The sequence below is a fragment of the Dialister sp. genome (genome assembly GCF_047832375.1).
Taxonomy (GTDB): Bacteria; Bacillota; Negativicutes; order Veillonellales; family Dialisteraceae; genus Dialister.
Window position 1 is genome coordinate 1,392,231 of the sequence record NZ_CP181256.1, and the last position, 57,671, is coordinate 1,449,901.

At 52.0% G+C, this 57,671-nt stretch carries 44 protein-coding genes (2 of these 44 cut by a window edge); 4 read left to right on the top strand and 40 right to left on the bottom strand.

The window, feature by feature from the left end; translation table 11 throughout:
• From gluQRS to ACFWUL_RS05735, 27 genes are all read right to left on the bottom strand, one after another.
• Positions 1-168: the start of a tRNA glutamyl-Q(34) synthetase GluQRS gene (gene gluQRS / locus ACFWUL_RS05605; protein WP_416178054.1), read on the bottom strand. The gene continues 768 nt to the left of window position 1, outside the view; the window shows 168 of its 936 coding nt (coding positions 1-168); it begins with the start codon at positions 166-168; its stop codon lies off the left edge, out of view.
• Complete coding sequence (locus tag ACFWUL_RS05610) at positions 168-3,095, bottom strand: insulinase family protein (RefSeq protein WP_416178117.1); 2,928 nt, start codon at positions 3,093-3,095, stop codon at positions 168-170. The genes gluQRS and ACFWUL_RS05610 overlap by 1 nt, the downstream gene beginning before the upstream one ends.
• A 69-nt stretch (positions 3,096-3,164) precedes the next feature.
• Entirely contained in the window at positions 3,165-4,397 is a 1,233-nt protein-coding gene (locus ACFWUL_RS05615; protein WP_297021319.1) for an aspartate kinase, read from the bottom strand.
• Positions 4,398-4,750: 353 nt separating this feature from the next.
• Complete coding sequence (cobO, locus tag ACFWUL_RS05620; protein WP_416178055.1) at positions 4,751-5,305, bottom strand: cob(I)yrinic acid a,c-diamide adenosyltransferase; 555 nt, start codon at positions 5,303-5,305, stop codon at positions 4,751-4,753.
• Between the two features lie 239 nt (positions 5,306-5,544).
• Positions 5,545-6,918, bottom strand: coding sequence for a cobyrinate a,c-diamide synthase (locus tag ACFWUL_RS05625; RefSeq protein ID WP_416178056.1), 1,374 nt, complete (start codon positions 6,916-6,918; stop codon positions 5,545-5,547).
• 2 nt (positions 6,919-6,920) lie between these two features.
• The gene (cobI, locus tag ACFWUL_RS05630) at positions 6,921-7,631 is read right to left on the bottom strand and encodes a precorrin-2 C(20)-methyltransferase (RefSeq protein WP_297021328.1); all 711 of its coding nucleotides are present in this window, start codon (positions 7,629-7,631) and stop codon (positions 6,921-6,923) included.
• 328 nt (positions 7,632-7,959) lie between these two features.
• Complete coding sequence (radA, locus tag ACFWUL_RS05635; protein ID WP_297020047.1) at positions 7,960-9,360, bottom strand: DNA repair protein RadA; 1,401 nt, start codon at positions 9,358-9,360, stop codon at positions 7,960-7,962.
• 647 nt (positions 9,361-10,007) lie between these two features.
• Positions 10,008-10,391 carry an endonuclease domain-containing protein gene (locus ACFWUL_RS05640; protein ID WP_416178057.1) on the bottom strand — a complete coding sequence of 128 codons (384 nt, stop codon included), beginning with the start codon at positions 10,389-10,391 and terminating at the stop codon, positions 10,008-10,010.
• A gap of 900 nt (positions 10,392-11,291) precedes the next feature.
• Positions 11,292-13,712 (bottom strand): ATP-dependent Clp protease ATP-binding subunit, encoded by a 2,421-nt coding sequence (locus ACFWUL_RS05645; protein WP_416178058.1) that lies wholly within the window; start codon positions 13,710-13,712, stop codon positions 11,292-11,294.
• Between the two features lie 272 nt (positions 13,713-13,984).
• Positions 13,985-15,040, bottom strand: coding sequence for a hypothetical protein (locus ACFWUL_RS05650; RefSeq protein WP_416178059.1), 1,056 nt, complete (start codon positions 15,038-15,040; stop codon positions 13,985-13,987).
• Positions 15,037-15,594 (bottom strand): UvrB/UvrC motif-containing protein, encoded by a 558-nt coding sequence (locus ACFWUL_RS05655; protein ID WP_416178060.1) that lies wholly within the window; start codon positions 15,592-15,594, stop codon positions 15,037-15,039. The genes ACFWUL_RS05650 and ACFWUL_RS05655 overlap by 4 nt, the downstream gene beginning before the upstream one ends.
• Positions 15,595-15,598: 4 nt before the next feature.
• Complete coding sequence (locus tag ACFWUL_RS05660; RefSeq protein ID WP_416178061.1) at positions 15,599-16,129, bottom strand: CtsR family transcriptional regulator; 531 nt, start codon at positions 16,127-16,129, stop codon at positions 15,599-15,601.
• A 2,086-nt stretch (positions 16,130-18,215) separates the two neighbouring features.
• Complete coding sequence (locus ACFWUL_RS05665) at positions 18,216-18,704, bottom strand: regulatory protein RecX (protein WP_416178062.1); 489 nt, start codon at positions 18,702-18,704, stop codon at positions 18,216-18,218.
• Positions 18,667-19,728, bottom strand: coding sequence for a recombinase RecA (gene recA / locus ACFWUL_RS05670; protein ID WP_296096138.1), 1,062 nt, complete (start codon positions 19,726-19,728; stop codon positions 18,667-18,669). Before recA ends, ACFWUL_RS05665 begins: the two co-directional genes overlap by 38 nt.
• Positions 19,729-20,109: 381 nt before the next feature.
• Positions 20,110-21,360 carry a competence/damage-inducible protein A gene (locus tag ACFWUL_RS05675; RefSeq protein WP_416178063.1) on the bottom strand — a complete coding sequence of 417 codons (1,251 nt, stop codon included), beginning with the start codon at positions 21,358-21,360 and terminating at the stop codon, positions 20,110-20,112.
• A gap of 308 nt (positions 21,361-21,668) precedes the next feature.
• Positions 21,669-23,015, bottom strand: coding sequence for a 30S ribosomal protein S12 methylthiotransferase RimO (rimO, locus tag ACFWUL_RS05680; RefSeq protein ID WP_416178064.1), 1,347 nt, complete (start codon positions 23,013-23,015; stop codon positions 21,669-21,671).
• Positions 23,012-24,058, bottom strand: a complete 1,047-nt coding sequence (locus tag ACFWUL_RS05685) for an ABC transporter substrate-binding protein (protein WP_416178065.1) — start codon at positions 24,056-24,058, stop codon at positions 23,012-23,014. The genes rimO and ACFWUL_RS05685 overlap by 4 nt, the downstream gene beginning before the upstream one ends.
• Positions 24,059-25,416: 1,358 nt before the next feature.
• A complete protein-coding gene (locus ACFWUL_RS05690; protein WP_416177053.1) occupies positions 25,417-26,757 on the bottom strand; it encodes an IS110 family transposase in 1,341 nt (446 codons plus the stop codon).
• 814 nt (positions 26,758-27,571) lie between these two features.
• The gene (locus ACFWUL_RS05695) at positions 27,572-30,112 is read right to left on the bottom strand and encodes a DNA translocase FtsK 4TM domain-containing protein (RefSeq protein WP_416178066.1); all 2,541 of its coding nucleotides are present in this window, start codon (positions 30,110-30,112) and stop codon (positions 27,572-27,574) included.
• A 12-nt stretch (positions 30,113-30,124) separates the two neighbouring features.
• Positions 30,125-31,438 carry a replication-associated recombination protein A gene (locus tag ACFWUL_RS05700; protein WP_416178067.1) on the bottom strand — a complete coding sequence of 438 codons (1,314 nt, stop codon included), beginning with the start codon at positions 31,436-31,438 and terminating at the stop codon, positions 30,125-30,127.
• 2,654 nt (positions 31,439-34,092) lie between these two features.
• The gene (locus ACFWUL_RS05705; RefSeq protein ID WP_416178068.1) at positions 34,093-34,341 is read right to left on the bottom strand and encodes a hypothetical protein; all 249 of its coding nucleotides are present in this window, start codon (positions 34,339-34,341) and stop codon (positions 34,093-34,095) included.
• A gap of 63 nt (positions 34,342-34,404) precedes the next feature.
• Positions 34,405-34,698: a hypothetical protein gene (locus tag ACFWUL_RS05710; RefSeq protein WP_416178069.1), complete on the bottom strand. Its 294-nt coding sequence runs from the start codon at positions 34,696-34,698 to the stop codon at positions 34,405-34,407.
• Complete coding sequence (locus ACFWUL_RS05715; RefSeq protein WP_416178070.1) at positions 34,658-34,882, bottom strand: radical SAM protein; 225 nt, start codon at positions 34,880-34,882, stop codon at positions 34,658-34,660. Before ACFWUL_RS05715 ends, ACFWUL_RS05710 begins: the two co-directional genes overlap by 41 nt.
• Before the next feature lie 23 nt (positions 34,883-34,905).
• The gene (locus ACFWUL_RS05720; protein ID WP_416178071.1) at positions 34,906-35,880 is read right to left on the bottom strand and encodes an NADH:flavin oxidoreductase; all 975 of its coding nucleotides are present in this window, start codon (positions 35,878-35,880) and stop codon (positions 34,906-34,908) included.
• A 105-nt stretch (positions 35,881-35,985) separates the two neighbouring features.
• Entirely contained in the window at positions 35,986-36,369 is a 384-nt protein-coding gene (locus ACFWUL_RS05725) for an ArsR/SmtB family transcription factor (protein WP_416178072.1), read from the bottom strand.
• Between the two features lie 1,912 nt (positions 36,370-38,281).
• The gene (locus ACFWUL_RS05730; protein ID WP_416178073.1) at positions 38,282-38,854 is read right to left on the bottom strand and encodes a Fic/DOC family protein; all 573 of its coding nucleotides are present in this window, start codon (positions 38,852-38,854) and stop codon (positions 38,282-38,284) included.
• Positions 38,847-39,182, bottom strand: coding sequence for a type II toxin-antitoxin system RelB/DinJ family antitoxin (locus ACFWUL_RS05735; protein WP_416178074.1), 336 nt, complete (start codon positions 39,180-39,182; stop codon positions 38,847-38,849). Before ACFWUL_RS05735 ends, ACFWUL_RS05730 begins: the two co-directional genes overlap by 8 nt.
• Positions 39,183-40,280: 1,098 nt before the next feature.
• Between ACFWUL_RS05735 and ACFWUL_RS05740 the strand changes: the two genes are divergently transcribed.
• Both ACFWUL_RS05740 and ACFWUL_RS05745 read left to right on the top strand, forming a co-directional pair.
• On the top strand, positions 40,281-40,718 hold the full coding sequence (locus ACFWUL_RS05740; protein WP_416178075.1) for a DUF4869 domain-containing protein: 438 nt from the start codon (positions 40,281-40,283) through the stop codon (positions 40,716-40,718).
• A gap of 8 nt (positions 40,719-40,726) precedes the next feature.
• On the top strand, positions 40,727-41,692 hold the full coding sequence (locus ACFWUL_RS05745; protein WP_416178076.1) for a translation initiation factor 2: 966 nt from the start codon (positions 40,727-40,729) through the stop codon (positions 41,690-41,692).
• Between the two features lie 1,044 nt (positions 41,693-42,736).
• Here the strand turns inward: ACFWUL_RS05745 and ACFWUL_RS05750 are convergent.
• Together ACFWUL_RS05750 and ACFWUL_RS05755 are read right to left on the bottom strand one after the other, a co-directional pair.
• Complete coding sequence (locus ACFWUL_RS05750) at positions 42,737-43,033, bottom strand: HigA family addiction module antitoxin (RefSeq protein ID WP_416178077.1); 297 nt, start codon at positions 43,031-43,033, stop codon at positions 42,737-42,739.
• 15 nt (positions 43,034-43,048) lie between these two features.
• On the bottom strand, positions 43,049-43,336 hold the full coding sequence (locus tag ACFWUL_RS05755; RefSeq protein ID WP_416178078.1) for a type II toxin-antitoxin system RelE/ParE family toxin: 288 nt from the start codon (positions 43,334-43,336) through the stop codon (positions 43,049-43,051).
• Between the two features lie 1,736 nt (positions 43,337-45,072).
• Between ACFWUL_RS05755 and ACFWUL_RS05760 the strand changes: the two genes are divergently transcribed.
• Positions 45,073-45,348: a hypothetical protein gene (locus ACFWUL_RS05760; RefSeq protein WP_297041618.1), complete on the top strand. Its 276-nt coding sequence runs from the start codon at positions 45,073-45,075 to the stop codon at positions 45,346-45,348.
• An 804-nt stretch (positions 45,349-46,152) separates the two neighbouring features.
• Here ACFWUL_RS05760 and ACFWUL_RS05765 read toward each other — a convergent pair.
• The 3 genes from ACFWUL_RS05765 to ACFWUL_RS05775 form a co-directional block, all read right to left on the bottom strand.
• Positions 46,153-46,230: a putative holin-like toxin gene (locus ACFWUL_RS05765; protein ID WP_366461191.1), complete on the bottom strand. Its 78-nt coding sequence runs from the start codon at positions 46,228-46,230 to the stop codon at positions 46,153-46,155.
• An 841-nt stretch (positions 46,231-47,071) separates the two neighbouring features.
• Complete coding sequence (locus ACFWUL_RS05770) at positions 47,072-47,851, bottom strand: hypothetical protein (protein WP_416178079.1); 780 nt, start codon at positions 47,849-47,851, stop codon at positions 47,072-47,074.
• A 33-nt stretch (positions 47,852-47,884) separates the two neighbouring features.
• Positions 47,885-48,151, bottom strand: coding sequence for a hypothetical protein (locus ACFWUL_RS05775; protein ID WP_416178080.1), 267 nt, complete (start codon positions 48,149-48,151; stop codon positions 47,885-47,887).
• Positions 48,152-48,249: 98 nt separating this feature from the next.
• Between ACFWUL_RS05775 and ACFWUL_RS05780 the strand changes: the two genes are divergently transcribed.
• Positions 48,250-48,522, top strand: a complete 273-nt coding sequence (locus ACFWUL_RS05780; RefSeq protein WP_416178081.1) for a hypothetical protein — start codon at positions 48,250-48,252, stop codon at positions 48,520-48,522.
• Positions 48,523-48,571: 49 nt separating this feature from the next.
• Here ACFWUL_RS05780 and ACFWUL_RS05785 read toward each other — a convergent pair whose 3' ends face one another.
• The 8 genes from ACFWUL_RS05785 to ACFWUL_RS05820 all read right to left on the bottom strand — a co-directional run.
• The gene (locus ACFWUL_RS05785) at positions 48,572-48,982 is read right to left on the bottom strand and encodes a (deoxy)nucleoside triphosphate pyrophosphohydrolase (protein ID WP_416178082.1); all 411 of its coding nucleotides are present in this window, start codon (positions 48,980-48,982) and stop codon (positions 48,572-48,574) included.
• 55 nt (positions 48,983-49,037) lie between these two features.
• Positions 49,038-51,164 (bottom strand): AIPR family protein, encoded by a 2,127-nt coding sequence (locus ACFWUL_RS05790; protein ID WP_416178083.1) that lies wholly within the window; start codon positions 51,162-51,164, stop codon positions 49,038-49,040.
• Between the two features lie 4 nt (positions 51,165-51,168).
• Positions 51,169-52,146, bottom strand: coding sequence for a PD-(D/E)XK motif protein (locus tag ACFWUL_RS05795; protein ID WP_416178084.1), 978 nt, complete (start codon positions 52,144-52,146; stop codon positions 51,169-51,171).
• A complete protein-coding gene (locus ACFWUL_RS05800) occupies positions 52,133-54,985 on the bottom strand; it encodes a Z1 domain-containing protein (protein WP_416178085.1) in 2,853 nt (950 codons plus the stop codon). Before ACFWUL_RS05800 ends, ACFWUL_RS05795 begins: the two co-directional genes overlap by 14 nt.
• 107 nt (positions 54,986-55,092) lie before the next feature.
• Entirely contained in the window at positions 55,093-55,293 is a 201-nt protein-coding gene (locus ACFWUL_RS05805) for a hypothetical protein (protein WP_416178086.1), read from the bottom strand.
• The gene (locus ACFWUL_RS05810) at positions 55,286-56,797 is read right to left on the bottom strand and encodes an ATP-binding protein (RefSeq protein ID WP_416178087.1); all 1,512 of its coding nucleotides are present in this window, start codon (positions 56,795-56,797) and stop codon (positions 55,286-55,288) included. The genes ACFWUL_RS05805 and ACFWUL_RS05810 overlap by 8 nt, the downstream gene beginning before the upstream one ends.
• A gap of 35 nt (positions 56,798-56,832) precedes the next feature.
• Positions 56,833-57,279: a very short patch repair endonuclease gene (locus ACFWUL_RS05815; RefSeq protein WP_416178088.1), complete on the bottom strand. Its 447-nt coding sequence runs from the start codon at positions 57,277-57,279 to the stop codon at positions 56,833-56,835.
• Between the two features lie 2 nt (positions 57,280-57,281).
• Positions 57,282-57,671: the final stretch of a restriction endonuclease FokI C-terminal domain-containing protein gene (locus ACFWUL_RS05820; RefSeq protein WP_416178089.1), read on the bottom strand. The gene runs 1,263 nt beyond the window's last position; the window shows 390 of its 1,653 coding nt (coding positions 1,264-1,653); its start codon lies off the right edge, out of view; its stop codon occupies positions 57,282-57,284.

Below are 57,671 nucleotides of genomic sequence, written 5' to 3' on the forward strand. Positions count from 1 at the left end.
CCCTTCTTCGTATTCCTTCCGGCACCGGTCCCGGTCGATATCTTCCATCCGGAGTACCGTGGCGCCTCCCTGCTGCTTCGTCCACAGCCAGTTGAGGAAGGCGATCCACAGGTTTCCCAGGTGCATGCGGCCCGTGGGGCTCGGGGCAAACCGGGTTCTGACTTTCATCAGTCCGGCATGGAGCGGACGATATCAAAGAGCTTCTTGTCTTCTTTAATCTTGTCTTCGCTGCCCATGACGCAGAGGTAGGGATCTTTCATGACACTCCGTACGAGGGGTGCCAGTTTCCGGATGTCCTCCACCGTGCAGTTGATCGTTTCGTCACGGATCTTCATCCGGGATTCCCGGGTGTTGCCGGAGAGGTAGTGAACCATGGCCCGTTCCCCCTTCATGGACGGGGTGAACTGGATTTCGTCAGCCGCCATGGTGCCGATGACGTACTTTGTCATTTCCCGGTCCGACAGTTCCAGGTGTTCCAGATAATCCGGCAGTTCTTCATAGGCCTGGATCGTCTTTCCCAGGTTCGGGTCCCGGTAGGAGCAGAGGATGGACGTACCGTCCCGCATGAACTGGGTGAAGGCGCCATAGGCACCGCCGAGGACCCGGACCTTCTTCCACAGGTATTCATACCGGAGGATGGTTTCCATTACCCGGAGAGCGCCGGTGTAGGTAAAGCCGTGGTCCTTGAAATTGCCGCCCTTCGCCACATACTGCACCTTGCCGGAAGTGAGGAAAGCTTCGTTCTTATATTTCGGCGGGAAGTGGAAAATATGGGTTTCCTTCTTCTCCCCCTCTGCCATGTCGCCGATGACAAGGGACAGGTTCCGGTTGATTTCCTCTTTTTCTTCCTTTTCGCCTACGGTCTCATAGAAGAGGTTGGCCTTCGTGAAAATCCGGCGGGTCAGGTCAGCCAGCTTCTCTTCCAGGGCCTCGGCGTTCTTGTCGAAGTCCTTTACCAGGTCCGACAGGAAATAGTAGTAGCTCATACCGGACTGTTCTGCAAATTCACCGCCCAGGGAGAAATAGGAGGACAGCCGCGTCATCATGAGGGTATGGCCCCGGGAGAAAGCGCTCATATCCCATTCCGATTTTTCCTGGAGCACCAGTTCCTTCAGCCGCTTCGTGTCGGTGAAGAGGGTGTGGTTCATAATTTCACCCAGAAGGTCCATGAGCTTATCGGCTTTGGAAGTCAGCGCCTTTGCCCGCACCGTAAGAGTGGGCAGGTAGTCCGACGCATCGTCCACTTTGCCGTAAGCGTTAATGGCAAAGCTCATGCCGCCGGTGTAGGCGTTGGAGAGCCGGGCCAGTTCACTGTAGCTGTGCTTCGTGGTGGACAGGCTCCGGAGCAGGGTGGACAGGAGAATGGCATAGGGAATGTCCTCTTCCGTAAGATCCGCCAGTTTGAAATAGAGGTTCACGTAGGAAATACCGTTCGTGTGAACGTCGAAATGGAAGTGCGGGATGCCCTGGACTTCGTCCTTTTCCAGGTTTTCCTCTTCCATGGGCCGTTTCAGGTCCTTCCGGGAAAGGAGGGGAATGGTCTTCAGGGCTTCTTCCGTTTCTCCCGAAGCCTGCCGTTCCTTCAGGGCCTTCGTGGAGGCCATGATTTCATCCAGCTGTTCATCGGAGAGGCTGCTCTTGAAGGAAGCCAGTTTTTCCGCCGTTTTCTTATTCATCTTTTCGGTGAGTCCCTTTTCCGGTTTCATGGTGATGAGTACCTGGTGGGGATTCTTGATGACGTACTTCAGGAGCAGGTTTTCGAAGTAATTTGTCTTCAGGTTCTTCCGAAGTGTATTGATATCGTCGATGTACCGCAGCGCCGCCATGGGGTCCCGGTCGTAGAGCCACATATCCATGGCCCTTACGCCGTAGAACAGTCCCTTCGGACGGCCCTGGTAATCATTTTCCCGGGCTGTGAATTCCGTCCGGTTCAGGGCGGCTTCCAGCATATCCTTGTCGATGCCTTTCAGTGCGATATTCCGGAGGGCACTATCCAGGACATCAGCGAACTGCTGCTGTTTTTCCACTTCCGAACCCGTCACTTCTACGGTCCAGACGGGCTGCTTGTAGCTGTCGCCATAGGCGCCGGACAGGTCGCTGCCGATACCGGCGTCCAGGATGGCCTGCTTCAAAGGAGCCCCGTCCATATCAATGAGCACGTAATTCAGGATACGGAATGCCAGGGATTCCATGGTGGACATGTGGTCATTCATGGCCACGTAGAGGGCATGGATGCCCTTCCCTTCGGTGCTTTCATTTTCCGCAATACCGTAGGGCGCCGTCACCACCACCCTCTTGGCGAAGGGGGACTGGGTCTTCACGGCGGAGTCCACATTTCTCCTGTCAAAGGCAGAGAGGTAATCGTGGTCCATGTAAGCCAGGGTGCTGTCGATATCCATATCGCCGTAGAGGAAAATGTAGCTGTTCGACGGATGGTAGAAACGGCGGTGGAATTCTGTGAATTCACGGAACGACAGGGTCGGAATCACTTCCGGGTCCCCACCGGACTCTACGCCGTAGGTGGTATTGGGGAACAGTTTCTCCATGGCCCGGTCCTCCATGATGGCTTCCGGAGAGGACAGGGCCCCCTTCATTTCGTTGTACACCACGCCATTGTACGTCAGCGGGGCATCCTTATTTTCCAGTTCATAATGCCAGCCCTCCTGCATGAGAATCTGGGGATTCTTCAGGCAGTTCGGATAGAACACCGCATCCAGGTACACGTCCATCAGGTTGTGGAAATCCACATCATTCCGGCTGGCAATGGGATACATGGTCTTATCCGGCCAGGTAATGGCATTCAAAAAGGTATTCAGGGACCCCTTGGCCAGTTCCACGAATGGTTCCTTCAGCGGATATTTCCGGGAACCGCAGAGGGTGGAATGCTCCATGATATGGGGCGTGCCCTTCGAATTATCCGGGGTTGTCCTGAAGCAGATATAAAAAACCTTGTTGTCATCGTCATTATCCAGGTACATGAGCCGGGCGCCGCTCTTTACGTGCTCCATCATGTACACATCGGAATTGACCTCTTCAATATGGGACATGGGGCCCACACGGAATCCGTGGACCAGGTCCCCTTCTTTCCATCTCATCACTTAAAACCTCCATAACGTACGAAAAGCGCAGGCAAAAGACCTGTGCTTTTCGTTTTCTTCTATTCTTTATTCAGCCTTGGCACGGGGAAAAAATTCATCGTGGATTGCCTGCACCGCTTTATCCAGGTCTTTCCGGAGAATCAGGCAGGAAATACTGATTTCAGACGTACTTACGATATCGATATTCACATTGGCTCTGCCCAGGGCGCCGAACATACGGGCAGCCACGCCGGGAGCGCCGAGCATGCCGGCACCCACAACGGAAACCTTGGCCGTGTCATCATCATAGATGACCTCTTCCAGTTTTCCTTCATCCCGCATCTTTTCCAGTACCCGCTTTGCGTCGGGCAGGTCCGTATCTTCGATGGTGAAGATGATATCCGTCTTGTCATCATTGGAATTCCGTACACTCTGTACGATCATATCCACTGCAATATTGTCTTCCGCCAGTGCGGAGAAAACCATGTAAGCCACACCGGGAATATTCCGGAGACCCAGCACCGCAATTCTTGCTGCATGGGCATCTTGGGCTACGCCTCTTACCACTTCATTCTTTCCTTCCATTGTGCACACCTCCCGGATAATGGTTCCTTCGTCATCTGTAAATGTAGACCGAACGTGAATGGGAATATGGTACTTCATCCCCAGTTCCACGCTCCGGGGCTGCATGACACCGGCGCCGAGCCGGGCCATTTCCAGCATTTCCGTATTCGTAATTTCCTTCATCTTGATGCAGCCCTTCACGTGCCTGGGGTCAGCAGAATAAATGCCGTCCACGTCCGTGAAGATTTCGCACATATCCGCATGCATGGCACCTGCCAGGGCCACCGCCGTGGCATCGGAGCCGCCGCGGCCAAGGGTAGCCACGTCGCCGTTGGGCATGAGGCCCTGGAAACCGGCTACAATGACGATTTTTCCTTCTTCCAGTTCCCGGAATACCCTCTCCGGCTTTACATCATCGATCCGGGCCTTGCCATAGGCACCGCCGGCGATGATTCCGGCCTGGGGTCCGGTCAGGGAAATCGCAGGAACCCCGAGCTTCCGGAACGTCATGGCCATGAGGGCAATGGACATCTGCTCCCCCGTGGCCAGAAGCATATCCATTTCCCGTCCATGGTTCACAGAGGATACCTGGGATGCCAGGTCCAGCAGGTCATCGGTGGTATCGCCCATGGCGGATACAACGATGACGATCTTGTCCCCCGGCTTCCGGTCCCGGAGCACACGGTTCGCAATATTCAGCATTTTCTCCGGTGTAGCCACAGAGCTGCCACCGAATTTCTTCACATAAAGTGCCATTTACATCCCTCATTTACTGGGTAAAATTAAACCTACAACTTAGAAAATTTTATCATGCCCACGGTACTATGTAAAGAAGAACGGGACCAAATGGGACACTTTCCAATAGAAATCTCATATTTGATAGAAACGGCTGCGGCCTTTGGCCGGGGCTCTGTCCTGCGGACAAGGCTGTGACTTCGTCAAGGCTAAGGCTGCCGCCTGGGCTTAAGGAAAGGAATTATATAATATTCGCGGTGCTATATAATTTTGTGCGCTCCGCCTCCAGCCCTGGCCGAGGGCCACTGCCATGCCGTCAGGCAGAGCCCTGCCACGCATATCCCCGGCCATAGGCCGGAGCCCGGCGAAGCCCTTTAAAACTCAATTCCCCTTCTCGCTCGGATGCCTTTCTGGAAAGCGTGCTTTATGAGGGTCATTTCTGTTACCGTATCCGCCAGGTCGATGAGTTCCTGCGGCGCATAGCGGCCGGTGAGGATCATATTGAGCCGGGAAGGCCTGGCCTTGATGAGGTCTGCCACCTCTGAGGTGTCCAGCATGCCAAAGTGGATGGCATAATTCACCTCATCCAGCACTACCAGGTCCCAGCGGTCACTCATGACCTCTTCCTTCACCATGTCCCAGGCCTTCCGGGCCAGCTCCTTCTTTTCCGCCAGCCGCTCTTCGTTGTCCGGGTCCTTCTTATTGTGAAACACAAAGCCATCCCCCATGGGGCGGATTTCAATGCGTCCATCCGCTTTGCCCAGGGTTTCGATGGCCTTGAGCTCTCCGTACTTCCAGGCGCCCTTGATAAACTGGAGAATCAGCACCCGCTGCCCGTCTCCCCAGGCCCGGACCGCCGTTCCCAGAGCCGCCGTAGTTTTCCCTTTTCCCGTTCCCGTGTTGATGAGAACAAGGCCTTTCTGTTCCATAGTATTCTCCTCGTAGCTATGTATAAATGAAATGACCAATGGTGTGAATAGACTGAGAATGAGGAGTGAGGAATGAGGAATGAGGAATGAGGAATGGTTGTGTGCCGCATCAAGATTTTAAAGCGGCACAAATGATGTATCCAGCGGCAAAGCCGCAAATTACATACTTTGCGGCGCTCTAATATTTATGCGCCGCACCACCATTCCTAATTCCTAATTCCTAATTTTCACGAATTCAGTTATCTTCCATTTTTCTTATACTTTTCACAAGCCGCCATGAACTTTTCTGCTGCCTTTGGGTTGCCTTCGAAGGACAGGTGGAGATAACTGGCAAGGACATTGTCCTTTGCATACCCCTCTTCGTGTCCCCTGGGCTGCCTTGTACCCTGGAGGCTGTAGGCCCAGGGGAAGTCATCTCCGCAGCGAAGGGTGGAGAAGTGGAATTCATGGCCCTTCAAAGTATCCCCTTCATCGGCAATGATGCTCTTCCGGAGGGCTTTTCCCGTGACATAGCCTACCCGCTGCAGTTTCTTCTGCATTTCGCAGATGCCCGGTACCAGGCCTGCCATGTCGTAACTGTCACCATCAAAGCCCTGGATTTTTTCACAGAGGTACATGAGCCCCCCGCATTCCGCGTAAATGGGCATGCCTTCCGCAGCCGCTTTCCGGATGGAATCCTTCATTTCTTTGTTGTCTTCCAGTTCGTGGAGGAACATTTCCGGAAATCCGCCGCCGAAAATGAGGCCGTCCACGTCCGGGACAGCTCTGTCCCGGAGCGGGCTGAAGGGCACCAGCTCTGCCCCCAGTTTTTCCAGGTAATGGAGGCTGGCGGGGTAATAGAAGGAAAAGGCTTCATCCTTCGCCACGCCGATGCGCACCCTGGTTTCCGGTGCCTTTTCCTCTTCCTCCTCCACCATGAGGGGCGCTGCACTTCTGGCAATGGACAGAAGTTTTTCCGTATCCACCCATTTTCCTGCGTCTTCCCCCATATGGCGGATAAGGTCTGCCGTTTCGATTTCCGTCACCGGCGTGAGGCCCAGGTGCCGTTCCGGCGTCTTCAGCCCGTCGTCCCGGTGGAAAGCTCCCAGCACGGGCATATGGATTTTCTCCATCACTTCCCGCACCATGGCTTCGTGACGGTCAGACCCCAGGCGGTTCAGGATGACCCCGGCAATGTGGGTGTCCTTATCGTATTCACGGAAACCCAGGGCCGTGGCGGCGATGCTGTATCCCACGGACTTGCAGTCCAGCACCAGCACCACCGGCGCGCCAAGACGTTTGGCGATATCGGCGGTGGAAGAAACGCCATTGGCACCGCCGTCGTAGAGGCCCATGACCCCCTCGATAATGGAAATGTCGGCATTCCTGGAAAGGTAGCTGAAATTGGCGGGCAGCCGGTCCGCCGGCGTCATCCAGGTATCCAGGTTATAGGAATGACGGCCCGCCGCCTTTTCATGAAATCCCGGATCAATATAGTCCGGCCCCACTTTGAAAGGCTGGACCTTCAGTCCCTTCGAATGGAACCAGGCCAGAAGGCCCGTGACAATCGTTGTTTTACCTACACCGCTGTTGGTGCCCGCAATGACGATGCGGGGACGGATGAGGCCTGCCATGGTTATTCATCTCTCTTCGCAATAATCGTACTGAGGTAGTTCGGTTTATAGTCTGCCGGAAGGCTGTCCAGGTCCCTCTGGATGATTTCATCCGGAAGCCCGGCCCGGGAAACCATGACGGCCCGCTTGATCATATGGTGCTTGCGGAGTTCTTCCTGTACGAAGGCGAAGCTCTTGTATACCTTCATGATTACCGCATTATCCGAAGCCGCCAGGGCCTTGTCGAACTTTTCATGGTCCGCGGTGGCTGGAATGATGAGCACATTTTCCTCCCATTCCGTCACCGGCATGCCGATGTAGGACGCAATGCCCAGGAACGCCGGAATGCCGGGGATGGTCTCCACTTCGTAGTCCGGGGAATCCCTGAATTCATTGAAAATATACATGTAGGTGCTGTAAAGCATGGGGTCCCCCAGGGTGAGGAACACCAGGTTCTTCCCTTCATCCAGTTTCTCCTGGATAATCTTCCTGTTTTCCACCCACTGCTTCTTCACGGCGTCCATGTCGTTATTCATCTGGAACACCATGGGAAGGAGTGCGGTGCCTTCCGGAATATAGGGCTTTGCAATGTTGAAAGCCACGGAGCCCTCTTTCTTCTCCGTCTTCGGCGTAATGATCATATCCGCATTCCGGATAGCCTCCACCGCTTTGACGGTCAAAAGCTTGGAATCCCCCGGTCCCACGCCGATGCCATATAATTTTCCCTTTTTCATGATGAAACCTCCTCAAAATTGTGATTTTATAGAATTTATCCATGCTTCCTTAGAAATCAGAAAGCAAACGATTACTCATCTATTTTAACATGACTCGCAGTATATGGCGAATCGGTGGTATGAGGTCGAGATTGATATTGATATTAAGACTAACAGCCGCTCCGCGGCAAATACCGGTCAGCTGTAAGCGGATAGCGGTAAGCCAAATACAAACTCCGCGCCGCTCTTCATTCTGACGCGGCGCACCACCACTCCTCACTCCTCATTCCTAACTCCTAATTTTCAGGACCTCCGGCCCTATCCAACAATTTCGATTCACTCCTCAATCTCACCGTATATACTCAATGGCATCCTTCAGGTGTTTCACGAAGACCATGGAGTCCAGGAGTCCCGAGAGGCCATTGCTTTTGCAGAAGTCCGTGACCTCTTCTTTGTTTCCTTCGGGCAGGAGGAAACGGGTAAATTTCATTTTCACCGCTTCCTTCAGTCTGGGGCCGATCTTGGAGACCGGCATGATTTCTCCGGTGAGGCCGATTTCCCCAAGGGCCATGAGGCCGCCGGGGATGGGGATGTCCTTTTTTACGGACACCAGGGCCAGGGCGATGCCCAGGTCCGCCGCCGTTTCCTTCACCCGGAAGCCACCTGCCACGTTCAGGTACACGTCGTCTGAAGAAAAGGGAATGCGCACCCTCTTTTCCAGCACCGCCAGCAGGATAATCATCCGGTTATAGTCATAGCCGGCGGCAATGCGCCTGGGGATGGCGAGCACCGAATGGACCGTGAGGGCCTGAATTTCCACCAGCACCGGCCGGAGGCCCTCCATACAGGCCACCACCATGGACCCCGGCGCTGATTCCGAACGGTTCCGGAGAAGGTACTTCGACGGGTCCTCGATACCCTTGAGGCCGCTGCCTTCCATGACGAAGAGTCCCGACTCCGAGGTAGAACCGAAGCGGTTCTTCACGGTCCGAAGGACCCGGAACTGGTAGCTCCGGTCCCCTTCCAAATAGAACACCACGTCCACCATGTGCTCCAGGATTCGCGGGCCCGCCAGGTTTCCTTCCTTCGTCACGTGGCCGATGATCATGACGGAAATATTCATTTTCTTCGCGAACCGCACGAGAGCCGATGTGCAGTCCCGGATCTGGGCAGGGCTCCCCATGGGAGAGTCTACGCCGGAAATATACATGGTCTGGATGGAGTCGATCACCAGCATGGCGGGCTTGATGGTCTCCGCTTCCTTGATGATGCTGTCGATGCTGCTGCCGGCGTAGATGTAGCAGTTCTCGTCATTCACATGGAGCCGCTCTGCCCGGAGTTTCACCTGGATTTCCGACTCCTCCCCGCTGCAGTAGAGCACAGAATTCCCCTGGGACGCCATGGCGTGGCAGATCTGGAGAATAAGGGTGGACTTGCCGATGCCCGGCTCCCCGCCCCAGAGAATGACGGACCCCGGCACAATACCGCCGCCCAGGGGCCGGTCCACTTCCTTCATGTGGAGAAGGATGCGCTTGTCCCCGTTGTAGTGGATGGAAGACAGCTTCTGGGGCTTTGCGGGAGTAAGGATATCGTCTTTCAGGCCCAGGGACAGGCTCTTCGGCGCCGGCGCCTCCACCTGCTCCTCCAGGGTATTCCACTCCCCGCACTGGGGACAGCGGCCCATCCATTTCAACGTCTCCGCCCCGCAGTTAGAGCAGACGAATTTGGTTTTTACTTTATTGGCACTCATTGGGGTATCTCCTTTTGAGAATATAGTCAGTCAGGATGTATAAGGCAGTCTAAAGTGACTGAGGGGTCATGCCCTGCGGGCAAGGTGGCTCAGGTGGCTGAGGGGAAGGTGCGGCGCACAAAGTAATATAGCGCCGCGTTTTTTTATTTCTAACCTCCCCCATCTATGGGGGAGGTGCCCAAAGGGAGGAGGGGGCTCCCGCTGAAGTTGCTCACATCGTCTTCTACCATTACTCCAGCCACCTTCGGTGGCCACCCCTCCACCGCTAACGCGGTCCCCCTCCCCTCTAAAGAGGGGAGGTTGGGATGCTGGCTTTACCTCCCCCATCTATGGGGGGGAGGTGGCGAGCGCAGCGAGACGGAGGGGGTTCTCGCTGAAGTTGCTCCCACCGTTTTCTGCTATTACTCCAGCCGCTTCGCGGCCACCTTTCCACCCGTGGGGAAGCGTGTCACTGGATTCTCAGTCGTCTGCGGCTCCCTACAGCACGGCTATCAGCGACTCACAACAATTTGCGCGTCGCTTCGCTCCTCCAAATTGTGTTCGCTGCTGTGACTCCAGTTCCCTTGCCACCGCAAGCGGTCCCCCCTCCCTCTGAAGAGGGAGGGTTAAAGTTGGATTACCGCTGTAGCTGCTTTGCAGGTATTCCCTTATTTACTCCTTTTCCAAATAAGCTCTTTCACTATACGATCAATGTCTTCACAGACTTCTCCGAACTGTTTACGTACCAGCCCATCGTAATATCGAATCACGGTGATGTGATAGGACTCCAGAAATGCGGTTCTTTCCCTGTCATAGGCAGCGTCCTCTTCGTTGTAATGCTGTTTTCCATCCAGCTCTATGACAAGCCGGATGGTGGGGCAGTAAAAATCACAGATATAATGACCGATAACTTTCTGCCTGTAAAACTTAATAGGATAAGTCCTTAAATACTGATACCACAGCTTCTTCTCTTCAGGGGTCATATTTTTTCGAAGCTCTTTGGCAAGTTTCACCAAAGATTGGTTTTTGGGCACACGGAAGCGGTTATCCATAGTCTATGCTCCTGATTGGATAAAATGGAAATATGACATTAAATAAAGAGGAATTGATGATAGCTGTCTCCAACCTCCCCCATCCATAGGCGAGGTATCCGCAGGGCGGAGTGGGCTCTCGCTGAAGTCGCTCCCACCGTCTTCTGCTAATATCAAGCCGCTCCGCGGCCACCCACCCACCGCAAGCGGTCCCCCCTCCCTCTAAAGAGGGAGGGTTGTCGGGTGTTTGGTTCTACCTCCCCCATCTATGGGGGAGGTGCCCGCAGGGCGGAGGGGGCTCCCGCTGAAGTTGCTCTTACCGTTTTCTACTATTACCCCTCAGCCACCTTCGGTGGCCCCCCCTCCACCGCTAACGCGGTCCCCCTCCCCTCTAAAGAGGGGAGGTTGGGGTGTTGGCTTAACCTCCCCATCTATGGGGGAGGTGGCGAGCGAAGCGAGACGGAGGGGGTTCCCGCTGAAGTCGCTCCTTACCGTCTTGTGCTAATACCTCAGCCGCTCTGCGGCCACCCTTCCACCGCTAACGCGGTCCCCCTCCCCTCTAAAGAGGGGAGGTTGGGGTGTTGGTTTAACCTCCCCCATCTATGGGGGAGGTGGCGAGCGAAGCGAGACGGAGGGGGTTCCCGCTGAAGCAGCTCCTGCTGTCTTCTGCTATTACTCCAGCCGCTTCGCGGCCACCCACCCACCAACCCTCCCTCTAAAGAGGGAGGGTTGGTGGGTGTCTGATATAACTTCCCCCATCTATGAGGAAGGTTGGAGGTTCTGCGGCATCGCCGCCGGATACATATTCTGCGGTGCTATATAATCTGTGCGCCGCACCATCCCTGGCTGCAGCCCTTACCCATATAAAAAATGGACACAGGAATCTGATTCCTGTGTCCATTATATCATTCTACGCCTTGATTATTCGGCTTTGAATGTGAGTTTATCCTTGTCGTCCTTGCCGACGTGGAGGACTTTCTTGTCCTTCAGGCCGCCCTGGAGGATGATTTCGGAAATCGGGTCTTCCAGTTCTTTCTGGATGGTCCTCTTCAGGGGACGAGCACCGTATTCCACGTCCGTGCCGTCTTTGATGATGATCTTCTTTGCATCATCGGAGACGTCCAGGGTCACATGGAAGTGAGCCAGTTTGCCTTCTACTTTCTTCAGCATGAGGTTGACGATTTCGGAGAGGTTTTCCGGAGTGAGCGGATGGAATACTACGATTTCATCGATACGGTTGATGAATTCAGGACGGAAGGTCCGTTTCACCTGGTCCATGATCATCTTCTTGATGTCTTCGAAGGTATCCTTCTTCTCTTCTTTTTCGTCGCCGGAGTTGAAGCCCAGCTGTTTCATCTGGCCTTCGATGAAGTTGGAGCCCAGGTTACTGGTCATGATGATGACGCAGTTCGTGAAGTCCACGGTCCGGCCCTGGCCATCGGTCAGGCGGCCGTCGTCCAGTACCTGGAGCAGGATGTTGAAGAAGTCCATATGGGCTTTTTCCACTTCATCGAAGAGGATGACGCTGTACGGATTGCGGCGAACCGCATCGGTGAGCTGGCCGCCTTCTTCATAGCCCACGTATCCTGGGGGCGCACCGACGAGACGGGAGACTTCGTGTTTCTCCATGTATTCGGACATATCGAAACGGATCATGTTCTTCTCGCTGCCGAACATACATTCAGCAAGGGCACGGGCCAGTTCGGTCTTGCCCACACCGGTGGAGCCAAGGAAGAGGAAGGAGCCGATCGGACGTTTCGGGTCTTTCATGCCCGCCCTTGCCCGGCGGATAGCGGTAGCCACCGCATGGACAGCTTCATCCTGGCCGATGACCCTCTTATGGAGTTCATCTTCCAGATGGAGCAGCCGTTCAGCATCGCTCTTCTTCAGGTTTTCCACGGGCACGCCGGTCCATTTGGAAACCACTTCTGCCACATCTTCTGCGGTCACCTGCAGATGGTCATGGTCTCCGCCCTTCCAGTCTTTCTTCAGGGCATCGATTTCGGTCTGCAGTTTCTTAGCCTGGTCACGATATACGGCTGCTTTTTCAAAGTCCTGGGAAGAAACGGCGGCTTCCTTTTCTTTATTGATGGATTCCAGCTGTTCCTCTTTCTTCTTCAGTCCTTCCGGAGTGGAAGAAGCTTCCATGCGGACTTTGGCAGCGGCTTCATCGATGACATCGATGGCTTTATCCGGCTGGAAACGGTCGGTAATGTAACGGCCGGACAGTTCCACGGCTGCCTTCAGGGCTTCATCGGTGATCTTTGCCTTATGGAAGGCTTCGTACCGATCCAGGAGGCCCTTCAGAATTTCCAGGGTATCCTTCGGTGTCGGTTCACCCACTTTGACCGGCTGGAAACGACGTTCCAGGGCTGCATCTTTTTCAATATATTTCTTGTATTCCTTGAGGGTGGTAGCACCGATGCAGCGGAGTTCGCCACGGGCAAGAGCCGGTTTCATGATGTTGGCTGCATCCATGGAGCCTTCACTGGAACCTGCGCCTACGAGGGTGTGCAGTTCATCGATGAAGAGGATCCAGTCCGGATGTTTCTTTACTTCATCAATCACCTTTTTCAGCCGTTCCTCGAATTCCCCTCTGTACTTGGTGCCTGCTACTACGGAGGACATATTCAGGGAAATAATGTGGCAGTTTTTCAGGATTTCCGGCACATCGTTATTTACGATCCGCTGTGCCAGGCCTTCGGCGATGGCGGTCTTACCTACGCCCGGTTCACCGATGAGGACCGGGTTGTTCTTGTTCCGACGGGACAGGATCTGGATGACCCGGTTGATTTCATCGTTTCTGCCGATGACGGGGTCAATCTTGCCCTGTTTGGCCTTTTCATTCAGGTCCACTGCGAAGCCGCCCAGGTCTCCCAGTTCAGCGGAAGTGCTCTGGCCATTATTGTCTTCGGAAACGAATTTTTCGAAGGCCTTTTCCAGTTTATCCTCGGTGACACCGAAGTTTTCCAGGATCTGGACAGCCAGGCCGCCCCCTTCTTTCAGGATGGCCAGGAGCAGGTGTTCCGTGCCAACGTAGGAATTGCCAAGTTCATTGGCTTCTTCCACAGCCATCTGCAGCACCCGTTTCGTCCGCGGTGCCACATACACTTCATCGCCGCTGCTGAAGATGGACCGGCTGCCGGCCTGGGACAGCATGTTTTCCACGGCTTCCACAGTGACGCCGAGGGAATTCAGGATCTTGCCGCCGGCGGTGTCTTTTTCATGGGCAATGCCCAGAAGAAGATGTTCCGTGCCTACGTAATCACTGCCCAGTTTGACAGCTTCCTGTGCGGCAAATTTCCAGGCGTTTTTCACGCCATCAGTAAATCTGTCTTCCATAGTAACTCCTCCTTTTGTTTAGAGTCTTTATATCAATGTTCTGCATATCTGAATTTCATGAGACCGATAATCGGCGGGTTGCGTCCGGAATCACCGGAGTGGGAGCTTCTAGCTTCCAGCTGCTGGCTGTTAGGAAAACTCACCAGCCTGCGGCGCTCCCACCGGATCGCCCCGGCTGCTTGTCATGCCGTAGGCGGACCAGCTTTCCTAGCTGCTAGAAGCTAGCGGCTAGCAGCCCCCGCCCCATTGGGCCACCTCATAACCGCTTTGTCTCACAACCCCTTCAGCGCATCCCGGAGAAGGGCGCTGCGCCACATTTCCATATCCTCCTCGCCGCCATCGGCGGAATGGGTAATTTCCGCCACCTGGCTGTCGGGGATGAGGGAATAGAGACGGTAGAACAGAAGTCCATCTTCATCGGGAATCATATCCGCATTGATACCCATGCGGATGAGACCCGTGAGATACAGGGCCTCTTCCTTTCCGATGCGCCTTGCGTATTTCAGGGTTCCCACGGCCCGCCAGATCTTATCCCGCAGCACATCCGCGGAGCTTTCGAAGGTCTCTTTCCAGAGCTTCTTCTCTTCTTCGCTGATTATCTGGAGGATCTTATCCAGTTCGGACACGTAGTCCATTTCCCTGATGCCCAGGGACCTTGTATTTTCTATACGATAATAGGGATACCGGCTGTCCGCCCTCCCTGTAACCGGTGTGAGATGGAAGCCCCGAAGCTCCAGGAACTCCGCCAGCTCCCCGATCCGTCCGTGGACCGTAAAGCCCGGCAGGAAGAGGAGGGACACCATCTTCAGCCCCGTCCCCGTATACTGGGGAGAGGCAGTGAGGTATCCGAATTCCCGGTCAAAGGCGTAGTCCAGGATGCCCGCACTTTCATCGGCCAGCCGGGACGCCCGTTTCCAGAGGCTGTACACCGTATTGCCACCGGAGAATCCCAGGTACGCCAGGTGGTCCTTCACATTGGTCCGCACCGCCAGGCTTCCGTCTTCATTGACGTAAAGCCTCGTATCGTCGTCCAGGGTTTCATCGTCCTCCGGGAGAAATCCCTTCTCCGCCAGGATTTCCTTTTCCTTCGGCTCCAGGGCCTTCAGGGAATAGGGAATGAAGGGACCGTAGCCGTGGTCATTGAGCGACTGTACCGCTTCATCCGCCAGGCGGGAGGACTTCTTCCTTTCCTCCCCCGTGAGACGGGAGGGAAAATGGATGCCCTTCACATTCCGGAAGAGGGCGATTCTCGAGAAGAGGACCGGGTCTTCCTTTGTGATCTGGGCCCACCGGGGAAGATCATTCTCCAGTATTTCATCCAAAGTCATTTGGAACTGCCTCCTTTATCAGAGCCTTTGTTTTCCAGTTTATGAATTTCATCTCTCACTTTGGCGGCCTCTTCGTAATTTTCATCGGCCACCAGTTTACTCAGTTTATCGCGAAGTTCCTTGAGCTCCGGAGATTCCTCCTGCGCTTTCTCCTTCCTGTCTTCCGCCGGTTTCGGGGCGTCGCCGCTGTACCGGTGGGCACCCTGCATGTGCTGGAAGGCGGGACGGAGTTTTTCGCGGAACGCTTCATAGCATCCCGGGCAGCCCAGGAGACCGTCTTTCTTGAAATCTTCGTACTTCTTCCCGCATTCCGGGCAGGACAGACTTTCAATGGTGGTCCGGGCCGGGCGGAACAGGGAATTCATGAATCCATCATTAAAGAAGGAATCGAAGCTGTTACGGAACAGGTCGTGTCCGAAGAACCCCATGGAATCATTCATGAGATTTTCCTTGGCTGCACATTCCCGGCACAGGTGCCGTTCCGTTCTATGTCCATTAATGATCTGTGTCACATGGACCACTGCTTCTCTTCCATGGCAACGATCACAAAGCATATTTTCAATCTCCTTTCAATACCCACTCCACACGGTGAATCAATGTCTTCGCCGCTTCCCGTCTGTGGCTTTCGGGACAATACTCCAGCATGGTGTGGGTCATTGCACAAATCAATCGATATTCCTGGCCGGAAATGAGTTCGTAATCCACCAGCATGCGGTAGTACCCGTCGAGACCATTCTCGATGGTCTCGATACTGTTCGGGTTCGGTGTATCCTCACGCTTACGGCTGCTGCCGGTATTGGCATCGTTCCTCTTTCCGGTAGTCCGGGAAGGCTGGGGAATCTTCCTTCCCGGCGGCGGGTTCGTACGGAGGGAAATCTTGATGTATCCCCCGCTGCCCCTTCGGGACTCCACCACGAAACGGTCATCCGAAGAAAATCGGGTATTGATGACGTAAGTCACCTGGGACGGCGCACATTCTAACAGGTCCGCCACGTCCTTCCGCTTCAGCATCACCTGGTCTCCGGAATCCTTATCCAATAGTTCCAGGATAAATTTCTCTATCCGATCCGATAGCATTGTATTGTTCATTTGGTACTCACCGCTTTCTGTGATTCACTGGGAACGATGGGAGCTAAACCAGCCACTAGCCACTAGCCACTAGCCACTAGCCACTAGCCACTAGCCACTCCATTCATCCTTCTCTCTCAACTTGCAAATATATTATAGTGCCTTAATGTCAAATAGTCAATAGGTAAAATCAAAAAATTTTACTTTTTCTTTTTCCCTGTTTCCAGATGGTATATTCAGCATAACTACTGCGTTTTTAGGGATTTATTCCCATTAGGCGCGCAAAAAAATCTGTATTTTCTTTTCGGAAAAGTACAGATCTTTGATTTTACTTTTTTGACTTTTACTTTACAGGGAAAGGAGAGAGTTGAGATTTGAGAGTTGAGAGTTGAGAGTTGAGGTCCAGCGGCTGGCGCCGCGGAAATTCCGCCTGCGGCACACCCATCCGCTAACCTCCGTCTGCTTCGCAGCCACCTCCTTCCCGAGGAAAGAGGCTGCTCATCAGCAGTTTCACTGCACCATTTGACTCTTTCTATTCCCCGTCATCTCGAGCGGTGGAAGTATGCCAAATGAACCTACCTTTAAAAATCGCTACAGCTACGAGGAGTCGAGAGATCTCTCTGGTGAGTGACTGTGACGGGGTTTTCAAAAACAGAGTTGAGGAAAGAGAGTTGGGAGTTTAGGCTCCGCGGCTTCGCCGCAGACCCATCAGAATCCCTCTGTCACTTCGTGACATCCCCCTTTGGAAAAGGGAGACTAACCATTAGCGGCTTTCGCCGCAAATGCACCCCCTTGCCCGCTTCGCGGGACTTCCCCCGAAGGGGGAAGCAAGTTCTAAGCCTGCGGCGCTCCCAACAGCTAACCTCCGTCGCCTGGCGGCGCCACCGCCGGGCCCTGAAAGGAAGGCGCCTTAATGTGCAGTAAAGGCGCCAACTTGGGCCCGGCTCGAAGGTCCTCTGCAGGACCTTCGCCTTCCAAGGAAGGAGGCTGCCCATCAGCAGTTTCACTGCACCATTTGACTCTTTCTCTTCCCCGTCATCTCGAGCGGAGGAAGTATGCCAAATGACCCTACAGGTAAAAATCGCTACAGCTTCGATGAGTCGAGATCTCTCTGGTGAGTGACTGTGACGGGGGCAAAAATAGATTTGAGATTTGAGAGTTGAGAGTTGAGGTCAAGCGGCTTCGCCGCAGACCCATCAGAATCCCTCTGTCTGCTGCGCAGACATCTCCCTTTGGAAAAGGGAGACTAACCATTAGCGGCTTCGCCGCAAATGCACCCCCTTGCCCGCTTCGCGGGACTTCCCCCGAAGGGGGAAGCAAGTTCTAAGCCTGCGGCGCTTCCATAAGCTAACCTCCGTCGCCTGGCGGCGCCACCGCCGGGCCCTGAAAGGAAGGCGTCTTATTGTGCAGTATAGACGCCAACTTGGGCCCGGCTCGAAGGTCCTATGCAGGACCTTCGCCTTCCAAGGAAGGAGGCTGCCCATCAGTAATTTCACCGCACCATCTGACTCTTACTCTTCCCCGTCATCTCGAGCGGAGGAAGCATGCCATATGACCCTACAGGTAAAAATCGCTACAGCTACGATGAGTCGAGAGATCTCTCAGGTAGATGACTGTGTCGGGGATTCAAGAAATTGAGATTTGAGTGAAGAGACTTCAGGTCCAGCGGCTTCGCCGCAACCCCATCAGAATCCCTCTGTCACTTCGTGACATCCCCCTTTGAGAAAGGGGGACTGCCCATAGGCGGCTGGCGCCGCAATATTCCGCCTGCGGCGCACCCATTAGCTAACCTCCGTCAAGTAAGATTGAGATCGAGACCGAGATCGAGATCTGCAGCGGCTTCGCCGCCGATGGGTCCCTGACGACTCTACCCTCAAAACGGACAATTGACTCTGCTGCCCACGGGGCTGGGGTTAGCTGATGGACACTGATTTGCCGCAGGCGGACCCTCTATCGTCTATCTTCTCTCATCTATCGTCTAACAGCCGGACCGCAGCCCATCCAATGTATCCAGGTACCCACCGCAAAGCGGCTGGGGCAATAGAAAAGGCGGCGCCACCAATTGGTGCGCCGCCATTTGTACTCTGGCTGCAGCCTTTACAATACTTCACATTTCATCCTCAAAATCCCGATCCCTCACATCCAGTTCTGTAAGGGCATGCCGTACAGCACTTGACGAGAAGCCCCTTCGCAGGAGGAAGGACGCTGCCTTTCGGTAGTTTGTGAGGATGGAAGGCACGATTTTCGATTTCATGGTGAGGAGGGAAAGGGCGTTGTCCCTTTCCTCCTCGTCCGGGATATGCCAGGGGCAGGGCAGGCCCCGGTCCTTCATTTTCAGGTGGATATAGGTATCCCCGTAGCAGCGGCGGACCCGGAAGGAGCGGAATACGTCTTCCGCCAGGCTTTCGTCGTTCACGTAGCCGTAGTACTTCAGTTTTTCCACGGTCTTTTCGATGTCCCCTGCCCCGTATTCCCGGTCCTTCAGTTTCTTCCGGAGCTCCGCTTCGCTCTGGCCCCGGTACTGGAGGAGATGGAGAGCCGCCTCGTAGCAGGTGCGGTTACTTTTCTTTTTCGTCCTGTTCGGATAAGACGCCATCTTCGAAATGATCCGGTTCTACAACGAGGGTATCCCTGATGATCTTGTCGATTTCCGCTGCCACATCGGGATGTTCCTTCAGGTATTTCTTAGCCGCTTCCCTGCCCTGGCTGATGCGGTTGCCCTTGTAGGAGTACCAGGCGCCGCTCTTCTGGATGATGTCCATGTTCACGGCGATGTCCAGGAGGGTGCCTTCCTTGGAAATCCCTTCGCCGTACATGATATCAAATTCTGCCACTTTGAAAGGCGGTGCCACCTTGTTCTTGACCACCTTCGCCCGGGTGCGGTTGCCGATGACTTCGGTGCCGTTCTTGATGGCCTCGGCCCGGCGGATTTCGATACGCATGGAAGCGTAGAATTTCAATGCCCGGCCGCCGGTGGTGGTTTCGGGGTTGCCGAACATGACCCCCACTTTTTCACGGATCTGGTTGATGAAAATGACGATGGTCCTGGATTTGCTGATAATCCCTGTCAGTTTCCGGAGGGCCTTACTCATGAGCCTTGCCTGGAGGCCTACGGACTGGTCGCTGATGTCCCCTTCGATTTCCTGCTTCGGAACGAGGGCGGCCACGGAGTCGATGACCACGATATCCACGGCACCGCTGCGGACGAGGGATTCGCAGATGGACAGGGCCTGTTCGCCGCTGTCCGGCTGGGAAATGAGAAGGTCCTTCGTATCTACGCCCAGGTTATGGGCATACATGGGATCCAGGGCATGTTCTGCATCGATGAAGGCCGCCACGCCTCCCAGCTTCTGGGCTTCCGCGATAGCATGGAGAGCCAGGGTGGTCTTGCCGGAAGATTCAGGTCCGTAAATTTCAATGACCCGGCCCCGGGGGTAGCCACCTACGCCCACGGCAATATCCAATGCCAGGGACCCCGTGGGGATGACGTCAATGTCCAGCTTATCCCCCATGTCTCCGAGCCGCATAATGGAACCGGCCCCAAATTCCCTGGTAATCTGGTGCATGGCACTTTCCAGGGCCTTCTTCTTTTCCGGGCTTAAATCTTTTTGGTTAGCCATCTGAATCCTCCTTGTTTGAATGTGTGTATATGTGTATATGTGAAATATGAGTTAATACCAAATTATATGTAAGATCGAGATCGAGGTCGAGGTCGAGGTCGAGGGCATCGGCCGCTTCGCGGCGGTGTCCTGTGGCTGGGCAGCGTGCAATCCTGCGGGGGCTTCTAGCTTCTGGCTGCTAGCTTCTAGGAAAGCTGATTCGCCTGCGGCGCTTCCATCGGAATTTCAGCGCTGCCCACGGGACTGGAGTTAACTGATGGGAACTGACGATAATGGGCCCGTAGGGCCTGACCAGCTTTCCTAAGAGCTAGTCGCTAGCAGCTAGAAGCCCCCACATGGACACACGCTGCCCAGCCACATATCCCTCGTACGGTCACACGCTCATTTGTCCGGCCGTAACCTCTCCGCATACTTCAGCACGTAGTACAGTGCCTTTTCTGCGGCGCCGTAGCGGACGCTGCGGCGGGAACCGTAGAAATGCTCCTCGTGGACTTCGCTGCCCAGGGGGCCGGAGACGCCGATGTAGACGAGGCCCGCATCTTCGCCCCGTTCCCCTTTCCCCGGGCCGGCGTAGCCGGTGGTGGAGACGGCGATATCGCTGCTGTAGAGGGCCCTTGACCCTTCCGCCATCTGCCGGGCCACAGGCTCGCTGACGGCGGTGTATTCGTCAAGGGTATCTTTATGGACGGAGAGCACCTTTTCCTTGGCTTCATTCCAGTAAGTCACGGCGCTCCCCTTGAAATATTCTGAACTGCCGGGGGTGTCGGTGAGGAGTTTTCCGATGAGACCGCCCGTACAGGACTCGGCGGCACTCACGGTGAGCCCTTTGGCAAGGAGCATTTCATGGAGGTCCTTCACCACGTCCGCCTCTATGTTATACCGGGAAACGGTCATCCGTTTCTCGATTTCCGATGCCACGGACTCGATGAGCCGGTCCGCATCCTTTTCGTCTGTCCCCTTTGCCGTCACCCGGATAGCCACGTATCCCGGCCGGGCGTAGAGGGCAATGGTGGGGTTCGTCTGGGCCCGTAAAAGGTCGCCGATGATTTCTTCGATTTCCGCTTCCGTCCGGTGCACGGAAGAAAGGACCAGGGACCGGATGATACCCTGGTTCCCATAGTGCTCCGTGAGCCAGGGCAGGACATGGTTCCTCATCATGGTCTTCATTTCAAAGGGCGGCCCCGGAAGGTGGATGAGCACCTTTCCCCCCTTCACGGAAGCTGAGCCGCTGGCAGAGCCTTCATCATTCGGAAAAATATGGGCTCCCTCTGCAAACCAGGCCTGCCGGTCCAGGGACGGGAGGAACTCTTTATGTTTATCTTTATAATAGGCAGCAAGGCGCTTCGATTCCTCCGGTACATGGACGTAAGGAAGTCCCATGACCTGGGCCCCCGCTTTTTTCGTGATATCTCCCAGCGTGGAACCCAGGCCCCCAGAAGTAATGACCAGATCCGCCCGGGAAAGGGCGATGCGGAAGGCCTCTTCCATGCGGGCCGGGTTGTCCCCCACCACCGTCATGTAGGCCACGGTGTAGCCGTGTTCATTCAGGAAGGAAGCAAGCCACTGGGCATTCTCATTGGCAATCTCCCCCAGGAGCATTTCCGTTCCTGTAGTGATAATTTCGGTAATCATATGTATGCTTCCTTATTTGTGTCTAGAAGTACGCTCCATGGGCATGTATGGGGCTAAGGGTGGCAGGTGAACGACGCTTCGCTTGTTCACCGGGTTGTGGGTGCTTCGCACCGGGGGCCGTTGGTTCATAAGCCGCCAAAGGCGGCGTTATATAAGGTCCCCCCTTCCTTTTAAGCGCAGCGTCCCAACCCGCTTTCACGAGCGCAGCGATGTGAAAGCCACAACCCGGTCGGGCCAGCGCAGCGCAGCCCGACCCACAACCCTTACGAACCATTCACTTGTTTTGGCTCGACGCCAAAACAATTCCCTCAGTCAATCTTCTCAGCGATCAGATCATAGGCATAACCGTCGGTGATCTTTACTTTTACGAAATCGCCGGGCTTCAGGTCTCCCGGGTTGTCGATGTACACATTGCCATCCACCTCGGGGGCCTGGAAAGCGGTGCGGCCCTTGGCCTGCATGTGGCCTTCGCCGTCGTCCACCAGCTCTTCCACGAGGGCCTCCGTTTCCCGGCCGATGAGATCTTCGTTATTTTCTTCAGAAATAGCAGCCTGGATAGCCATGAGTTCATGGTACCGGTTTTCTTTGACCTCTTCCGGCACCTGGTCCGTCATCCGGGCAGCAGGGGTGCCGTCCTGGGGGGAGAACTTGAAGGCCCCCATATCGTCAAACCGCACTTCTTTGATGAAGTCGCAGAGCTTTGCGAAATCTTCGTCCGTTTCTCCCGGGAATCCCACCATGAGGGTGGTGCGGATGGTCATCCGGGGTGTAGCGGCCCGGAGTTTCCGAAGGAGTGTCCGGATGCTTTCGGACGAATCCCTCCGGTGCATGCGCTGCAGCACGGGGTCGCTGATATGCTGGAGCGGAATATCCACATACTTGCAGATCTTCGGTTCCTTCAGGATCACGTCCAGCAGTTCGTCGTCGAAATAGGTGGGATAGAGGTAAAAGAGGCGGATCCACTTCACCCCGTCGATCTTTACCAGTTCCTTCAGGAGCGTTGCCAGCCGGGTGCCGTCTTTCAGGTCCCTGCCGTAGCAGGACAGGTCCTGGGCGATGAGATTGAATTCCCGGACCCCGGAGGCCGCCAGCCGCCGTACTTCATGGACAATGGAAGGGATAGTGCGGCTGTGCATGGGTCCCCGGACATAGGGGATATAGCAGAAAGTGCAGCCATTGCTGCAGCCTTCGGCGATTTTCACATAGGCCGAATACTTCGGCGTCAGGGTCTGCCGGGGAATCAGTTCCTCATTGGCACAGGGGGTGGTGTCGAAGCTGTACACCTTCTCGTCCTTTTCATAGGACTCATTCACCGCTTCCAGGATGTGCTGCCAGGAGTCGGTGCCGATAAATACATCGATTTCCGGGATTTCCTTCCCCAGGGCCTGCTTGTACTGCTGGGTCAGGCAGCCGGCGGCCACCAGTTTTTCACATTTCCCGGTCTTCTTGTACTCCGCCGCTTCCAGGATGGTCTGGACAGACTCCTCCTTCGCCGGGTCGATGAAGGTACAGGTATTGATGATGATGACCTGGGCCTCCGACAGGTCCTCCGTCAGCTCATAGCCCGCCTTCTCCATGATGCCCACCATCATTTCCGTATCTACCAGGTTCTTCGAACATCCCAGGCTTATGAAGCCAAGTTTTCTTTTAGTCAATTATTTGTACCTCCAAAACGAATCTTCTCTCCCCACCGGGTGAGCAGGTCTTTCTTACCTTCATCAAAATACTCTTTTTCCAGGTTCCAGAAATCCAGGGAATTCCCGGCGGAGTCCGGATCCAGGTTGTAATCGTTCACATAAATATAATAATACTGGTTCTCCTCCATATCCTTCTTATAGGCAGAAGACGTGAGGAGCCAGTCCATAAGGACCTTCGCCCTGTCCGGATACTGGCTGCGGGAAGAAATGCCGGCGCCGAACAGGTACCAGGGAGAACCGTCGGCGGGATACATGATGCGGATAGGCATCTTATCTTTCAGGCTTCTTACCGCTTCATTGAGGCCGGAAATCCCGATATCGCACTTCCCCATGCCCGCCATCCGGGAAGGGGTGGACAGGAATTTTCCGTACTGCACCATATGGTTCTGGGCAATTCCCAGGTACCGGAACGTATCCTCCAGGCCGAAATGCTCCACGAGGCACATGAGCAGGTCCCCTGCCATATCGGCGGCCATGAAGTCCGTCATGGAAAGGCGCACGGAATTCCTCGTGAGCACCTCATTCCAGGTATAGGAAAAAGCGGGATGCCGGTCCGCATAGTCCCGGTTCACCGCAAACACCACCGGATCCACCCAGAGCCCCGTCCAGTAGCACTCCTCATCCTTGAAAAGATTCAGGGCCGTATCGGTCTGGGCCGAAGAATAGGGCGTAAGGAGCTCCCCCTTCTTCAGCTTCATGAGCCCATCCTGGGACGTAATATAGAGATCCGCCGGCGGATTATCCTCTCCCCCGCCGTCAGCGCGAAGAAGCTGGGACGAAGAGAGATAGACCAAATTGATTTTCAGGCCGGTGTCCTTAAAAAAAGAAGCGGAAAGCGCTTCCAACATGCCGTTGGGCATGTCCGTATATACTGTTACATATTCAGAAGGATTTTTCTTCTCCGCCTTCACCGCCTCCAGATGCCGGGCATAGTGAAGAATCCCCCAGAAAGCAAGAGCCGCCATGATCAGGAATAAAAAAACCGAAGCCAGCCGTTTCATGGAATCACCTCTTGAAAAATTATATCATACAGCAACATACAATCATACAGAAGAAATGAGAAGATGCACGGTAGGACAAGAGCGAGACCGAGGCAGAGATCGAGATAGTCAGCCTGCGGCGCTTCCTTCAGCTAACCTCCGTCTGCTTCGCAGCCACCTCCTTCCCGAGGAAGGAGGCTGCCCATCGTAATTTCACCGCACTATCGACTATAACGCTCCCCCGTCATCTCGAGCGGTGTGAGTATGCTAAGTGACTCTACCTGTAAGAATCGCTACAGCTGCGAGGAGTCGAGAGATCTCTCTGGTAAGTGACTATGACGGGGGTTCAAGAAGAATTGAGATTTGAGTGAAGAGCATTGAGGTCCCGCGGCTTCGCCGCAGACCCATCAGAATCCCTCTGTCTGCTTCGCAGACATCCCCCTTTGAAAAAGGGGGACTGCCCATAGGCGGCTGACGCCGCATAAAATCAGCCTGCGGCGCTTCCATCAGCAGTTTCACCGCACTATCTCACACTTCCCCTAACTCGTCATCTCGAGCGGTGGTAGAATGCCAAATGACCCTACAAGTAAAAATCGCTACAGCTTCGAGGAGTCGAGAGATCTCTCTGGTAAGTGACTATGACGGGGGTTCAAGAAGAATTGAGATTTGAGTGAAGAGAATTGAGGTCCCGCGGCTTCGCCGCAGACCCATCAGAATCCCTCTGTCTGCTTCGCAGACATCCCCCTTTGAAAAAGGGGGACTGCCCATAGGCGGCTGACGCCGCATAAAATCAGCCTGCGGCGCCCCATCAGCAGTTTCATCGCACTATCTCACACTTCCCCTAACTCGTCATCTCGAGCGGTGGCAGTATGCCAAATGACCCTACAAGTAAAAATCGCTACAGCTGCGAGGAGTCGAGAGATCTCTCTGGTGAGTGACTATGACGGGGGTTCAAGAAGAAGTGAGATCTGAGTGAAGAGAATTGAGGTCCCGCGGCTTCGCCGCAGCCCCATCAGAATCCCTCTGTCTGCTTCGCAGCCACCTCCTTCCCGTGGAAGGAGGCTGCCCATCAGCAGTTTCACTGCACCATTTGACTCTTTCTCTTCCCCGTCATCTCGAGCGGAGTCAGTATGCCAAATGACCCTACAAGTAAAAATCGCTACAGCTTCGAGGAGTCGAGAGATCTCTCTGGTAAGTGACTATGACGGGGGTTCAAGAAGAAGCTTGAAACATAAGCTCCCGACAACAAGCTTACTTTTGGGGTAACTTTATAAAGCCCCTGGAAAATCTAATTTTTTTCGGGGTTATTCCCTCCTAAAGCTGTTGTATAATAACTTTAGGTTCTTTATGAACCGGACGTGGTTAACGGATTGCTGCTGTCAATCAACAACAGTTATCCCCTGCGAAGCAAGGTATTCAGCGAGTTGAGTCCTCGTCATTACCCTTTTAGCCTTTTTAGGCTTCTTCGCAGTCATGTAGCCGTCAGTTTTGTAAGGCTCGTCCTTACTTAAGATGTGCCAGATGGCAGTCAGGAACATCTTACAGATTGCGATGATGGCTTTCATGTAACCACGTCTGCTTTTTATACGGTTAAAGCGACTTGTAATTTCCGGGTGGTCTTTTGAACGTACAACTGATCTGGCAATATTAACCAGCAGCGGTTTCAAATATTTCCCTGCCCGGGATATTTTTCTGCCTTTTACCTTGTGGGCACTTGAATCGTGGCTCGGACATACACCTGCCCATGAACAAAGATGTCTGGCCGAAGGAAATACACTCATGTCCGGACCAATTTCTGCCAGCACCCGCATAGCGGTAAATGGGTCCCTGTCAAATCCTGGGACCGTCCTGATCAGCTCCAGCTGATGAGCATAGGGTTTCATTCTCTCTGCAACGTCCTGCTTGAGCACTGCTTCATCTTTCACAGTTCTGTCTAACCTGCTGAAGGCCACTTTGAGTTTGGACAAAGAAGATATATCTACAGATGATGCCTTTGCTACTGCCTCTTGGATAACAGGGATTGGCGTCTTGCATCGTTTTCCAATGAATGGGGCCACATTAAATTTCTCACCAGGATGATTAAGCATATAGTCAATGATTGATCTTGATGTCTTCCCAAATACATCTGAAAAAACAACATCAAGCTTGATGCCTTCCCCGGTTAAGCAATTCAGTATGCGGTTTTTCTCTCCAGTCATTGCATTATGAATTTTCTGGCAGTACCGGATTGTTGACCTCATGATTCTGAATTCTTTTGATGGAATAAAACTTGCAACCACACGTCCACTGGCATAGGATTTTGCAATCCATTTTGCATCAGCGGGATCACTCTTTTTACCTTTTAATGGTTTGGTGTACTTGGGATGAGACACAAGGGGATGTAATCCGGCTTCTTCCGCTGCATCATATATTGGATGCCAGTATTGTCCGGTAGACTCCATACATACATCATGACAGTTTTTGGAAATGATCCAATCAGTCATTTTCTTCAGGTCTTTGGGATACGTAGTAAACTGGGCGGTATAATATTTAACCGGACTGTCACTATTGTCATAGATAAAGACGGCTGCAAATACTGATTTCTTATGGACATCGAGCCCACAGCATATGGGATGAATATATTCATTTCTGTCACCAATTTCCATGCGTTCATGCATTGCATCTTTCCTCCTTTCTACAATAAGGATAAATAAAGAAGTAAAGGTGAATGTAGCGGACATTGACTGATCATTCTGAATCAATCGAGACGATTGTACAAAGATATAAGCTTACGGGCTCTATTGCCGGGCCAAAACCCGGCGGCACCAATTTTCAATTCCAAAGAATGATCTCCATATTTAATTGAACGGGGTAGTCGCTGCCACAGCTCCACCACTCAGCTCCACGGGTTTATGTAGTATATCCGCCCATCCACCATAAGTATGTACCCAAATAGGGGATAAAACCAATAGAAAGTGATGTTAGACAACTCCCGTTTCTTTGATATTCAGTGGCGCACCGCGCCCAATCTCTAATTGAGATTTGAGTGAAGAGAATTGAGGTCCCGCGGCTTCGCCGCAGACCCATCAGAATCCCTCTGTCTGGTTGAGATCGAGGTCGAGGCCGAGATCGAGATAATCCGCCTGCGGCGCTTCCATAGGCACCCCTCCACCGCTAAAGCGGTCCCCCTCCCCTCTAAAGAGGGGAGGTTGGGGTGCTTTCGCGGCGCAGCCGCAGATGAACCCCTAACGACTCTGCATATAAAACGTGCAAATGTCTCTGCACGAGGCCACTTCCTTGGGAAGGGGCTGCCCACGGGGCTGGGGTTAGCTGATGGAAACTGATGGAAGCGCCGCAGGCGGACCCTCTATCGTCTATCTTCTATCATCTATCTTCTAACAGCCGCACCGCCAATCATCGAATGTGGCAGAAACCATCGGCCCGCAGGACCCGATCAGCTCAAGGCTCAAGGCTAAAGGCTCAAGGCCCCATCTGTTCGCACGACACTCAGCCAGCAAAGCGCCGCAGGCGAATCACCTAGACCTAGACCTAGATCTAGGCCTCCGGGCTCTTCGGGCCTGCATCGCTTTCAGCCGGAGCCTCATTTCCACCTTCAAAAAGCTCTCTCGCCTGGTCCTTGGTCATCCTGATTTCCCTGGGCTTCGCTCCTTCTGCGGGGCCTACGATGCCCATGCGTTCCATGGAGTCCATGAGCCGCCCTGCCCGGGTGTAGCCGATGCGGAATCGCCGCTGGAGGGCAGACACCGACGCCCTCTTTGTATCCAGCACCCATTCCGCCGCTTCCTGGAGGAGGTCGTCCTGTTCTTCTTCCTCTTCCTGGGAGGGCTGTTCTTTATCCGGCACCGAGAGGTCGATGGGTTCGTACTTCACCGGTTCCTTTTCCTGCTGGAGGCACTCGTTCCGTACGTAGTCCACCACCGCCTCCACTTCTTCGTCGGAAATGAAGGCGCCCTGGATGCGGACGGTGGTGAGGGCTCCTGCCTGTTTAAAGAGCATATCCCCCTTGCCGAGGAGGGTCTCTGCGCCTCCTTCGTCCAGGATAATCCGGGAGTTCAGGGCAGACTCCACCATGAAGGCGATGCGGCTGGGGATATTGGATTTGATGACCCCCGTAATGACGTCCGCCGACGGACGCTGGGTAGCGAGGATCAGGTGGATGCCGGCAGCCCGGGCTTTCTGGGTGAGCCGCTGGATGAGGACTTCCACGTCCTTAGCCGCCACGTTCATGAGGTCCGCAAATTCATCCACAATAATGAGGATGTAGGGCATCTTCTTATCGGGATTCATCTTATTGTAGCCGTCGATGTTACGCACTTTGGCGCCGGCGAAGAGCTGGTACCGGGCTTCCATTTCCCGGACTGCCCAGTTCAATGCCCCTTCGGCTTTCTTCATATTCGTAATGACTTCGGTCCGGAGGTGGGGAATACCGTTGTACACCGACAGTTCCACCACCTTCGGGTCGATGAGCATGAGCTTCACGTCCTCCGGCCTGCTGTGGTAAATGATGGATGTAATGATGCAGTTGATGCACACAGACTTGCCGGACCCCGTGGAGCCCGCAATCAAAAGATGAGGCATCTTGGCGAGATCCGTCACCACCGGCTTCCCGGTGATGTCCTTCCCCAGGGCCACGAGGATATGGCCCTTCCCGTGCTTGAATTCGTCGCTGTCCAGCACGTCCCGGAGGGGCACGGCCACGGACTTGGCGTTCGGGATTTCGATGCCCACCGCCGACTTGCCGGGAATCGGCGCTTCGATGCGGATATGGGTAGCGGCAAGGGCCATGGCCAGCTCGTTGGAGAGGCCTTCGATCTTGCTCACCCGCACCCCTACTTCCGGACGCAGCTCAAACCGGGTCACCGTAGGCCCTACGCTGGCATGGATGACCTTGGCCATGACGCCGAAACTCCGGAGGGTAGACTCGATGAGGGCAGCGTTCTTCGCCACGTCGTTATGGCTCGCCCCGGCTCCCCCATCCGTATGGAGGAGGGAAAGAGGCGGAAATTTGTATTCCGGTTTCACGATGGCCGTAATAGGCGCACGGGGAGCAGGCGCTGCTGTAGAAGCTGCCTCTGCTGCCGGCTCCGGGGCAGGGACAGGTTCCGGCGTGGGTGCAGGAGTCGGTTCTTCTTCCGTTGCTTCCGGCATCGCCGGTTCTTCCTCCTCCGGCTTGCTTGCGGGAGTCCCCTCCCCTGCCGGTTCTTCTTCCTCCGGCAGCGGCGGCATAGGCGGTACCTCTTCCATTTCTTCCGGTGCCGGCTCCTCGGCAGGCGTTTCTTCCGGTTCTGCCACGAGGCCATCCACCGTCGGTTCTTCCACCGGCTGTTCCGGTTCTGCCGGTTCCTCTGTCACTTCTTCCGGCTCTTCTACCGGTTCTTCCGCCGGTTCCTCTTCTTTTTTCTTGAAAATAAATTCCGTAGGCTTATCGTCCAGCACTTCCAGCCGGGCTGCAGAACGGGCCGCATCCATGGCGGCCTTCTTGTCCCGGATTTTCTGGGCCACATCGCCCAGCCGTTCCCCCGTCTTTTTGCTGATGGTCTGGGCCCGGCTGCCCACCTTTTCCGCCCCCGCCGACAGGGACCAGTGAGTAAGAAGGAGGATATCGATCACCAGCAGTCCCAGAAGGAGAATGGTGGTCCCGATTTCTCCCAGGGCCCCGTGGAAGAGGGCCGTGAGACCTCCCCCTACGATGCCGCCGTAATGGAGAATCTCGGAAATATCCATTTCCCGTCCCATGGGCACATAGTAGTGGTGCACGAAGGTGAGGAAAATCACAAAGAGCCCCCCAAGGAGCACATTCCGCCTGGAAATGGCAATCCCCCGGGACAGGAGGGCATAGCGGCCGCCGAAGACGATGAGAAAAAGGGCGCAGAAAAGAGAACCCACTCCGAAGAGGAAGTGAATCCCGTCACTCACCATTTTCCCCACCGTTCCCGTGCCATCGCTGAACAGGGAAATCAGCGCAAACACGCCGAAGAGGAAGATGATGATCCCTGATATTTCATAACTGCTGCTCGATGTCCTGCTGGCGGTCTTCGCCTTACGCCGCCTCGGGGCTGCTGTTTTCTTCTTCATACCGAAATCCGATCACTCCTGTTTTCTCTTTGTCCGTATTTCCCAATCCCCGGAAATGGACTTTTCTTCCCCATTCCGGATGGGCTTGTAATAGTGGTGCCCCTTCAGTTCATCGGGAATATACTGCTGGTCCACCCAGCCCCCGAAATCGTGGGGATACCGATACCCGTTTCCATGGCCCAGGTCATGGGCCCCGTCGTAATGGGCATCTTTCAGATAATCCGGGATGGACCAGTCCCCCCGGGTCTTCACTTCATTCATGGCCTCATCGATTCCCACCACAGAGCTGTTGCTCTTCGGCGCGAGGCAGATATAAAGCACCGCCTCCGCCAGGGGAATCCGTCCTTCCGGGAACCCCACCATCTCCGCCGCCTGGGCCGCCGATACAGCCACGGTAAGGGCACGGGGATCCGCGAGACCCACATCCTCCGCCGCGCAGATCATGATGCGCCGGGAAATAAAGGAAGGCTTCTCGCCCCCTGCAATCATGCGGGCCATGTAGTGGAGCGCCGCGTCGGGGTCGCTGCCCCGCATGCTCTTGATAAAGGCGGAAACAATATCGTAATGGTAATCACTGTTCTTGTCGTAGGCCGACAGGTGGTCCCCCGCCACTTCCTTCACTTCTTTTTCCGTGAGAGTCCCATTCATGGGCACCATGGAAGACGCCTGCTCCAGAAGATTCAAGGCCATCCGGATATCGCCGGAAGCGTAGGACGCGATGAGGGAAAGCACATCGTCCGAGGCTTTGTAGCCGTAGCTCCCGAGCCCCTTCACCGGATCCGTGAGAGCCCGGCGGAGAATAGCGATTTCCGCCTCCTGCGGCAGCGCCCGAAGACGGATGAGCCGCACCCGGGAAAGGAGAGGCCTGTTGATTTCGAAATAGGGATTTTCCGTGGTGGCACCGATGAGGATGATGGTGCCATCCTCCACGTAGGGAAGCAGCAGGTCCTGCTGGCCCTTGTTGAAACGGTGGATTTCATCGATAAAGACAATAGTCCGGCGCTGGTAGTACCGGAGCTCATCCTTCGCCTTCGCCACCACGTCCCGGATTTCCTTTGTCCCGCTGGCGGTGGCATTGAGCTTCACGAAATGGCTCTTCGTCATCTTCGCGATTACCGAAGCAATGGTAGTCTTCCCGCAGCCCGGAGGCCCGAAGAGCAGGATGGAGGGGACCGTGTCCCTCTCGATCATGCGGTAAAGGAAGGAATTCCTCCCCACCGCCGCCTCCTGCCCCAGGATCTCATCCAGCCGCTCCGGCCGCATCCGATCCGCCAGGGGCGCATAGGAAGGCTTCTCTCCGTTGTCAAAGTCAAATAAAGAATCCATAGCCGCCTCACTCAAATACAAATGTTCCTTTCTATTATCCCATAACGGGCAATGAAATTCAAATAAGGATAGATCGAGATCGAGACCGAGATCGAGATTGAGATTGAGATCGAGACCGAGACCGAGACCGAGGTCTACAGCGGCTTCGCCGCATTTTCTGGCACTACCTACACCCCGTCATCTCGAGCGGTGGCAGAATGCCAAATAATGACAACAGTAAAAATCGCTACAGCTTCGAGGAGTCGAGAGATCTCCCTGGTGAATGACTATGACGGGGGTTCAAGAAGAATTGAGATTTGAGTGAAGAGAGTTGAGCTCCCGCGGCTTCGCCGCAGATAGGTCCCTAACGACTCTATCCCCCAAACAGACAATTGACTCAGCAGCAGGCTCTCTTCCCAGAAGAGAGCGCCCGGTGGGAAGCGTCTCACTGGGTTCTCAGTCGCCTGCGGCTCCCTGCGAACCCAGTTCGCTTGCCACCCCACCGGGGTGAGAGATGGTGATGGGTTCGGCCCAAAGGGCCTGGTCGCATCTATCTTCTCCCATCTATCTTCTATCGTCTGACAGCCGAATCGCCAGTCACCTGTAATAGCCAGCTTTATCGCCAAAACCCATCATAATCCCTCTGTCACTTCGTGACATCTCCCTTTGAGAAAGGGGGACTACCCATCCGCGGCTGGCGCCGTGAACTCAGCCTGCGGCAAAACCATCAGCTAACCTCCGTCGCATGGCGGCGCCACCTCCTTCCCAAGGAAGGAGGCTACCCATCAGCAGTCTCACTGCACTAGCTGACACTTCCCCCAACTCGTCATCTCGAGCGGTGGCAGAATGCCAAATGATGCCAACAGTAAAAATCGCTACAGCTACGATGAGTCGAGAGATCTCCCTGGTGAGTGACTGTGACGGGGTTTTCAAAGATAGAGTTGAGGAAAGAGAGTTGAGAGTTGAGGCTCCGCGGCTTCGCCGCAAACCCATCAGAATCCCTCTGTCACTCCGTGACATCCCCCTTTGAGAAAGGGGGACTGCCTGATAGCGGCTGGCGCCGCATAAATTTCGCCTGCGGCAAACCCGTCAGCTAACCTCCGTCGCCTTCGGCGCCACCTCCTTCCCAAGGAAGGAGGCTACCCATCAGCAGTCTCACTGCACTAGCTGACACTTCCCCCAACTCGTCATCTCGAGCGGAGGAAGTATGCCAAATAATGCCAACAGTAAAAATCGCTACAGCTGCGATGAGTCGAGAGATCTCTCTGTTAAGTGACTATGACGGGGTTTTCAAAGATAGAGTTGAGGAAAGAGAGTTGTGAGTTGAGGCTCCGCGGCTTCGCCGCAAACCCATCAGAATCCCTCTGTCTGCTGGCGCAGACATCTCCCTTTGAAAAAGGGAGACTACCCATTCGCGGCTGGCGCCGCATTATCTGACACTACCCACACCCCGTCATCTCGAGCGGTGGTAGCATGCCAAATGACCCTACAGGTAAAAATCGCTACAGCTACGATGAGTCGAGAGATCTCCCTGGTGAGTGACTGTGACGGGGTTTTCAAAGATAGAGTTGAGGAAAGAGATCTGAGAATTGAGGCTCCGCGGCTTCGCCGCAAATCCACCAGAATCCCTCTGTCCCTTCGTGACATCCCCCTTTGAGAAAGGGGGACTACCCATTCGCGGCTGGCGCCGCATTATCTGACACTACCCACACCCCGTCATCTCGAGCGGTGGTAGCATGCCAAATGACCCTACAGGTAAAAATCGCTACAGCTTCGAGGAGTCGAGAGATCTCCCTGGTGAGTGACTGTGACGGGGTTTTCAAAGATAGAGTTGAGGAAAGAGAGTTGAGAGTTGAGGCTCCGCGGCTTCGCCGCAACCCCACCAGAATCCATCTGTCACTTCGTGACATCCCCCTTTGAAAAAGGGGGACTACCCATTCGCGGCTGGCGCCGCACAGAATCCGCCCGCAGCTCACCCATCCGCTAACCTCCGTCAAGTGAGATCGAGACCGAGACCGAGATCGAGGTCTACAGCGGCTTCGCCGCATTATCTGACACTACCCACACCCCGTCATCTCGAGCGGAGGAAGTATGCCAAATAATGCCAACAGTAAAAATCGCTACAGCTGCGATGAGTCGAGAGATCTCTCTGTTAAGTGACTATGACGGGGTTTTCAAAGATAGAGTTGAGGAAAGAGAGTTGAGAGTTGAGGCTCCGCGGCTTCGCCGCAAACCCATCAGAATCCCTCTGTCACTTCGTGACATCTCCCTTTGAAAAAGGGAGACTACCCAATAGCGGCTGGCGCCGCATAAATTTCGCCCGTGGCAAACCCGTCAGCTAACCTCCGTCAAGTGAGATCGAGATCGAGACCGAGATTGAGGTCTACAGCGGCTCCGCCGCGGATGGATTCCTGACGACTCCATCCCCAAAACACACAATTGACTCTATTCGAGGCCTCTCCTTGGGAAGGGGCTGCCCACGGGGCTGGGGTTAGCCGATAGAAACGGATGGAAGCGCCGCAGGCTGACCAGCTTTCCTGGCAGCTAGAAGCCCCCGCCGGTATGGCCGCACACTTACCCATCCGTCACCCGGCCCGAAGGGCCTACTCGCCTGGCTACCAGATCCAGCCACTAGCTACTGATCCCCTCGATCTCGACCTCAATCTCGGTCTCGCTTATATCGCTCCCAAGGAGTCTCTCCGGTTCCGGAGGCCCTGTTCTCCGTAAGTGTCGTAGATGTACTGGAGGCGGCTGATCATGTTTGCCTTCCGTTCCGGTACCCGGCCGTAGATGGTGGTGATGATGGAGGCGTTGGTGGCGTCCACCAGGGTGTCGATGTTGAGGTCCTTCAGGAATTCCGTGAGTTCCAGCACCCGTTCTCCTTCCGTGGCTTCCACGAATGTCCCTTTCCGTACGTCCTGCATGAGGGGGCCGGGAAAATGGTGAGTCCTGCGATGAGGACCCGGTCCGGAAAGATGTCCTCTCAATCAGACGGAAAGCATGCTGTGTCTCCAGCGTTCCAGGGCAATTTCCGTATTCACATCAAACTTATCGAGCACATCATCCAGTTCCTTCAGGATTTTCTCCTTTTCCTCCGGAAGCTTCACTTCGAACCGCACAGTGCTGGTGGAGGTGCCGGAATTGATGGTGATGGGAATATTCAGTTCGGAAATAAGGGTGCGGATTTCCTGGATCCGTTCCTTTTCCGTGGCCTCTGTACATTCGCCCTTCTTCATCTGGTCATAGAGCTTCGTCCCCGGTAGCCCAGATCTTCTTCGCATTCGGCCATTTTCTCTTCGCTTCCCGAAGGTCCTGCTCGATCTGTTCCAACGGCGCGATGCGGAAAGGGGTGTCCTTGTAGAAATTGCAGAAGGTGCAGGAATTATGGGAGCATCCGGCGGTGACTTCAATGAAAAGGCTGTCCGCATCGGTCTGCGGTCTGATAATCGGTCCATGAAAATGCATAGTACTATCTCCTTATATATACTTTATTTATGTAATCCCCATGCCGGATTCTGCAGCATGGCTCTTCCTACGCCGATGAAATCAGCGGCACCCTCTTCCAGGAGCGCCTCCGCTTCCTCGGGAGTCCTTACGCCGCCGGTTAAAATCACCGGCGTCCGTACCCGTTCCTTCACGGCCCGGGACATGTCGGAAAACCATCCGGCCTCCCGGTGTCCCGGTCTCATATACATACAGAGCCCACCGGAAAGGTCGATGAGGTCCACCCCCGCCTGCTCCAGGAGCGCCGAAGCAGCGGCCCCGTCTTCCACGGTGCTGCCCCCTTCCATGTAGTCCGATCCTCCGAGCCGTACGGCAATGGGGAAATCGCGGCCCACCGCCTTCCGCACCGCCGCCACCGTTTCTATGAGGAACCGGGTCCGATTCCTGATGGAATCCACGCCGTACTCGTCGTGTCTGTCATTGGTGAGGGGCGAATAGAACTGGTTTAAGAGGTACCCGTGGGCACTGTGGATTTCCACCCCATCGTACCCCGATGCCTTCACCCGAAGGGCGGCGTCGGCAAACTTTCCCTCCAGCTCCCGGATTTCCGGGATCGTCAGCGCCCGGCTGATACCTCCCTCACCGGCGAGGACGCTGGCGGACACCAGCTCCTCCCCCGTCACCGCCTCCGACGTATTCACGCCGGTGTGGCTGATCTGGGCGAAGAAGAGAATCCCCGGATGCACCTTGTGCACCGCCTCCGTGAGCCGCCGCTGGTAAGGGACCACCTCGTCCGTCTCAAACCCCAGCTGCCAGGGATCCGCCTTGCCCTGCCGGACAATGTAGCTGTGCTCCGTAAAGAGGAGCCCCACCCCGCTGTTGGCGGCAAGCCTTGTATAATGACCCACCGTCCGGGCTCCGGGGAAACCGTCGTCCCCACTCTGGGTGGCCATGGGCGGCACCACCAGCCTCGTGGCCGAATGGATGAGGCCACGATCATAGGATTCCCATAACTTCATTGTTTTCATCTCCGCTATCATTTATACATATCTCTGATTGTAGATATGATACTCCTAAGAAAAAGGCAGGACACCCTGCCGATTTCTTTTTCTGTAATTCGATTCTTACAGATCCTTGCCAATGTACTCCGCCAGCTTCCGGATGGTCTCCTCATTCCTGCGGTAATAGGTCCACTTGCCAAACCGCCGGGATTCCAGGAGCCCCGCCCGCTGCATCATATCCAGGTACCCGGATATGGTAGACTGGGATATACCTGCCTTGTCACAGATGGATCCTACGCAGGAGCACTTGTCAAACGTCTCTCCTTCCGGTATATGGATTCCCTGCGGAGGAAAATACTTTTCCGGATCCTTCAGCCACTTCAGGATATTCAGCCTCGTCTCATTGGACAGCGCTTTGAAAATATCTATAACGTTCATGTATATTATTATATCTGCAATTCGCGATATGTCAATAGTAAATTTTGGGGAAATTTTGTCTTCTTGCATTTAAAGCCATTCGAGCAGGGCCTTGAGCCTGAGGGCAATAGGTGACTGAGGTGGCTGAAGTGACTGAGGTGGCTGAGGGGGCTGAGGGGAAGGTGGCGGCGCTGATGAGATCGAGGCCGAGATCGAGATCGAGATCAAGGACATCCGCAACTTCGTTGCCAACCCAATTGACAATACCCACACCCCGTCATCTCGAGCGGTGTGAGCATGCCAAATGTCTCTGCCAATAAGAACCGCTACAGCTTCGAAGAGTCGAGAGATCTCCCTGATTATTGACTGTGACGGGTTTTCAAAGATAGAGTTGAGTAAAGAGAGTTGAGAGCCCCGGTCCCGCGGCTTCGCCGCAATCCCATCAGAATCCCTCTGTCTGCTGACGCAGACATCCCCCTTTGAAAAAGGGGGACTACCCATCAGCAGTTTCACTGCACCATTTGACTCTTTCTCTTCCCCGTCATCTCGAGCGGTGGCAGAATGCCAAATGTCTCTGCCAATAAGAACCGCTACAGCTACGAAGAGTCGAAAGATCTCCCTGATTATTGACTGTGACGGGTTTTCAAAGATAGAGTTGAGTAAAGAGAGTTGAGAGCCCCGGTCCCGCGGCTTCGCCGCAATCCCATCAGAATCCCTCTGTCTGCTGACGCAGACATCCCCCTTTGAAAAAGGGGGACTACCCATCAGCAGTTTCACTGCACCATCTGACTCTTTCTCTTCCCCGTCATCTCGAGCGGTGGCAGAATGCCAAATGTCTCTGCCAATAAGAACCGCTACAGCTACGAAGAGTCGAAAGATCTCCCTGATAATTGACGGTGACGGGGTTTTCAAAGATAGAGTTGAGATTTGAGAGTTGAGAGCCCCGGTCCAGCGGCTTCGACGCAAACCCAACATAATCCCTCTGTCACTTCGTGACATCCCCCTTTGAGAAAGGGGGACTAACCGTTCGCGGCTGGCGCCGCACAGAATCAGACTGCGGCACACCCATTCGCTAACCTCCGTCGCCTTCGGCGCCACCTCCTTCCCGAGGAAGGAGGCTAACGAACAGCGGCTCCGCCGCAGATGGAGTCCTAAAGACTCTACCCCCAAAACGGACAATTGTCTCTGCACAAGGCCCCTTCCTTGGGAAGGAGCTGCCCACGGGGCTGAGGATAGCTGTAGGAAACTGAACGAAGCGCCGCAGGCGGACCCTCTATCGTCTATCGTCTAACATCTATCGTCTAACAGCCACACCGCCAATCACCGCACATGGCATTGCCCACCCGGCCCGCAGGGCCCAACCGTTTGGCTGCCAGATCCAGCCACCAGCCACTGATTCCCTTGAAAAAGATTTATTTTCAGCAATAATTCCCTTGAAAAAGTGTCATCTATCAGAAGAAATTCCCTTGAAAAAATCGTCCTATCCTTATATCATCAGATACAGTAGGGAAGAGACCATGCTGAAAAGAAAAATTACGTAGAAACTTATAGATAGGTGGCGGCTTCGCCGCAATCCCATCAGAATCCCTCTGTCTGCTGACGCAGACATCCCCCTTTGAAAAAGGGGGACTACCCATCCGCAGTTTCACTGCACCATCTGACTCTTTCTCTTCCCCGTCATCTCGAGCGGTGGCAGAATGCCAAATGACCCTACAGGTAAAAATCGCTACAGCTTCGAAGAGTCGAGAGATCTCCCTGATAAATGACTATGACGGGGTTTTCAAAGATAGAGTTGAGGAAAGAGAGTTGAATTGAGGTCCAGCGGCTGGCGCCGCAGACCCATCAGAATCCCTCTGTCTGCTGCGCAGACATCCCCCTTTGGGAAAGGGGGACTAACCATTCGCGGCTGGCGTTGCGAAATTTCAGCCTGCGGCCGTCCATTTGACGACACAAAACTACATACCTATGGTACAGAAAAAGGGACGCCCTTCAGGCATCCCTTTTACCGTTTTATGGCTTTATAAAATAACCGCTCCATGCTGTCGTAATTCTTAAGAAATGAATCTATACTGGCCTGCACCATTTCACTTTCTGTAATTCCGGAGTAATCAATGTTATGACCTGCTGCATTCCCCAATTCCCTGAAAAATTCCCGCTGAGTCCTTCCATTCCCTTCCCTGAAGGGATGAAGGGCATTGACTTCACTGAAAAACCACGTCAGCCGTTCAATAAATACATCCCGTGCCAATTCTTTCAGAAAATTTTCTTTCGCTAATTTTCCAAATATTTCTACAGCCATGGGATGTATGAATTTAACATTACAAAACATATGTGTCCTCGCAATGTCTACTGTTCTCTCTTCCCCTGCCCAACTGTAGATATCTCTAAACAGGAAACGGTGAATCGCTTTCAAGTGAGCATAATCAAAATTTCCGGCAATTGGATGATTCTGCAGCTGCATCAGCCTCCTGGCCGTAATATCCCTTTCTGCCTCATGAAGAATTGCAATATCATGAATACCCAATTTATTTTTCAGCACATCAGTGCCCGGATAGCAATAGACCGTGTCATTCATGATTCATCCCTTTAGCCTTATAAAATGCCACCAGGCCATTGATTTCCTTCTCCTGTTCTTCCGGAGTCTTATTGGCAAAAGCTTCAAGCCCCTCGATCTGCTTATCCGAAAGGGGCATATGTTCCATGGCCATACTGGCCGCCACACTGTGCACCGGAGAAGAAGCGGGAGGCAGGGCCACGTCAAAAGGAATCCTCCGCTGCAGTATGATCTGCTTGATTGTCATATTCAGCACCGCAGAAAGATTCGTCCCCAGCGCATTCAGAATAGCACTGGCTTCCTTCTTATCCTTCTCATCCGTCCGTATCTGTATATAAGTAGATGCCATAGTACCACCTCCATCGATTCTTCCTATATTTTATCACAACGTCATAACATTGTCATGAAATAGGACAAAGTGGCATACGAACATGCGGGGCTTCCAGCAACTGGAAAACTGAACAGCCTGCGGCAAGGGGTGGCTGAGGTGGCTGAAGTGACTCAGGTGACTGAGGGGAAGGTGGCGGCGCTGATGAGATCGAGGCAATCAGCATCTGGATGGCGAGTGGCCCCAAAAGACCGGATGGTTCATAAGGGTGGTGGGTTGGCATCGCTGCCGCTTGCCAACCGGGTTGTGGCTTCAACATCGCTGTGCTCGTTGAAGCGGGGGCATGAGGTGGATCAGCGGCAAAGCCGCAGATGGGTTCCTAATGACTCTACACCCGAAACATGTAATTGACTCTGCACAAGGCTCTCTTCCCAGAAGAGAGCGCCCGGTGGGAAGCGTCTCACTGGGTTCTCAGTCGCCTGCGGCTCCCTGCGAACCCAGTTCGCTTGCCACCCCACCGGGGTGAGAGATGGTAATGGGTTCGGCCCGCAGGGCCTGGTCGCATCTATCGTCTTCCATCTATCTTCTATCGTCTGACAGCCAGATTGCCCGCCACCGGTTATGGCCAGCATCACCAGCAAAACCCACCAGAATCCCTCTGTCACTTCGTGACGTCTCCCTTTGAGAAAGGGAGACTGCCCATCCGCGGCTGACGCCGCATAAAATCAGCCTGCGGCGCTTCCACCAGCTAACCTCCGTCGCCTGGCGGCGCCACCTCCTTTCCAAGGAAGGAGGCTGACGGTCAGCGGCGAAGCCGCCGATGGGTTCCTAACGACTCTGCACAAATAACGTGCAAATGCCTCAGCAGTAGGCCCCTTCCTCGGGAAGGGGCTCCCCAACGGGGTGGGGTTAGCCGATGGAAATTGATGGAACTGGCCCGCAGGGCCTGATCACCTAGCCACTAGATCTAGCTACTAGCCACTGATTCGCCGCAGACGAATCAGCTCAAGGCCCCACCCGTTCGCACGCCGCACAGCCATCCATCTGATTTGTCCAGGCCCATGCACCCTGTTACTGTCTATTTCCCTATGGTACAATGGAACAAAAGGCGGTGACCCCATGCTTCACATTTACTACGGCCCCATGGAAGAGGCCATTTATAATACCGACGTCTATTTCAGGAACACCTACGAAGACAGCTGGATTACAGATCCCCTGTCCCGGGCCATGATTGCTGATGTGGACTCCTCAACCGTCATCAGCAGCGGCATCATTGAAAGTCCGGTACTGGGCAAGATCTCCCCCCTCCAGCTCTCCGGCGGCGTGAAGACCCTTATCCTCGTCTCCCAGGTACCTGACAAAGTCTTCAACGCCTCCACCTGCGGCGATAACTGTGCCAAATGGTTTCTGAAAATGGCAGAAACCAAAGACATCACCATCAACCTGCGTCATCTCATGGATTTCGGAAAAGGTTCCTTCACCATTGAAATCCTGAACACCCACTCCATAGTCCACACCATGGAAGAACTGGTTCCCGCAGCCGGTCTCTACGTATAGGAGGCCCTATGAAAGGACACATTCACGTCACCCTGTCAAACCGGCGAGTCCGGTATGACTTCACCATCCATAGAAACATCACCATCATCCAGGGAGACAGCGCCACCGGAAAAACGACCCTCCTTTCCATGATCAGCGACTATTACAATCTGGGAGAATCCTCAGGCGTTACCCTATCCTGCGAAAAGCCCTGCGTCACCCTGGCCGGAAGAAACTGGCAGACCCTGCTGCCTGCGATCAGGGATTCCCTCGTTTTCATCAATGAAGGAAATGAATTTGTAAACTCCGAAGATTTTGCCAGAGCCATTCAGGGAACAGACAATTACTACATCATCGTCACCCGGGAAGCCCTCCACCAGCTCCCCTACAGCGTCACAGAAATCTACGGACTCCGGGAATCCGGAAAATACGGACACCTGAAACAGACCTATAATGAAATGTTTCCCCTCTACGGACGGAAAAACTACAACAGAGAAATCACTCCCGCCACAGTAATTACAGAAGATAAAGGGGCAGGCTTTGACTTCTTCGACCATGTGAGCCGCACCCACGAAATCCACTGCCTGTCAGCGGAAGGAAAATCCAACATATTCAAACTTCTGAGCCACATGCCTTCAGAGCAAGAACTTCTTATTATTGCCGATGGTGCCGCTTTCGGATCAGAAATTGGGCGAATCTCCCTGTACCTGAAAACCCACCCTTCCATATACCTCTACCTCCCCGAATCTTTCGAATGGCTGATTCTATCATCTGCCATTATCCCGGACCCGAACATCCCAAAGATTTTGGAAGATCCTGCCTCCCACATCGAAAGCAGCCGGTACATGAGCTGGGAACGATACTTCACCCATCTCCTCATAGAAACCACACGGGGAACCTACCTGGAATACTGCAAAAGCCGGATCAACCCCAACTACTGCCAGCCAACAGCGGAAAACAGGATTCTAAAGCAGATATCCGGAATAAAATTTTGAAAATACCAATAAAACGAAGCCATGACAGGATACATCCCGTCATGGCTTTATTTGATTGAGTGACGTGTGCAGACCAGCTAGGGCTTCCAGCAACCGGAAAACTGAACAGCCTGCGGCAAGGGGTGGCTCAGGTGGCTGAAGTGACTCAGGTGGCTGAGGGGTAGGTGGCGGCGCACAAATTGGGAAGCGCCGCCTTATTGATACACGCCAGCGGCTCCGCCGCAGGATATGTCGGATGACTTATGCCCCAGACCGGTGGATGGTTCATAAAGGTGGTGGGTTGGCATCGCTGCCGCTTGCCAACCGGGTTGCGGGTGCTTCGCACCGGGGGCATGAGGTGGATCAGCGGCTCCGCCGCAGGTGGGTTCCTGAACGCCCTGCGCAAATAACGTGCAATTGACACTACCCACACCCCGTCATCTCGAGCGGTGGCAGAATGCCATATGACCCTACAGGTAAAAATCGCTACAGCTTCGAAGAGTCGAGAGATCTCCCTGATAATTGACTATGACGGGGTTTTCAAAGATAGAGTTGAGGGAAGAGAGTTGAGAGCCCCGGTCCCGCGGCTTCGCCGCAAACCCATCGGAATCCCTCTGTCACTTCGTGACATCCCCCTTTGAGAAAGGGGGACTGACCGTTAGCCCCCTTCCCAAGGAAGGAGGCTAACGGTCAGCGGCGAAGCCGCAGATAGGTCCCTAACGACTCTGCACATAAAACGTGCGATTGTCTCTACACGAGGCCCCTTCCTCGGGAAGGGGCTGCCCACGGGGCTGGGGTTAGCCGATGGAAACTGACGAAAGCGCCGAAGGCTGACCAGCTTTCCTGGAAGCTAACAGCTAGAAGCTAGAAGCCCCCGCCGGTATGGCCGCACACTTACCCATCCGTCACCCGGCCCGCAGGGCCTGACCGCCTGGCCTCTAGATCCAGCTACTATCTACTGATTCGCCGCAGGCGAATCTGCCCGCAGGGCCTATACAACTCAAAGCCCCCACCTTTTCAGGCAGGGGCTATCTACACATTTCCGCAGCCTTTTCATAGTAAATACTACACAAATCTCACGGTCTTAATAGAATCCAGGTCATCCCTGATAGATGCCTTAGCTGCCCGGATATCGATATCATCCTGCAGGTTCAGGAAATACCGGTCAGACACCCCAAAATACTTGCCCAGCCGAAGAGAAGTATCTACCGTCACCTTCCTCCGGTCCGAAAGGATATCCTGTATACGGGAAACGGGCACATGGATATCTTTAGCCAGGCGATAGGCAGAAATCCCCATAGGTTTCATAAACTCCTCTTCCAGAATTTCGCTCATCTTAGGAGCGGGAATATAAGAAGCCATTATCTATCCCTCCTTCTAGTGATAATCAACAATTTCCACGTTATAACAATCGTCATTATCATAGATAAAACAAATGCGATACTGCTGATTGATGCGAATGCTGTATTGCCCTTCTCTGTCACCATGAAGAAGCTCCAGATGATTGGCAGGAGGTATCCGTAAATCTTCTATCCTTTCTGCATTGTCAATCATAATCAATTTCCTTAGCGCAATACGCTGGATAGATTGAGGCAGTTTTTTGGAAAATTGCTGATTATAAATTTTTTCTGTCTCTTTATCAGCAAAGGTTTTTATCATAATCATAGTATACCTGTTTTTCGTGTATACGTCAATCAGATATAGCAATCGAATGGCTCAGGTGGCTGAAGTGACTCAGGTGGCTGAGGGGTAACGCCTTCGGCGAGGGGTAGGTGGCGGCGCTGATGAGATCGAGGCCGAGATCGAGGACATCCGCAACTTCGTTGCCAACCCAATTGACAATACCCACACCCCGGTCGGCCGGGCCCTAAAAGGAAGGCGCTTTGGTGTGCAGTAAAAGTGTGCAGGTCCTGCATAGGACCTGCAAGCCAGTCGCAAATTGGCGTCTTTACTGCACATTAAGACGCCTTCCTTTTGTCGACTGGCCGATCAACTTGGGCCCGGCTCAGCAGTCCTCTGCAGGACTGCTGCATCTCGAGCGGTGGCAAGCGAACGGGAGTCACAGCAGCGAACATGATTTGAAGGAGCGTAGCGACGCGCAAATCATCGTGAGTCGCTGATAGCCGTGCTGTAAGGAGCCGCAGGCGACTGAGAATCCCGTGAGACGCTTCCCCACGGGTGTGAGCATGCCAAATGTCTTCGTCAATAAGAATAGCTACAGCTACGAAGAGTCGAAAGATCTCCCTGATTATTGACTGTGACGGGTTTTCAAAGATAGAGTTGAGTAAAGAGAGTTGAGAGCCCCGGTCCCGCGGCTTCGCCGCAATCCCATCAGAATCCCTCTGTCTGCTGACGCAGACATCCCCCTTTGAAAAAGGGGGACTACCCATCAGCAGTTTCACTGCACCATCTGACTCTTTCTCTTCCCCGTCATCTCGAGCGGTGGCAGAATGCCAAATGTCTCTGCCAATAAGAACCGCTACAGCTACGAAGAGTCGAGAGATCTCCCTGATAATTGACTATGACGGAGTTTTCAAAGATAGAGTTGAGGGAAGAGAGTTGAGAGCCCCGGTCCCGCGGCTTCGCCGCAATCCCATCAGAATCCCTCTGTCTGCTGACGCAGACATCCCCCTTTGAAAAAGGGGGACTACCCATCAGCAGTTTCACTGCACCATTTGACTCTTTCTCTTCCCCGTCATCTCGAGCGGTGGCAGAATGCCAAATGTCTCTGCCAATAAGAACCGCTACAGCTACGAAGAGTCGAGAGATCTCCCTGATAATTGACTATGACGGAGTTTTCAAAGATAGAGTTGAGGGAAGAGAGTTGAGAGCCCCGGTCCCGCGGCTTCGCCGCAAACCCATCAGAATCCCTCTGTCACTTCGTGACATCTCCCTTTGAAAAAGGGAGACTACCCAATAGCGGCTGGCGCCGCATAAATTTCGCCTGCGGCAAACCCATCAGCTAACCTCCGTCAAGTGAGGTCGAGGTCGAGACCGAGATCGAGGATTTCAGCGGCTTCGCCGCCGATGGGTTCCTAATGACTCTACACCCAAAACGGACAATTGACTCTGCACAAGGCTCTCTTCCCAGAAGAGAGCTGCCAACGGCTGAGAGATGGTGATGGAATCCGGCCCGCAGGGCCTATCCAGCTTTCCTGGCCGCTAGCAGCTAACAGCTAGAAGCCCCCACCCGTTCGCACGCCACTCAGTCACAAGACCACGGCCTGCAGGGCCTAATCAGCTCAAGGCACAAGTCTCAAGGCCCCGCCCGTTCCGCAGGTACACACAGCCAGCCCAGCTTTCCTACGTATAGCTGTCACAGAGGAAATGATTAGACGAAATATGGCCCATTTTGTATAATAAATATAAAAGAATTCGCAGAAAACACAGGAAAGGCGGTGATGACCATGGCATATGCCACCTTAGGCAATGAAAAGAACTACACCATTTTCAAGTATGGTCCCTATACGATTCGTTTTAAAGCCCCCTACTCACTGGAAAAATATACAGCCATCAAGGAATGGGACCATGGGTACCTGGTGGTCATGGCCAAATACAACCATAACCCACAGCCGGAAGAAGAGTACATAGACCTGCTCCCTATCCTACAGGACCTTTATATTTCACCAGAAAAATTTTTACAGAATATAAAGGAGGTCAGACTGGAAAATGCCTGATATAGAAAAAATCGCCGACAATGCCGATATGATTGTCAAATGTATCTGAAATGGGCTGAATACAGCAAAAATGGTTTCTATGAAAAATAACCCCAAAGTGGCAGGAATAAAACTGCCACTTTTTTATTATTACAGCTTCCGTTTAGAGAAAAGCGAGTAGACGCCGAGATTAAGTGCTCCAGCGGCTTCGCCGCCGATGGATTCCTGACGGCTCTGCCCCAAAACGTGTAATTGACTCTGCACAAGGCTCTCTTCTCAGAAGAGAGCTCCCCACCGGGGTGAGAGATGGTAATGGGTTCATGCCATACGAGCTTTTCAACGAAATATGTATAATCCCATCAGAATCCCTCTGTCTGCTGACGCAGACATCCCCCTTTGGAAAAGGGGGACTACCCATCCGCGGCTGGCGCCGCAGGCTGACCAGCTTTCCTGGAAGCTAACAGCTAGCAGCTAGAAGCCCCCGCCGGTGTGGCCGCACACTTACCCATCCGTCACCTGGCCCGCAGGGCCCAACCAGCTCAAAGCTGAAGGCTCAAGGCCCCATCCGTTCGCACGCCGCCCAACCATTCGTCCCCCGGCCCGCAGGGCCTGACCACCTGGCCACCAGATCCAGCTACCAGCCACTTCTATCATCCGGATTCTCACTCATTGGATCAGGACTTTCATTTTATTTCTTTTTTATGATATAATTTAAATATAAAGAGACAGCCGGTACATTCCGTGGACTGGACGGAACGGCTCCCTCAATATAAGTAAGTTTGAAGAAAGCCTTCCGAAAGCCATCGGGTGGCTTTTTTCAGTGTCTTACCTGCGGTTAGACATGATGAATGCTATCAGCATACCAAAAGCAATCATCACTGATAATGCTTCGTAAATGCTCATAGTATCACCTCCCCACCGAAATAGTGGTAGAGGTAAAGCCACGTACCAGCTGCCTTACACGTATTATATTATATTCCGAACATATGTACAATTCTAATTACATCTGCGGCGAAAAGAAAGAGTTGAGATTTGAGTGAAGAGAATTGAGGTCCCGCGGCTTTGCCGCAGTTGGATTCCTGAAGACTCTACACAAATCACGTGCAAATATCTCTGCACGAGGCCCCTTCCTCGGGAAGGGGCTCCCCAACGGGGTGGGGTTAGCCGATGGAAATTGATGGAACCGGCCCGCAGGGCCTGATCACCTAGCCACTAGATCTAGCTACTAGCCACTGATTCGCCGCAGGCGAATCAGCTCAAGGCCCCATCCGTTTGCATGCTCACTTAGCCACACAAGCGCCGCAGGCGGTCGAGCTTTCCTGGAAGCTAACAGCTAGCAGCTAGAAGCCCACGCCGGTGTGGCCGCACACTTACCCATCCGTCACCCGGCCCGCAGGGCCCGACCAGCTCAAGGCTCAAGGCTGAAGGCTCAAGCCCCCACCCGTTCGCACGCCGCCCAGCCACCATATAAAAAATTCGCGCCGCTTCAACATTTTGTCGCGGCGCACCCCACAGGGGAAAGCGACTCACTGCATTCTCAGTCGCCTGTCGGCTCCCTACAGCACAGCTATCAGCGAACATGATTTGCGCGTCGCTACGCTCCTTCGCTACGGCTGTCACCGACTCACAACAATTTGTGCGTCCCTACGCTCCTTCAAATTGTGTTCGCTGGTGCAACTCATGTTCGCTGCTGTGACTGCAGTTCGCTGCGCACCACCACTCCTCACTCCTCACTCCTAACTCCTCACTTTTCCATCATCCGCCTGATCACCCCAAAGCTCTCATAGGGATGTCTCACCACCTGCTCTGCCGAGGCGGTGTATACGATTTTCCCGTCCCTGATGACTCTCACCTTCCCGTCCTCGTAGTCCAGGAGGCAGCCGCCATACCTGTAGCAGGGAGTGCTTCCCGTTTCTTCGGAGAGACTCGTGCCGGCGAGGCGTTTCAGTTCGTAGTAGAGGCGGAACTCCTCTTCCGATGCGATACGGAGGTCCGGCACTTCCCGGCTGTGGAGGAGGAGGAAAAGATTCGTAAAGAGGGCCACCTGGGCCCCTTCCCTCACGGCGATGGGGGTCTTTAGCTTCTTCCATTCCTTCACGTCCAGCCGGTAGTAGAGTTCAGCCGAATTCTTCGGCAGCTCCCGGATGTCCCGCCGCCGGAGGAGGGTGCACTTCGTCACCTCCCCATAGAGGAAGATGCCGCTCTCCTTACCGAAGAGGTTCCGGGACTGATAGATAGCCACGTAATGGATGGGCAGGTCTTCCTCTCCCACCCGGGACGCCGGGATGTGGTAGAAGTGATGCTCCATACAGATATCCAGCTGCTTCCGATTTTTCAACACCCCCACCAGCACATCCCGCTTCTTCCAATCCACCTTCGCCAGTTTCCCTTCGATGCCCACGGGGAGAATGGACTGTTCGAATGCAGTTTCCGGAGACTGGGCGATGAGCTCGTCCAGCTTTTCTTTCACTAGCTTCGTGGCAAAAAGTACAATGACCAGTACCTGTGAACAAGTACTGGTCATTTTTTTACCGCCATTCTGTCATCTCACCGCTTGTCATTCCTCATGGCGGTTCTCTCCCACCGGTGCGTAATCCTCCGGTGAAATCTTTACCACCGTTTTCCCCTCTTTACGGATCTCCAGGGTATAACCCATGAGGCTCAGGGCTCTAAGAAAAACAGAAAGCTTCACACTGCCAGTGGAAATGGAGCGGTTCAAAGAGTACTGGAGAATCCCCAGCTTTCTGGCCAGGGCGGATTCGGAAATATGGCTATCATTGTCCCGCAGCGTTTGAAAGAGCTGCTTGATAAAAGTATCCATCATATCACTCCAAGAGTCGGACGTTTTATTGATAGTTACTACATTTTTGTAGTATAATGTAAGAAACAAATCAAATGTTTGTACTATGCAGGGAGCAGAAGATGAAAAGAAAAAAAGCGCAGAAAGAGATCCTCGGCAAGCTTCACATTTACGCTTATAACGTGGCCTACTACCGGCGTGTCTACGTATGGTCCCACTTTGCGGAAACCTGGGCCAGAGACCAGTGGTCCACCTCCTCCGGTCAGGCCGATGCGGTGAAAGAGATCCTACTTCATGTGTTGGGAACAGAGCCGGAAATCATTGAGGAGACAGAAAAGGAGGCCCAGGAAGAGGCCTATAAGGACTTCGCTGAAGATTATGCTCCCCTGGATTAGTAATCAGAAAGCGTACGGAAGATTCAATAGGGTGCAGTAAGCCAAGAGCTTACGATAAATCGGATTGCCCAAAATCGCAAGATTCTTTAACCCAAGACACTACGATCCTATCTGCCGGAAGCCAGTTCACAGAATCCAATTCTTCCTTCGTGAGCCACTGGGCAGCCATATGCTCCAGCAGAGTCAAATGGCCAGAAATCACGGTACAGGCATAGCAAGCCATAGATAGATGGAAAGCCGGATAATCATATTCCACAGTTCCCAGATACTTCCCCACGGAAATTTCTGTATCCAGTTCCTCTTCAATTTCCCGTTTCAGCGCATTCTCCGGTGTTTCCCCCTGCTCTATTTTCCCACCGGGAAATTCCCATCCCCCTTTGAATTCCCCATAGCCTCGCTCTGCTGCATATATCTTTCCATTATGGACAATCACAGCAGCGGCGACTTTCACTATCTTCATATCCTTGCCTTTCTCAAATGACCAGTACCTGTGAACAAGTACTGGTCATTTCATTTTAGCTATCAATTACATCTTTGTATTTAGTAACAAGCTCTTCTACGAGTGCATCAGTTAAGAATCCATGCTTATAGGCAGTATTCAGAATCTTAATGCCTTGTCTTGCCTGTTTCCATGAAGGAGTTTTGTTCAATCCCTGATATCTGCCAAGGGTTGCAGATATGCCACGCTGGAATGCCGGCAGTTCGCCCGTTTCCTTGCCCCATTCAGCAATACCAAACCACGCAGCGCTGTCCACTTTCTGGATATCCTGAATCAATTTTTCTTCTTCAGAGGAAGCTGCGCTGATTCCCTGAGATTCTGCAGCCTTAGTCTTAGTGCCCGATGATGCTGTCATATCAGATTTCGCAATATGGGAGCCATTAATTTCAAGCTTCTTAAGGCCCGTCCAGCAGGCTTCCTTTTTACACCACTGGGTAACGTTCTGGCCATTGGATGAGTCAACAAGGTACTTGTATACTGCATTGGCAGTCATTTCTATATTCCGCTTAAGGAAATCAGAGATGCCCTGATTCTTCCATATTTTTGCCAAATCGATACGCTGGGCTGATTTATAACTTAAATAGGAAAAAGTATAATCAGCCACGTTGGCCCAGTAACCCTTGAACTTTAGATTCCTTACTATAGAGCGAATTTCTCGATATAAAATTGCTTTGGCTATCAAGTTCTGGTAATAAATCTGATCCGGGACAAATTTTCCACGCTTCTGCAGGCGAAGTGTAAATTCACGGAAAGACGTTTGGCCGCCTTTAGCTGCTATATATGGGTATAAATCCCAAAGGTTTTCATACCTAGCCAGCTGCAGTTTGTCAAAATACTGGGTCTTGGGATAGATAGAGTCAAAGTATTTCTTGTTCTTTTCCCGTGCTCTTGTATCATTGTACTGCCCACGGGCACGGTCATAGAACCACTTTGTCTGCTGTTCGCCGCCTGTTTTGGCGGGTGCCCATACCGTTCTGGAAAGTTTTTCAATCGCCTGGTGGTATTCGTCATTGGCAGAGAAATCTGCAAGCTGCACCTTATTCTGCGTATTTGCACAACGGGAAATCTCCGGAACCACTTTATCCATTTCAGACTGATCATTCACAACTGTAATTTTGGCCTGTACATAGATCTGGTCCAGCGGCTTCTGGTTCTTCAAGCAGGAATTAAAGATGGATGCCGTAGTCTGTCCACCATTGACGATCTGGAAATCCTGAAGACCCGTAATGGTACAAACGTTACCATGAACATTAGTTACAGAAACTGACTCCGCCGTAGCAGAAATACCATTGTTATAGGCCAAAAACATTTCTGGCGTTTTCAGAATCGTATCCCGAATTCCCTTATTTACATTTCCACGAACCTGCAAAAAGGCTCTGACATTTTTCTCAAGAAGTCTGGAACTGTACCGCTCGTAGATTTTGTAAAGAACGTCTCCAGGAAAAACGGTTAAGTAGGTAGTATACCCACCACTATGCTCCCTTTCCCCATTCTTAGATTCATGATAAGTATCCGGTACACTCACCCGTATACAATCCAGATTCTTTCCTGCGATTTCCTCAAGTTTGAAATCAATCTTTTCTCTGGCTTTTCCGGATGTACTAATCCGATAAACCCTCTCAAGATCCCAAATAGCAGAAACGAAAGCAACATCATCTTTGACTACCGTTGGCAGAACAGTTGCTCGAATGGTCCCATTGGTGAAAAGAAGAAGTTTAACCGAAGTGATCTTATCCCTGAGGTCATAAATTGTTTTTGCAATATCATATCCCTCAAGGGCTTCCTCTATGTCATTGTAGAGACCATTCTTAGCTTTGAGGAAAAACTGCTTTGCCCGGTTGAGCATAGCAATTGCTTCAGACGGAGGAACTGAAAAAATATCAGGGCTGTTCTTATAAATAGAAACAAAGAGGGTAATAGATGTCTCATCTTCAGCTAGGCTGTATCCATTAATTTTGATGCCACGGGCCTCGTAATAGCTGAGATTGCCATCTTCCAGCTCTCCCCATTCAGAAAGATAATCAATATATATCTGAGTGAAAATCGGCTCCCGATACTGCTCTTCTTCATCAAGAGCGGCTTTATTGATAATTTCCTGATTCAGATCCTGGTAAAACTTTTCAAGTTCCTTGGTCTCATTCATAATGTTAGTCCTTTAAAAGATCAACAATTGCACTAAAATCAGATAAGTATTTATCGCAGTCATTCAGATACAGTACGTATTTAACGTCCGTTATCGCTGCCGGAATCACGTGTCTTGTAAGTCTTGGAAAATCATCTTTCACTTCATAGACCCTGCGCTCTACAGCCGTAAATTTGTCGGAATACTGATCCCGCAGGTTGTCACTATAACCAACAAGTCCCAGACTGGCATCAAACATGGACTTTCTATCTTCCGGAATCATTCCCTTGACCTGATCGATCAATTCAGGCAAAGTCATACCGTTCAAATTGTCAGGAATCAGACGATAGGCTGCTAAAAATAGCCGGCTTCCAGAGTGATCCTCATTAAGCGTCAACTGTCCAATATCAGAAATATGCACTTTTGCCAATTCATTGGCAGTCGTAGTTTTTACTTCAAGACATACATTTTCAGTCTGGTAATCTTGGGCAGATTTCTGAGGTCCATTCCACCATTTATCGGCTTCAGCAATACCTGCCTCAAACTGCTGTTTCATGCAGAATAATTCGCCGAAAAGGCCTACCTCTACATTGTGACTTAGCTTCTCTTCTTTTTTTGCTGTAAAGAATTCAGCCCAAGATGAAATTCTTTCGCATATCTTGTCTGTATAATGCTTAGCATCATTTATCCCATGAAGAGACGTTAATATATCTTTTGCAATAATTGTGAATTCATCGTTCTGCTTCTCACTGCCAGAGAGCAATATAAGGCTGGTGCAGCCATTCTGCTCGTACCCCGTCTTCTTGACTAAAAGTTCCAGACCTTCATAGTCGCGAAGTTTATTCAGCTGTAAAGTCAAAGCATCTGGAAACTCTATATACAGGCAGCGTTTACTATCAATTGTACCAATATAAGTACGGCAGAGCAGATCACTGCAGACAAGCTTCCTCATACCATTTTGATTGGCGTTTTCTAAATCTTCCCAGATATCAATAAGTTCCATCGTCATTACCTTCATCTTTTACGCTATTTTCCATATAAACTTCATCCACTTTATATTCAACTTCTTTAGCCGTTGGACTAGCTGGGAAACTAATTGCATATCCAACATACGTATCATCGTACACTGTTGGAACCTGTCCTTCTTCTTTACCATCAATGCCTGACTTCAGTACATAAATCAGGAGCAGTGCATTTTTCTTGTTCCGATTCATTCTGACAAACCGGCCAGATGGCTCATCTATACTCTCCTTTTTTGCCTTTGGATGAAGTTCGTTGTATTCTTCAAGAGTTTCCTTCAATGCCTTGTTGTACTGATTTTCGTCCAAATCAATAGCTTGATGCTTAGGAGTAATCAGATTGTTATTATTCATAACGACTACATCGCTGTCGTCAAATTCCTTAGCACTGGCGTCAGTACGCCAAACCGGTCTAACAGTCAGATTCCCAATAGTTATTGGATGCTGCGCTTCCTTGGGACTTCTAGAATTATCAACAGAGATAAGAGCAACCGTCCAGTCTGTTAATTCTCCTTCCCGGTTCTGCGCCTCAATATATTGACTCAGAAGATGTGCAGAGGCAAATGTATTTTCTGGATGTACCTTAATTACGTTCAAAAAATTAAAAATCTTATCAGCCGCAACATGTTTCCAAATAAACGGCTCTGGTGTATTTCCATCATGCGGCACTGGATTTCCTAAAGAAGAGGTCCAGTTACTAAGGCCACTGATATTTTCCTTATTAAGTGGATTGTCTTTATAAAATTTTGTTGTCTGAATCAGATGACCTGCAAACGTTACCTTTCTGGTTTCTGAATTCCGCATCTTATTTAGTGCGGTAATAATCATACCATCCGGATGAGTACGAACCTTTAAACCATAAGTTTCAGGAGTGGCACCTGCCGCTGCCATATCATCAAGTTCCTGTCGGAATTCCTTATTAACTAAGGCAATATGACGATACCATTTAGCCAGTACCCGGCTAGTATACAAACGGCATACATCGGCATATCCATTTCTAAACCCGAACCAGCGTCCCATCTGTAGGAGAGTATCGTACATCTTTGAAGTACGAGTATAATAGCTTACCGTAAGGCCTTCCAATGTCAATCCTCTAGATAATTTATCGCCACCTACAGCAATAACGCTGAGACCGGTCTTCGCATATTCATCATATTTCAAACCGCCATCGGCTGCCTTACCGTTGACTGCCTTGACTTCGATTTTTGATGCATTTGGATATAATAGCGGTTCAATATCATCCCAGCCAAGTGTAGTGATACCAGAATCATCGATAGATTTCTGTACCTCCTTTGTTGTAGGCAGGAAATCTTCATTCCACAGCTTTTTCATTACACCAATCAGCTGTTCATACTGAGGACCAGTTTTCATCTTCAGTTCATTGACGATGTTTTTCATCAAAGGATTAAGAATATCTACAATCTGTTTCTGCACTTCAACGAAACGGGTCACATGAATCAGCATTGATTTATGGCTGGTTCCCTGCCCTCTCGCATCTCGTACAGCGCAGGACAGGATAAAAGCACAAATGGCTTCCTTCATGGAATCCGGAATTCCCTTTACTTTTAAACTGGACTTATGTTTTTCTGGGAAGAATAAGTCATAATCAGTAATAGTTCGAATCAACGGCAGGGGTTTCGTTTTTTCCGTATTAGATGCCTTATCTTCATCAAGGCCAAATACCTTTTCTGGTCCAATATAATTAGATGGAGCATGAAGATTTACGATGAAACTCCGCGGATACAGGTCTTCACCAAATTCATCATCCAGCTCATTTCCTTCATTTGGATAAATAAAGATATTCGCAAATGGAGTAGCCGTATAGCCTACATAGGCACTCTGGGTAAAGCAGTTCAAGATCCGGCGGATGTAACCATTAATAGCGGTCGGATCCTGCTCTTTCCAATCACTTTCATCAATCCCCATTTTTTTACCAGCCTTCGTATCGATGGAAGCATTATCAGCTTCATCATCGATCAAAAGTAATGGTATATTAGCAATTTTTCCAGAAGCGTTGACATGGGTAAACCAATCAAGCAGATTTTTCAGAGGGGTCACGTTCTTTTTTACTACAGCAATAACGGGATCTCCACCAGGAGTAATAGTAATAGATGAATGTACAGACTTTTTATAATCACCATTAGATGCACTGCTGGTTACAGCAGTAACTGGTGGAACCTTAAATCCGGGAATAAGCCCGGCTCCAATGACATTAGAGCCCTGATCATGATTTTTGGATTTAGATGTATCTCTCCCTAAAAAGCCCTTATCAATACGCTTTTGTGTCTGACTTCTTAAATCATTGTTAAGGCCAGCTAATACAATAATTACCTTGTATCCTGCGTCTACTGCTTTAGAAATAAGACCTACATAATTGCTGGTTTTACCAGATTGAATATTACCAACTACCATACCACGGCGGTCCCATTCCCCTTTCCGTCTAGGACTTTCTAACAAACCCAAAATGGTATCTGTGGCATCATCGATACTATCTACAACTCGGAGTGGGAATTTTTCCTGTTTAATCAGGTATTGTTTATAGCGCTCCCAGTAATTCCATTGGATGGCAGCTCGCTCATTAGAAAGCCACTGTTCATGCTCTTTCTGGTCACTTAAGGAAGTAATAATACCCCCATCAGTATTTACCGATTCGAGAACTTTTCTGAGAAACTTCTCTTTATCCACAGTTTCTCCTTCATACATGGAACTGAATATTGGAAGAAGCTGGTCATACTTTTCTTCAATAAGCTTAGCTGTTGGTTTGGCAGACGATGCTGCAAACATGAGCAATGCATCATACAAGGAATCATATAATTTAGCCATTTTTTACTCCTTTTCTTCCTAAAATATTTCCACGATCTCAGACTTATCTTCATATTCGAATTATTCAAAAATCAGTACTTAGATTTCCTCTGGTCACTAAGGAATTATTAATTCTTTGCGTCTGTATTTACTGACTCAAGGATTTTCCTAAGAACTTTCTCCTTATCTATAGTCTCGCCTTTATACTGGGACCTAAGCAAGGGAAGCAGCTGATCATACTTTTTATCAATAAGCATAGCTGTTGGTTTGGCAGATGAATAAGCAAATTTGAGCAATGATTCATACATAGAATTAAACAGATTATCCATTGTCTTTCTCCTTTTCTTCCCTAAATGTTTCCACAATTTCAGGTTTATAGATAAAAGGCTCTATGGAAGCAATACCTTGAATGGCCTCTTCTGAACTCATGCCACCATCCAGATATATCTGATACAGTTCTTCCATCGCTTTCTTCAAGTCACTATCATCCATCCCATCAAGGGGCTGCATCATCTTATCAGCATGCTCAGAGTAATCAGAAATAATGGCAGGAACGGGAATCGTTTCTTCCAGCATCTTCAACAGCTGCTCAATTTCTTTTTTCGCATCTGATTTCAAGAGCTGCTGTATAAAAGGATGGCTTCGATTGATTGCATATCCAATTTTCTTATCTTTGATGCGCTGGCTCCATAAGAATGTCTGGCTGGTCTTACTAGAACGGGCGAGTTTCTTCCCACGGTGTCGAAATACCTGGGAAGATAAGCGCTGGGTTGCTATAGCAATCCGCTTTAATTCAGCCTGTTTCGATACAGGTGGAACTGCCGTCGATTTCTTAACATCAATACTCCATTCCTTATCCTGCCCATTGTCGATATCAATCCGGATTCTCGCCAGCTTATACTGTTCCTTTTTCTGCATTCCCGGAAGCAGCCAGTTTCCAGAAACGATCATTCGATGATTTCGATAGATATAAAATCCCTGCTGCGCCGTCCAGCCTCTTACACCTGCATACTTCTCATAGTCTGCCGCCGTAATTTTGCTTCTGTGTGGAAGAACGTAAGGACGTACCGTAACCTCGTGTCCATGAATAAAGAAACTTTCCTGTGGCTGCTGCTCTCCAGATGGATGGCAGTCCGTCATAAATGGGTCCCACGGCTCTATGAGATTATCATTGATGAACATCTGAACTTTATGCTTACCGGGTAAGCCAAACATAAAGTCAGAGAAAACTTCAGCAATATGAGATTCCACTTCTGAACCATACCGTAAGAACGCTTCCTGGTAGCTTTCATCCTGAATATGTTCATCCGGTATAATCCGATCAAGATCTTCCCAAACTACAATAGTCCCATGGTTATGGGAGTCAAAGAATTCATTGACTACCCTATTTGCAGTATCAGAGCCATCTTTAAGGAGAATCCAGTCATTCATTTTGGAGAGAATGTCCAAATCCCACCGTCGTTTATGTACAGTTTCCTCTCCCGTTTTTGTCCCAACAGTAAATTTACGGCACTGTGAAAAAGATGCTGTTTTCAAGCCAAGGCCGAATCGTCCCAAATCGTCGTTTTCCCTTTCTTCCAAAGGATTTTTACTGCCAGGCCGCATGGCTTCGACAAGTTCATCTTCTGTCATTCCGTTCCCATTATCAGCTATGGAAATCCATGGATGCCCATCATTCCAGTCGAAACGCACCCATACCTTATCCGCTCCAGCGGTCAAGCTATTGTCGATGAGATCGGCTACTGCTGTCTTAATATCATAGCCAAATGCCCGCATGGATTGAATTAATGCCGCCGCATGGGGTGCATCTTTTTCATAATCACAATCAATCATAAAACAGTCCCCTTCTGCCAAATGAACAAAGCCGTTCAATTATCATGATTTAAAGTTGTGCCTTTATGGTCTTCTATAATTTCACGAATTTGGCTGACGCAATTTTCAGGATTTTTCTTGATTTCTTTTCCCCAGAACCGGATGACCGTCCATCCCATAGATTCTATTTCATGGGTTACTTCCATGTCTCTATGAATATTACGATCAATTTTCTTTGTCCAATATTCACTGTTGTTGCTATGAGTCAGCCTCTGCCTAAGCCCTTTCCAATCTTTACCGTGGAAAAACTCACCATCACAGAAAATGGCAATCTTATATTTTGTAATGGCGATATCCGGTTTGCCTGGAAGCTTATCATAATACTTCCGATACCGTATTCCCGCATTCCATAGAGCTTTCCGCAGAATTGTTTCAATTTTGGTGTTCTTGGAGCGGATATGCTGCATATTTCTCCTACGCTGGGCTGGAGTCATATCATCCATTATTACTCACCATACTTATCCGTGATTTTAATAGCTACTTTCTGCAAAGTACCTCTATTCTGCGGATAAGCAGCTATCGGTCCTCCGCTGATATCCTGCAGACGAATCTGTCGGTCCATACCAAAAAGTTCACGAAGTTCCGCATGACTGTAGGTTCTCTTTCCAGTAGTCTGGTTCTCCACCATTTTGATGAAGTTTGAAACCGTAATACCGGAACCATGTACCCCAGATTCCTGCACCTCATCCAGAACCTGCCTGTCAAAGTTTTTGGCAAATCCACCGGCTATATAAGCGAAATAACCGATAGGATATTGGCAGGAACTATAGTTATGAATTTTATCTATATAGTTATGCACCATCCGGTTATGGTGGTCTCCGGTAATACTGTATTT

Excerpts from the sequence above, each read along its gene's own strand:
- ACFWUL_RS05685 (WP_416178065.1), bottom strand. The coding sequence starts at position 24,058 with ATGAAACGGCTGGCTTCGGTTTTTTTATTCCTGATCATGGCGGCTCTT.
- ACFWUL_RS05745 (WP_416178076.1), top strand. The coding sequence starts at position 40,727 with ATGAAAGGACACATTCACGTCACCCTGTCAAACCGGCGAGTCCGGTAT.
- ACFWUL_RS05655 (WP_416178060.1), bottom strand. The coding sequence starts at position 15,594 with ATGCTTTGTGATCGTTGCCATGGAAGAGAAGCAGTGGTCCATGTGACA.
- ACFWUL_RS05785 (WP_416178082.1), bottom strand. The coding sequence starts at position 48,982 with ATGAAGATAGTGAAAGTCGCCGCTGCTGTGATTGTCCATAATGGAAAG.
- ACFWUL_RS05765 (WP_366461191.1), bottom strand. The coding sequence starts at position 46,230 with ATGAGCATTTACGAAGCATTATCAGTGATGATTGCTTTTGGTATGCTG.
- ACFWUL_RS05775 (WP_416178080.1), bottom strand. The coding sequence starts at position 48,151 with ATGATGGATACTTTTATCAAGCAGCTCTTTCAAACGCTGCGGGACAAT.
- ACFWUL_RS05795 (WP_416178084.1), bottom strand. The coding sequence starts at position 52,146 with ATGGAACTTATTGATATCTGGGAAGATTTAGAAAACGCCAATCAAAAT.
- radA (WP_297020047.1), bottom strand. The coding sequence starts at position 9,360 with ATGAGTGCCAATAAAGTAAAAACCAAATTCGTCTGCTCTAACTGCGGG.
- ACFWUL_RS05675 (WP_416178063.1), bottom strand. The coding sequence starts at position 21,360 with ATGATTACCGAAATTATCACTACAGGAACGGAAATGCTCCTGGGGGAG.
- ACFWUL_RS05650 (WP_416178059.1), bottom strand. The coding sequence starts at position 15,040 with ATGACTTTGGATGAAATACTGGAGAATGATCTTCCCCGGTGGGCCCAG.
- ACFWUL_RS05755 (WP_416178078.1), bottom strand. The coding sequence starts at position 43,336 with ATGATTATGATAAAAACCTTTGCTGATAAAGAGACAGAAAAAATTTAT.
- ACFWUL_RS05740 (WP_416178075.1), top strand. The coding sequence starts at position 40,281 with ATGCTTCACATTTACTACGGCCCCATGGAAGAGGCCATTTATAATACC.
- ACFWUL_RS05725 (WP_416178072.1), bottom strand. The coding sequence starts at position 36,369 with ATGCAAGAAGACAAAATTTCCCCAAAATTTACTATTGACATATCGCGA.
- ACFWUL_RS05665 (WP_416178062.1), bottom strand. The coding sequence starts at position 18,704 with ATGGCGTCTTATCCGAACAGGACGAAAAAGAAAAGTAACCGCACCTGC.
- ACFWUL_RS05710 (WP_416178069.1), bottom strand. The coding sequence starts at position 34,698 with ATGCGAAGAAGATCTGGGCTACCGGGGACGAAGCTCTATGACCAGATG.
- ACFWUL_RS05715 (WP_416178070.1), bottom strand. The coding sequence starts at position 34,882 with ATGCATTTTCATGGACCGATTATCAGACCGCAGACCGATGCGGACAGC.
- ACFWUL_RS05615 (WP_297021319.1), bottom strand. The coding sequence starts at position 4,397 with ATGGCACTTTATGTGAAGAAATTCGGTGGCAGCTCTGTGGCTACACCG.
- ACFWUL_RS05720 (WP_416178071.1), bottom strand. The coding sequence starts at position 35,880 with ATGAAGTTATGGGAATCCTATGATCGTGGCCTCATCCATTCGGCCACG.
- ACFWUL_RS05750 (WP_416178077.1), bottom strand. The coding sequence starts at position 43,033 with ATGGCTTCTTATATTCCCGCTCCTAAGATGAGCGAAATTCTGGAAGAG.
- recA (WP_296096138.1), bottom strand. The coding sequence starts at position 19,728 with ATGGCTAACCAAAAAGATTTAAGCCCGGAAAAGAAGAAGGCCCTGGAA.
- ACFWUL_RS05800 (WP_416178085.1), bottom strand. The coding sequence starts at position 54,985 with ATGGCTAAATTATATGATTCCTTGTATGATGCATTGCTCATGTTTGCA.
- ACFWUL_RS05780 (WP_416178081.1), top strand. The coding sequence starts at position 48,250 with ATGAAAAGAAAAAAAGCGCAGAAAGAGATCCTCGGCAAGCTTCACATT.
- cobO (WP_416178055.1), bottom strand. The coding sequence starts at position 5,305 with ATGGAACAGAAAGGCCTTGTTCTCATCAACACGGGAACGGGAAAAGGG.
- ACFWUL_RS05610 (WP_416178117.1), bottom strand. The coding sequence starts at position 3,095 with ATGAGATGGAAAGAAGGGGACCTGGTCCACGGATTCCGTGTGGGCCCC.
- ACFWUL_RS05735 (WP_416178074.1), bottom strand. The coding sequence starts at position 39,182 with ATGGCATCTACTTATATACAGATACGGACGGATGAGAAGGATAAGAAG.
- ACFWUL_RS05815 (WP_416178088.1), bottom strand. The coding sequence starts at position 57,279 with ATGGATGATATGACTCCAGCCCAGCGTAGGAGAAATATGCAGCATATC.
- ACFWUL_RS05700 (WP_416178067.1), bottom strand. The coding sequence starts at position 31,438 with ATGGATTCTTTATTTGACTTTGACAACGGAGAGAAGCCTTCCTATGCG.
- ACFWUL_RS05695 (WP_416178066.1), bottom strand. The coding sequence starts at position 30,112 with ATGAAGAAGAAAACAGCAGCCCCGAGGCGGCGTAAGGCGAAGACCGCC.
- ACFWUL_RS05770 (WP_416178079.1), bottom strand. The coding sequence starts at position 47,851 with ATGACCAGTACTTGTTCACAGGTACTGGTCATTGTACTTTTTGCCACG.
- ACFWUL_RS05705 (WP_416178068.1), bottom strand. The coding sequence starts at position 34,341 with ATGCAGGACGTACGGAAAGGGACATTCGTGGAAGCCACGGAAGGAGAA.
- ACFWUL_RS05625 (WP_416178056.1), bottom strand. The coding sequence starts at position 6,918 with ATGGCAGGCCTCATCCGTCCCCGCATCGTCATTGCGGGCACCAACAGC.
- ACFWUL_RS05690 (WP_416177053.1), bottom strand. The coding sequence starts at position 26,757 with ATGTCCGCTACATTCACCTTTACTTCTTTATTTATCCTTATTGTAGAA.
- ACFWUL_RS05645 (WP_416178058.1), bottom strand. The coding sequence starts at position 13,712 with ATGGAAGACAGATTTACTGATGGCGTGAAAAACGCCTGGAAATTTGCC.
- ACFWUL_RS05730 (WP_416178073.1), bottom strand. The coding sequence starts at position 38,854 with ATGAATGACACGGTCTATTGCTATCCGGGCACTGATGTGCTGAAAAAT.
- ACFWUL_RS05805 (WP_416178086.1), bottom strand. The coding sequence starts at position 55,293 with ATGGATAATCTGTTTAATTCTATGTATGAATCATTGCTCAAATTTGCT.
- ACFWUL_RS05640 (WP_416178057.1), bottom strand. The coding sequence starts at position 10,391 with ATGGATAACCGCTTCCGTGTGCCCAAAAACCAATCTTTGGTGAAACTT.
- cobI (WP_297021328.1), bottom strand. The coding sequence starts at position 7,631 with ATGAAAAAGGGAAAATTATATGGCATCGGCGTGGGACCGGGGGATTCC.
- ACFWUL_RS05810 (WP_416178087.1), bottom strand. The coding sequence starts at position 56,797 with ATGATTGATTGTGATTATGAAAAAGATGCACCCCATGCGGCGGCATTA.
- ACFWUL_RS05760 (WP_297041618.1), top strand. The coding sequence starts at position 45,073 with ATGACCATGGCATATGCCACCTTAGGCAATGAAAAGAACTACACCATT.
- ACFWUL_RS05790 (WP_416178083.1), bottom strand. The coding sequence starts at position 51,164 with ATGAATGAGACCAAGGAACTTGAAAAGTTTTACCAGGATCTGAATCAG.
- ACFWUL_RS05660 (WP_416178061.1), bottom strand. The coding sequence starts at position 16,129 with ATGAACAATACAATGCTATCGGATCGGATAGAGAAATTTATCCTGGAA.